Below are 57671 nucleotides of genomic sequence, written 5' to 3'. Positions count from 1 at the left end.
TTGACATGGGCGGAGGCTGCGACTAACGGGGCCGCTCTCCCGGATCCTTTTCCCCTCTCCGTCCCCAGAGGTTTGCACCCGTGGCTAGACCGGAACTCGGCGTCAAACGCCAGTGCATGAATTGCGGTGCCAAGTTCTACGATCTCGACCGTGATCCGGCGACCTGCCCGAAATGCGGCACGATCTACCAAGTCGCGACGTCCCGCGTCGCTCCGCCCGTCGCCAGCCGCTCGGATGACGACGAGGACGAGGACGAGAAGGGCGGTCCGGAGATCGTCTCCCTCGACGAGGCCGAGGCCAGCGAGGACGATACCGATATCAACGTGGACGACGAGGAAGGCGGCGACGACGCCAGCGGCGGTGCGGACGACGACACCTTCCTCGAGGAGGAGGACGGCGACGACGACGTCTCCGACCTGATCGACAACGACTCGGACGGCGACGAGGAAGGCTGAGCGCGCCGGATCCGATCTCGGTTCGGCGGCAGCGGCCCCCGACCGTCGCCCCCCGAAGCCGCAAGGAGCCGATTCCCGCCGAGACCGGCCGGGATCGGCTCCTGTTCGTTCGGGCCAACCGGACGCCCTCCCCGGGGACCCCGCCTTTGGATCGGGCGCTTCGCCCGCAATCCCTGCCTTGAGCCCCTGCCCGAGCGGTGGAACCGAGCGCCGTCAGCCGCCGAAGCGCTCGGTGCGGATCACACCTGGCTTCACGCCGGCATCCACCAGCAGATCGGCGACGGTGCCGACGAAGCCGTTGCCGCCGCAGACGAAGGCGTGGCGCGGCATGCCGAGGCATTCGATCGCCGTGTCGATCATCACGCGGTCGATGCGCCGGCCCGCGGTCGCGCCCTCGCGGGTGAGGAGCAGGGTCAGATCGAAGCCGGTCTCGTCGCGGGATCGGGCGGCGAGTTCCGCCCGGGCGATGGCCTCGGCGGAATTGCGCACCGAGTAGATCAGCAGCATCGGCACCTCGGGCGCCCGCAGGGCCCGCTCGCGCACCATGGCCAGCAGCGGCACGACGCCGGAGCCGCCGCCGACCAGCAGCACCGGGCCGCCGTCCTCCGGTCCCCAGTCGAAGGCACCGAGCGGTCCGCGCAGCTCGATCGCGTCGCCGATTTCGGCCACCGTGTCGAAGAAGCCGGACACCTCGCCCGTCTCCAGTCCCTCAATCATCAGCTCGATGCCCCCGGGGTCGCCCGGTGCCGAGGCGATGGAGTAGCTGCGCTGCGCCTGGTAGCCGTCGGGCGCGGTGAGGCGCACGTCGACGTGCTGGCCGGCCCGGTGCGGCCGATCGAGGGGATCGAAGCGGAAGCTCTTCACCCGCGGCGTGACGGGCGTGATCGCCCGGATCGCCGCGGCCCGCCAGGGTGACGGCGAGAACGTGGTGCCGCTCACGTCGGGCAATCCTTTCAGTCGCCGCTGAAGCGCTGCTCGCGCCAGGGGTCACCGTACATGTGGTAGCCGCGCAGCTCCCAGAACCCGGCCTCGTCCGCTTGCGTGAAGCGCAGACCCTTCACCCACTTGGCGCTTTTCCAGAAGTAGAGGTGCGGCACGAGGAGGCGCGCCGGGCCGCCATGGTCGGGCGGGATCGGTTTGCCGTCGTAGAGGGTCGCCACCATCGCCTTGCCGCCGGTGAGATCCGCCACCGGGATATTGGTGGTGTAGTCGTCATGGCTTTCCGCCAGGAGGAAGCCCGTCGGCGCCTCGAGGCCGGCCGCCGCGAGGATGTCGTCGAAGCTCACGCCCTCCCAGGCGGTGTCGAACTTGGACCACTTGGTCACGCAGTGAATGTCGCCGCTCCAGCGGGTGCGGGGCAGTTGCGCGAACTCGTCCCAGGTCCAGCTCGCCAGCGGCCGCGAGCCCTGGCGCAGGGTGAAGCGCCAGCCCTCGGTCGAGACCCGCGGCGTCGGACCGAGCTGAAGCACGGGAAAGTCGTCGGTCAGGTACTGGCCCGGCGGAAGCCGGTCGCGGATCGCTGCGGCAGGGGGCCGCCCGGTAAAGCCTCGCGTCGCCATCCCGCTCCTCCGCCGCCTCGCTTGATTGTGTCGCCCAGTCGTCTTGCCTACCGGAGTCCGGCCCGACGCACAGCCTCGGATGTGAGCCAAATCCCAGGGGCGGCAACGAGGCTGGGGCGGCAACGGGACTTGGCCCGAAAGCGTTCCCCGAAGCCACGCCGTTCCGCGCTGCCGTCGAGGATGGCACCGAGAAATGCGTCAGGCCGGCCGGGACAGGTCGGAACGGGGAAGCCGCAGGATGCGCGGCCGCCAGATGCCGAGCGCAACGTTGAGGACCGCGACCGCGAGGATCACCCAGAGGGTGTTGCGCTCGGCCGCGAGCGCGCCCGTGAGGGTGGCCGCATCGATCTCGCCCCGGAGCGCGGCCGCGCTGCGCCGGGCTTCCTCCTGCATCGGCCCCTGGATGCCGACGAAGCCGCCCTCGAACACCAGCACGCCGGTGGCGAGCTTGACCCAGGCCCAGCCCGCCTCCCGGAAGCCCGGATGGAACGCCACAGCCAGCAGCCCGGCCACCAGCGTGAAGGCGAGGGAGGGCAGGAAAATCCACGTCGCGACCGCACCCATCGCCCCGCGCATCAGGGCGTAGCCGGCGAGTGCCTCCGGCGGCGGGGTGAGGCTCAGGAGGACGATGAGGCAGGCCATCGCCCCCATCAGCCCGATCGCCCCCATCGTGTGGAGGAACTTGAGAAGGCGTCGCATCTCGGTGCGTCCCCACCGCGGCAAACCTCCGTGGATTGTAGACACGAAAGCGGATGCAACGCGAGCATTGCCGAACCGGGACGAAGGCCGCCTCCGAGCGGGGCGGTTCCGGCAGGCCGCAACTCGGACTGGATCGTCCGCACCGACGGGTTAGCCCAAGCTATTCTTACTTTAGACTTGGAATAAATTGTTGTGCCGCCGCCACGATTGGCCGCAGAGCGGCAAAGTCCTGTCGATGATCCCGGCAAAAGCTTGCCGCGCACGGAGCAACATAGGTAAAGGCGCAGGACCGGTTTCGAACAGCCGGCTCTCGACATGGAACGGCGATGTGCAGCGCGGCGCGGGGAAAAGAGTGTCCTGACGGAGGTGGAGCGATCATCTTCTCCGCCGGTTCGAATGGGCTGTCTGGTCGTGGTCCGTTCTGTCTTGCTGTGGCCTGTCTTGCCCTGTCCTGGCCTCTCGGCGCGCACGCACAGCCTGTCCCGCCGGAGAGCGCCGAGGCCATCCTGTCCGAACTCTCCGTCACGGGGAGCGGCGAGCGGGCGGGCGGCCCCGTCGTCGGATACCGGGCCACGCGCTCGGCCACCGCGACGCGCACGGACACGGCGCTTCGCGACACGCCGCAATCGATCCAGGTCGTCCCGCGCGAGGTTCTGGTCGATCAGCAGGACGTGCGCCTCACCGACGTGCTCACCAATGTCAGCAATGTCCAGCCGGGCGGCACCATCCAGGGCCGCTCCGACACCTACATCCTGCGCGGCTTCCGTACCCAGACCTACGCCATCGACGGCCTCGTTCTGAACCCGGCCAACACGTTCCAACCGACGCAGCGCGACCTCGCCAATGTCGAGCGCGTGGAGGTGCTGAAAGGTCCGGCCTCCGTGCTCTACGGCCAGGGCAATCCCGGCGGCCTGATCAACATCGTCACGCGCCAGCCCACGCTCACGCCCTCCGCCGACATGACCGTCCAGGGCGGCTCGTTCGGCTTCCGGCGGGTGCAGGGCTCGGTCTCGGGTGCGATCCCGAGCGTGGAGGGGCTTGCCGCCCGGTTCAGCTTCGGCACGCAGAACGAGGCGACCTTCCGCGATTTCGGCGGCCCGGAAAATTCCCGGCACTTCTTCGCCCCGGCCTTCGTCTGGACGCCCGATCCCTCGACGCGGGTCTCTCTCAACGCCGAATTCACCCGTCAGCACAGCCAGTACGACGAGGGCCTGATCGCCTTCCGCGGCCGGGTGCCGCTCGACAACGTCCGCCGCTTCTACGGTGAGTCGTGGTCGCGCTACTACGGCGAATCGAACTCGATCACGCTGCTCGCCGAGCACGACGTCAACGAGAACCTGACGCTGCGGCAGGCGATCAACGGCCAGTGGGGCACGTTCAACCTGCTCGCGACCCGGGCAACGGGGGTGAACGCCGCCGGCACGACCGTGACACGCCGCCTCACCGAGAGCGAATCGATCTATCATTCCCTCGACAGCCGGACCGAGGCGGTCGGGCGCTTCGTCGATCCGTTCGGCTTCAGCCACACGGCATTGGCCGGTTTCGAAATCGTGGACGGCTTCCGCCACCCCTACACGACGCAGGGGACCGCGACCGCGGTCTCCTTCCTCAACCCGATCCGGGGCTCGGTGCCGCAGGTCGGCACGCTGACCCTGCAGAGCGATCTGCGGCAGAAGCTCAGCCTGTTCGGCCTCTACCTGCAGGATCAGATCGAGTTCTTCCCCGGCCTGCAACTCGTGCTCGGCGTGCGCTTCGATACGGCCGACCAGCTCTACTTCCAGCGCACGCCGACCACGCGGACGATCCCGCCGGAGCAGAACCTCACCGGGGTCTCGCCGCGGGTCGGCCTCGTCTGGCGGCCGATCGAGCCGCTGACGCTCTACGGCAGCTACACGACCTCCTTCGTCCCGCAGACCGCCAACGTCCTCAACGTCGCGAGCCCGCCCCCGGAGACCGGCGAGCAGGTCGAGGTCGGCGTCCGCTACGACCTGATCCCCGACCGGCTCACGGTGAGTGCGGCCGCCTTTCGCATCCTGCGGGCGAACGTCGCCGCCTCCGATCCGGTCAATACCGGTTTCTCGATCATCACCGGCGAGCAGCGGTCGCAGGGGTTCGAGGGCGACGTCGCCGGGGAGATCCTGCCGGGCTGGAAGATCATCGGCGGCATCGGCTATCTCGATGCCACGGTCACGAAGGATGCGACCGTGGCCGTCGGCAACCGGCTGCCCGCCGCGCCGGTCTTCAGCGCCAGCCTGTGGTCGACCTACCAGTTCCAGGGCGGGCCGTTGCGGGGCTGGGGCTTCGGCGCCGGCCTCACCTATGTCGGCGAGCGCTTCGGCGACATCACCAACACCTACAAGGTCGGCGCCTATGCCCGCCTCGACGCGACGCTGTTCTACGAGATCGACCCGACCTGGCGCTTCGCCGTGAACGGCCGCAACCTCACTGACCGGCGCTACATCGAGCAGCCCTTCAACGAGTTCAACAACCTCCCCGGCGCCCCGCTCACGGTGCTCGCCAGCCTGACGGCGCGCTACTGATCAGGGGTCTTGCCGAGATCCGAACGAGTCCTTTTCTCGGAGCCTCATGCCCTCCGCCTTTTCCCACGCCCGCACCGCGCTGTTCCGCCTGCATTGGGCACTCGGCCTCACCGCAGGGCTCGTGCTCGCGCTCATGGGATTCACCGGCGCCCTGATGAGCTACGAGGAGGCCATCACTGCCCTGGCCAACCGCGACCGGACGCAGATCGGGGCGGCGCAGGACCGTCCGCCGCTCGCGCCGTCGGCGCTGGCCGCACGGATCGAGGCGCAGCATCCCGGCGAGCGGGTCGCCGCGCTGACGCTCCCGGGCGATCCAGGTCGCAGCGCGGTCGTGCGCTTCGCCCGCAACCGTGCCGGCGGCGAACGGTCGCCGTCCGTCTACGCCGACCCCACCGACGGCACCGTGCTCGGCGCGGTGCGGCTGGAGGGCTTCTTCGGGACCGTGCGGGCGCTGCACCGCTGGCTGCTGCTGCCCGGCGAGGGCAAGGGCTGGGGCCGCACGATCACCGGCGCCTGCGCCGTCGCCCTCCTGATCTTCCTCGGCAGCGGGCTGTACCTGCGCTGGCCCGGGCGGCACGGCTGGCGGGTGTGGCTCCGGCCGAACCTCGCCCGGCCGGGCCGGGCCCGCTGGTGGTCGCTGCACGCGGTCGCGGGCACCTGGCTGCTGCCGGTCTACGCGGTGAGCGCCCTGTCGGGCCTTTGGTGGTCCTATGAGTGGTATCGTGCGGGCGCGACGTGGCTCCTCACAGGACAGGTTGCGGGGCAGGTCACAGGGCAAGTCACGGCGAAGGCGCCGAAGGAGCGGTCGGTCGGGCCGTCCGAAACGCGCGCCGCCGATCGCAAACCGTCCGAGGGCCCGCCCGCGATCGATGCGGCCTGGACCGCGTTCACGGCCACGCATATCGCGGCCCTGGCCACCCTGACCCTGCCGGGGCCGGAGGCATCGGCGATCCGCATCCGCTGGTACGCTCCGGATGCGGCGCTCCGCAACGAGGCCAGCTACGACGCCCGCACCGGCGCCGTGCTCGATGACAGGCGGGCAGATGCCGCGAGTCTCGGCCAGCGCATCGCCGACAACATGCTCGAGGTGCATCGGGGCCGCTTCTTCGGCGCGCCCGCCGCCCTGTTGTTCTGCCTCGCGGCACTGGCGCTTCCGGGTTTCTTCGCCACCGGGCTGACGCTCTACGCGCTGCGCCGTCGGGCCGGGCGGCGGCGGGCTCCCGGCCGCTCGGTCCGCCCGGCCGAGGCGTCCGCGCGAGGATGACGGCGCGGCGCCCGCCGCGATCATCGAACCCAAGTTCCAGGCCGGGGTTCTCGCAAGGGAGTGCGAGTGATCGGGGCCGGAAATGAATGTTTTATCAACGCGAAACCGCCTGCTTCAGGCGCTGCCGCCGGGAGAGCTGGAGCCGCTTCTGCCGAAGTTCGAGCGCGTCCAGGTCCAGAAGGGCGACGTCCTCTGGTCCGTCGGGCATCCGCTGGATTTCGTCTATTTCCCCGAAGCCGGACTGTCCTCGAACGTCGCCGTGATGAGCGAGGGGCGGCGAATCGAGGTCGGCTGCTTCGGCCAAGAGGGCATGGTCAGCACCGCCAGCGTGCTGTACGCGGATCGCGCCCCGCACGAGCTTCTGGTTCAGGTCGGCGGCCCCTGGCTGCGGATCGGGATCGCGGCGTTCCGCGACGCCCTGCGGAACAGCCCGGCCCTGCACGGCCTGCTGCTGCGCTACGCGCATACGGTGATGATGACCGTCAGCCAGACGGCGATGTCGAACGGCGCCTATACCGTCGAGGAGCGCTTGGCCCGCTGGATCCTCATGGCGCACGACCGGCTGGAGGGCGACGAACTCTCCCTCACCCACGATTTCCTGTCGATCATGCTGGCGACCCAGCGGTCCACCGTGACGCTCGCGATCCAGGCGCTGGAAGGCTACGGCGCGATCCAGGCGAGGCGGGCCCTGATCATCGTGCGCGACCGCGGGATGCTCTGCGACCTGGCCGGAAACAGCTACGGTCCGGCGGAAGCCGAGTACGAGCGCCTGATCGGCCCGTTCCGGAAGACGATCCGGACGACGACAGCCACATCTTCCTGCTGAATCCTTCGGCGGCGGTTCCTACACCAGCCCCACCGCCTCCTTGGGAAAGCGCATCGCGAAGACGGCGCCCCGCCCCGGCCCGTCGGAGAACGCCTCGGCGCGGCCGCCATGGAGCTCGGCGATGCGCTTGACGATGGAGAGGCCGAGCCCGGTCGATCCCTCGCCGCCGGTGGGCTTGGCCGAGAGGCGCTGGTAGCGGCCGAACAGGCGGCCGGCATCCTCCGGGGACAGGCCGGGGCCCTGGTCGGCCACCGCGCAAACGTAGTCGCCCCCCTCCTCCCGCACGCTCACCGCGATCGCGCCGCCGGGGAAGGAGTACTTGATCGCGTTCGAGACGAGGTTGTCGAGGGCCTCGCGCAGCCGTTCGGCATCGCCGCAGAGCTGGAGCGGGACGGCGAGATCCGTCGTCAGGCTCTGGCCCTTCGAATCGGCGAGCGGCCGGTTGGCCTCGCAGACCTCTCGGGCGAGGCCGGCCAGATCGACCGGCTCGCGCCGCAGGGTGATGTCGAGGGCGTCGTTCATGGCGTCGGCCATGAGGCTGTCGATCATGCCGATCAGGCGCGTGGCCGAGGTGCGGATGTGATCGACCTGGGTCCGCATCGCGGTCCGCGCCTGCTCCGAGTTGGACGCCTCCCCCTGATCGAGGCCGATCAGGTCGGCCAGCATCTCGGACCGGCCCAGGATCACCGAGAGCGGGTTCTTCAGGTCGTGGGCGATGGTGCCCAGGATCTCGGTCTTGAGGCTGTTGGCCCGGCGCAGGTCGGAGCGCTGCATGTCGAGGCGGCGGTTGGCGCGGATCAGCTCGGCGGTGCGCTCGACCACCCGCTGCTCCAGGGTGACGTTGGCGCGCTGCAGCCGCTCGTAGAGAATCACGTTGTCGAAGGCGACCGAGAGACGTCCCGCCAGCAGGGTGATCAGCGCGCGGTCGGTGTCGGAGAGCGGGCGGTCGGTGTCAATCAGCGCGACGATCTCGCTGCCGCTCGCGGTCTGGACGTAGAGCGTGGAAAGGTGATCGCCGAAGCTGTGGCGGCGGGCGGCGAAGGCCTGCTCGACCAGGGGCTGGATGCCGGGGTCGAGCGGCCAGCCGGGGTCGCGGCCGACATAGCCGCCGTAGAGCCCCGAGCCGGCGAGCACGCAGAAGCCGCCCCCGCGCCGGTCGTCGGATTCGCGCCTCTCCTCGCGCTCGTCCTCGCGCAGGACGAGGATGCCGGCGCAATCGACGTTGAGGAGCGAGGCGACCTGGGTGAGCACTCCCTCGGCCAGCCGCTGCATCGACTTGTGGTCGAGGAGCATCGGCGCGGCGTCGATGATGATCTCGAGACCGCGCCGGGTCTCGTCGAGCCGCCGGAGCTGCTGATAGGCCCGCAAGGCCGCGGTGAGACTGGTGAAGAGCTTGTCGGCGGTGAGTTCGGTCTTCGCCTTGTAGTCGTTGATGTCGTAATCGACGATGACGCGCCGCTCCGGCGCCTGACCCGGCTGGCCGGTCCGCAGGATGATGCGGACGGTCTCCTCCTTCAGATCCCGCCGGATGTAGTCGACGAGTTTGAGGCCCGCGTCGTCGGTCTCCATCACCACGTCGAGCAGCACGATGGCGACGTCGCGCCGCTCGGCGAGCAGCGCCCGCGCCTCCTGGCCCGAATGGGCGGAGAGGATGTCGAGGCCACGCCCGTCGAGGCTGTAGCCGGCGAGCGCGTAGCGGGTACCCTCGTGGACCGCGGGGTCGTCGTCGATCACCGCGATCGTCCACGAGCCGGTGCGGGCCGGCGCCTCCACCGCCTCGTCGGGGATCAGTTCGAGCCAGTCGTCGTCGGTCGCGTCGTTCATCGCGTGAAGGCCTTTCGCGCTCTTCGAGGCGACCCGCATGCCTTCGCTGACCGGATCAGCATCACGAGCGTCCTCTCGTCGCTCTTCGTGGGCCGGCGCGGGCAGCTGTGCCGTTCGAAAGCACACACCGCGATGTTTAACGAGAACCCGCGAAGAAATCTTAGCGAAAGACGGATGCTCTCAACACATCTTTCAACGGCACGCGCCGAACGGCTTCAATGATCGCGCACCAGGCCGCCGTCACGCACCCCGCAAGAGCCCGTTGACGGCCGCCTCGGCGGCGTCGCCAAGTCAGGCACGATCGGGCATGGTGAGGGCGAAAGCTGTTGAAGCCGGCCGGACGCGTCTTTCGATTCGAGGGAAGATCGAGGTGACGACAGGATACTCTTCACCCATTTGGATCGGCGACCATCCATGAGCCCGACCGGCCCCCACATCGCCGTCGTCGACGACGAGGCGGACGCCCGCGCCATGGTCGGCGACTATCTGCGCCTGCACGGCTTCGACGTGGCCCTGTGCGAGGGCGGGCGGGCGCTGCGGGCCCACCTGCAGATCCGCAGGCCTGACCTGATCGTGCTCGACCTCAACATGCCCGAGGAGGACGGCCTCTCGATCGTTCGGGATCTCAAGGCGAGAAGCCCGATCCCGATCATCATGCTGACGGCGACCGCGAGTCCGATCGACCGGGTGGTGGGGCTCGAACTCGGCGCGGACGACTACCTGCCCAAGCCCTGCGAGCTGCGCGAACTCGTCGCCCGGGTGCGATCGGTGCTGCGGCGGGCGCAGGCCGCGCCGCCGGCCCCTCCCCCCCATGCCGAGCCCTCTCTCCAGACGCCCGCCGCAGCGCCGGCACGCGAACCGGCAGCGCCCGCGCGCACCGTCCGGTTCGGCACGAAGTGGCTCGAACTCGACGCCCTGCGCCTGCGCGACGACGCGGGCGTGGAGCAGCCGCTCACCCGCTCGGAATTCGATCTCCTCAAGGCCTTCGCCGACCATCCGAAGCGGGCCTTGTCCCGCGAGCGGCTGCTCGACCTCGCCGATGCCCGCGATCCGGAGGCGTTCGACCGGGCGATCGACGTGCGAATCAACCGCATCCGCAAGAAGGTGGAGCCGGACCCCGCCAACCCGCGCTACATCCGCACCGTGCGCGGCCTGGGCTACATCTTCCGGCCCGAAGGGGATTGAAGAACGTCCTCGCCACCGAATGTTTCGTCGGCGCGGCCCCCGACGCAACAAACGCCCCCTGATCCGGTGATCCTGTGACCGGCGACGCAAAACGCCGGACACGCCCCCTGCCTAAAACCATCCCCATCGACGACGGCGAAGCCGCGGGGGATGTCATGCAGGGATTGGTTACGATGATCGCCGCGAGCGCGATCCTGTCCGCCGGCCTCGTCGCCGGCTTGGCCGCGACGGACGCCGCCGCCCGCCCGAAGGCGGCGGCGAGCCCGGCGCCGATCGAGGCACCGGCCGTCAAGGCTCTCGCGGCCAAGACGCCCGCAGCCAAGATCCCAGCCGTGAAGATTTCCGAGAGGGAGACGCCGACGACGGCCGCGCCCTGTGCCGCCGCGTGGCCCTACACGCCGACGGCCTGCGCCGCCGATGGGCGCAGGGTGCGCATCATCGCTCTCACCGGACAGTGAGGAGGGCCGCCATGCCGCATTTTTCGAAGGAGGTCTTGGAGGCTTCGCCGGAGACGCTGGCCCACCTGCGGGAGATCCTGCACGGGCGTCAGCAGGGCGGCCGCAATGGCCGGACCGTCCAGACGACGCCGACCAAGGAGGGACGATTCGGCTCCTCCGGCGGCCGGGGCGCGCCGGTGCGCAAGCGGCGCCAGACCGCCACCGTGGTGGCGTGAGGGCAGCCGCGGCCGCCATCCCCACCCGGACCGGGGCGAGGCTCTTGTCGGGCGCGGCTTTTCCGGCGACGATCCCGCCCCGACGAAGGACGCTCCCGAGGGAGCCCGCGACGGGGCGAGGATGCGGGTCGGCCGGAAGATTGCCCTGGTCGGCGGTGTCCCGATCCTCGTCGCCGCGGCCATCGCGGCGGCGGGCTGGTTCCTGCTCGCCCAGGGCGAGCGGGCTCGCACCGGAGCCCTCCTCGCCGCCCGGGTCTATCACGACCTCACCCTGGCGCGATCCGTCCGCGACGACTTCGTCGCCGCCCGCGCCGAGGAGCGCGCCGCGATCGAGAAGCGGTTCTTCGATCTGACCGACACGGCCGGAAGCGGCCTGGAGGCCCTTCAGAATCAGGCCCGCAGCCGGGGGCAGGCCGAGCGGGCCGCCACGGCGCGCCAATCCCTCGACCGCTACGTGGCGCGGATGCGCGATTTCTCGGCGGTCACCCGCGAGAACGATGGCCTGATCGCCGAGATGGGCCGGCGCGCGAGCCGTCTGACCGACCTCGCCGAGCAGGCGCGCGGGCGACAGCAGGCCTCGAACGTCGATCTCGCCTGGACACTGACGGGCAAGGTGAACCGGCTGCGCGCGACCCGGGACGCGGTGACCGGGCTCAACGCCGTGCTCGCCGGCGCATGGCAGCTCGCCCTCGCCCGGGAACGCGGCGGGTCGTCGGAGGCCGGGCGCGCCGAGCGCACCCGCCTCGTCCATGCCGGCCGCGATCTCGCGGCCGCCCTGCGCGCCACCTCCCGCGAGAGCGACGCCGCGGAGGCCGAGCGCCTGACCGCCCCCGAAACCCTCCTCGATCCGGCCGCGGGCGACCGGCTGACAGAATGGGGCGAGCGCCTGCTCAAGATCGTGACCTCCGAGCAGCGCACGCTCGACGACGAGGTGGCGCAGCTCCTCGCCTATGCCGGGGAGGCGAACGCGACCGAGCAGGCGACGCAGAACATCGGCATTACGACGCTCAAGCTCGGCCAGCGCACCGCCGAGGCGCTGGCGCGCCGGGACGGCGAGGCCGTCTCGACCATGCTCGGAGAGGGCGAGCGGCTCTCCGCGAGCGCGTCCGCCCTGCCGATCTCGCCGCTGATCCAGTCCGAGATGATCGAGGCCATCGACGGTTGGCGCGCGCGGCTCGCCACCACCGTCGACGGCCTCAAGCGGCAGAACGCGATGCTCGCCGAGATGGACGGTCTCGCCGCGAGCCTGAGCGAGGCCGCCCGCGCGCTCAACGACGACGCGGTCGAGGATGCCGACCGGTTCGGCACCTTCCTCGGCCAGCTCCTCCTCGCCGGGGCGGCGGCCGGCGTTCTGCTCGGAGCGCTCGTGGCGCTGGCGGTGGCCCGCTCGATCCTCGTGCCGCTGCGCCAGCTCCAGGGCGACATGATCGCGCTCGCCGCCGACCCGAAGGCGGAAGGGCTCTCCGGCACGCAGCGCACCGACGAACTCGGCGACATCGCGCGGGCGACGAACTTCTTCGTGACGGAGATCGGCCGACGCGAGCGGGCGCTCCGGCGGGCCAAGGACCAGGCGGACCAGGCCCTGAACGACCTGCATCAGGCTCAGGACGATCTGATCCGCGCGGAAAAGCTCGCTTCCCTGGGACAGCTCGTGGCCGGCGTCGCCCATGAAATCAACACGCCGCTCGGCATCGCCCTCACCACCGCGACGCTGGTGCGCGACGAGACGCGGGCCTTCCAGGGACTGGTCGCCGCGGGCACGCTCTCCCGCTCGCGCCTGACCCATTTCGTCGATCGCGTCGGCGAGGGGACGCAACTGCTCTGCGCGAACCTGACCCGCGCCGCCGATCTCGTCCACGGCTTCAAGCAGGTGGCGGTGGATCGGGCGAGCGACGAGCGCCGACGTTTCGACCTCGATGTCTGGCTCGGCGAGCTGCTCGCGAGCCTCCAGCCGATGCTGCGCAAGGGCGGCCACAGGATTCAGCGCGACGCCCCCTCCGGCATCGTCGTCGACACCTATCCCGGCGTGCTGGCGCAGATCGTCACGAACCTCGTCGCCAACGCCGTGGTGCACGGCTTCGCCGGCGCCGAACGGCCCGGAACCATCACCGTGCGGGTCTCGGGCGCCGGACCTCTCGTGCGGCTGGAGGTGAGCGACGACGGCGGCGGCATCGCACCGGAGCATCTTGGACGGATCTTCGACCCGTTCTTCACCACCGCCCGCTCCCACGGCAGCACCGGGCTCGGCATGCACATCGTGCACAACCTCGTGACAGCCAGGCTCCAGGGCCGCATCACCGTCGAGAGCGAGCCGGGCCGGGGTACCCTCGTGCGGCTCGAATTCCCGCGGACGCCCGGCGAGGCCGAGCGGCCGGGCCCCGTTCGCCGGCCCGCCGGGGCGCCGGCGCCATGAGACGCCGCGCCCGCCTGAGAGCAGCCGTTGTCGCCCTCTTGGCCAGCCTTGCGCCCGCCCCCCTGGCGGCCGCCACCGGCCCGGTGAGCACGCCTGCGGGGCAGGACCGGACCCTGGTCTATTGCTCGGAGGGCAATCCGGAATCCCTCGATCCCGGTCTCGTCACCACGACGACGGCGATGAGCGCGACGTGGCAGATGTTCAACAGCCTCGTCGAGTTCGCCCCCGGCACCACCGAGCTGCGGCCGGGGCTCGCCGAATCTTGGCAGGTCTCCGACGAGGGGCGGACCTACGACTTCACTCTGCGGGCGGGCGTGCGCTTTCATGCAAATGCCGGCTTCACGCCGAGCCGCCCGCTCAACGCCGACGACGTGCTGTTCAGCTTCCTCCGCCAGTGGAAGCCGGACCATCCCTATCACCGGGCCGGCGGCGACTTCGCCTATTTCCGCGATCTCGGCCTCGCCAGCCTGATCGAAGGGATCGAGCGGCTCGACGAGCGCCGGGTCCGCTTCCGGCTCAAGGAGCCGGACGCGACCTTCCTGCCCAACCTCGCCCAGGCCTTCGGCAGCATCCTGTCGGCGGAATATGCCGAGCATCTCGCGCGCCGGGGAACGCCGGAGGCGCTCGCCCGCGCGCCGGTCGGCACCGGCCCGTTCCGCTTCGTCGACTATCGCCCGGACGTGGCCCTGCGCTACCGCCGCTTCCCGGAATACTGGCGCGGGCCGGCGAAGGCCGAGACGGGTGCCGTCGAGACCCTCGTCTTCTCGATCACGCCGAACACGGCGGTGCGGCTGACCAAGCTCAAGGCCGGCGAATGCCACGTGATGGCGTTTCCCGGCCCGGCGGACCTCGACGCGGTGCGGGCCGATCCCGACCTCGCGCTGGTGTCGGGGGAGGAGCTGAACGTCGCCTATCTCGCGCTCAACACCGCGCGGCCGCCGATGAGCGATCCGCGGGTGCGCCGCGCCGTCAGCCTCGCCATCGACCGCCGCGCCATCGTCGAGGCCGTCTACGGGCCGGCCGGCACGGTGGCGCACAGCCCGCTGCCACCGTCGAGCTGGGCCTTCGACCGTGACCTGCCCGAACTCGCCTTCGACCGCGAGGCCGCCGCCCGCCTGCTCGCCGAGGCCGGCTTTGCCGAGGGGTTCGAGACCGATCTCTGGTTCCTGCCGGTCAGCCGGCCCTACAACCCGAATGGACGGCGCGTGGCGGACATGATCCGCGCCGACCTCGCCCGCATCGGCATTCGCGCCGAGCTGACCACCCGCGACTGGAACGCGTACCGGGCCGCGCTCTATGGCGGTACGCCGACAATGATGCTCTACGGCTGGACCAGCGACAACGGGGATCCGGACAACTTCATGAACGTGCTGCTCGGCTGCCGGGCAGCGGCGCCGGGAGGCGCCAACCTCGCCCGCTGGTGCGATCCCGGCTACGATGCCGCGGTGCAGGCAGCCCGCCGCACCGACGACCGCGTTGTCCGCACCCGGCTCTATCGGGACGCGCAGGCCCGCTTCCGCGAGGCCGCCCCTTGGGTGCCGCTCGCCCACACCGTGGTCCACATGGCGATTCGGCGCACGGTGAGCGGCTTCCGGACGGACCCGCTCGGGCGCACCCTTTTCGAGGGCGTGACGTTCACGGAGTAATGTTTTGCAGCGTCGTATCTCGCATTGCGGGATATCATATATTATCCACCGGTGAGATCGCATGGATGCCACGCTTGCGAGGTGGGTTGCGCTGCAGCCTGGCAATCTCCAGATGTGCGCCGAACCCGCCATACCATGCGCGCCCTGGCCCGCGCGTTGCAGCGGGTGTCGCTCGGCCGGAAACCCGGACGAGCGGACGGTATCCTGGACAAGAGGTGGGGGCCTCGTCGGGGACGGCCGACATGGATGCGGATCGAGGCGGGCGTCGGAAAGGACGATGAGGTGAGTGAGGCCATGACCGACGCGGCCGAACAAGAGGCGAGTTTCCTCAACGAACTCGGCCGACGGGTGCGTCACGCCCGGACGGTGCGCGGATTGTCGCGCAAGCTGCTCTCGCAGGCCTCCGGCCTGTCCGAGCGCTACATCGCCCAACTCGAGAGTGGTCAGGGCAACGTGTCGATCATCCTGCTGCGGCGCGTCGCCAACGCGATGGGCATGCGACTCGACGATCTCGTGTCGACCCAGGAGACCTCCTCCGATTGGCGCGTCATCCGCGACCTGCTCGATCAGGCGAGCCCGGATCAGATCGCCCTGGCCAAGTCGGCGCTCGCGGGCTCGACCGGCGCGGAAGCGCGCACGGTGCGGCGGCGCGTGGCGCTCGTGGGCCTGCGCGGTGCCGGCAAGTCGACGCTAGGCCGGATGGCGGCCGCCCATCTCGGCTGGCGCTTCGTGGAGCTCAACACCGAGATCGAGCGCGAGAACGGCCTGTCGGTGCGCGAGATCTTCGCGATCTACGGCCAGGAGGGCTACCGCCGGCTGGAGCAGAAGGCCCTGCGCGGCCTCGCCGAGCAGCCGGGACCGATGGTGCTCGCCACCGGCGGCAGCATCGTCGCCGAGCCGCTGACCTACGACCTGCTCCTGTCCTCGTTCTACACGATCTGGCTGCAGGCCCGGCCCGAGGAGCATCTGCAGCGGGTGCGCGATCAGGGCCATGTCGAGGGCAAGGGCGACCCGACCTCGGTGCTGGAGGACCTGCGCGCCGTGCTGCTCAGCCGCGAGCCGCTCTACGCCCGGGCGTCGGCCGTGGTGGACACCTCCGACGTGCCGGTCGAGGTCATGGCCGATCGTCTGATCGAGGTGATCGAGGCCCGGTTCAGCGGCAACGAGAACGGCGGCAAGCGTCCAGCCGCCTGACAGCGGCGACATCCGCCGCAGGTCGAAACACGGCCTCTTGATGCGGCGCCGGGTTACACCAAGCTGTAAAGCTCGCCGTGGCGTGAGCGAAGACACTTCTCTCGCTCGTCGCGCGCGCGATACGGATCGTATCCACGGGCTCGGCCCGGCGGCATAATCTGTCCCGCCGCAGCGCCGGGGCCCGAACACTCTGCCGGGCGCGACCCGCGTCGCGACCGCAGGCCGGATGGCAGCCCGCGCTGTCGAGGAGGAATGCATGTCCGCCAGTCCGTCGCTCAGCCCGGCCGCAGGGCGCGAAGGGATCGCCGGAATCGTCGATCCGCTCTGGACGCGCGTCCGCACCGAGGCGGAAACGGTGGTGCGCGACGAGCCGCAGCTCGCCTCGTTCTTCGTGGCGACCATCCTCAACCATCCGAGCCTGGAAGCGGCGGTGGCCCACCGCGTCGCCACTCGGCTCGGCCACGCCTCGCTCTCGACCGAACTCGTCGCCCACGGCTTCCACGAGGCGCTTCAGGACGATGCCCGCATCGGCCAGAGCATGCGCGCCGACATCCTCGCGGTGATGGATCGCGACCCGGCGACGACCCGGGCGATCGAGCCGCTGCTCTACTTCAAGGGTTTCCACGCGATCCAGGCCCACCGGCTCGCCCACTGGTACTGGGGCCAGGGCCGGCGCGACCTCGCGCTCTACCTACAGAGCCGGTCGTCGGAAGTGTTCCAGACCGATATCCACCCGGCGGCCCGGATCGGGCGCGGCGTGTTCTTCGACCACGCCACCGGCCTGGTGGTCGGCTCCACCGCGGTGATCGAGGACGACGTCTCGATCCTGCACGCGGTGACCCTCGGCGGCACGGGCAAGCACGGCGGCGACCGCCACCCGAAGATCCGTCGCGGCGTGATGATCGGCGCGGGCGCCAAGATCCTCGGCAACATCGAGGTCGGGGCCTGCGCCCGGGTCGCGGCGGGCTCCGTCGTGCTCCGCTCGGTACCGCCGCACACCACCGTCGTCGGCGTGCCGGCCCGCGTCGTCGGGGCCGCCGGCTGCGCCGAGCCCGCCCGCTCGATGGACCAGCTCGTGGCGATGAGCGAGTTCGTCGATATCGCCGGCGGGATCTGAAGCCGCTCCCGGTCCGCGGCGGGTTGCCTGCCCTCCCCCGACGTGGCAAGCCGCCGACCACCATCACAAACCCCTCAGCGCTGCCGTCGGGATCGTGCGTCCCGGCATGCGGCGCCTCGCAAGAAGGTTGACGGCGTGACCAAGACCGAAGTCGCCAAGCTGCAGGACTACCTGCGCCGCAAGTTCGCCAACGCCAACATCCGCGTCGTCGCGATGAAGACCGGCGATTCCGCCGAGGTGTTCATCGGCGACGAATCGATCGGCGTGCTCGCCGACGACAAGGAGGACGGCGACGATTCCTTCACCTTCCGGATGGCGATTCTCGACATCGACCTGGAAGAGGACGCCTGAGGCGGGACGCCTCTTCAACGCCGTTCCCGCGCCGCCCCGGGCTTCGCCTGTGGGCGGCGTTAGCGTTAACGAAACGTCTTTCTTAACAAGGCGTAAACGATCGGTCAGACTGCGCGTCACATCCTGAGAAGGAGCGTCGCGTCATGACCCTGAGCCCGTCTTCCCTCGAATCCATCCAGGCGCTCATCGTCGGTCTCGCGCTGGCGGGGCTGCTCGCGAGTGCTTTTGAATACGCAACGAACCGGCGGGCCAGCTTCCGCCTGCTGGAGGCCGGCGGCGTCACAGCGCTGGCCGCGCTGCCGATGATCGCCGTCGTCGCGCCCTTCATCATCCTGCGCAACACCCTGCGCGGCCGCCGCTTCGAGCACCGGCCGATTCCGTTCGTGATGATCGCGACGATGATCGCCTGCGGCTGGAGCCTGCTCTCGGGTCAGATCGCCCTCGGCATGGCGCATCGGCTGGCCGGGCTGTAGACGGCGGGCTCCCTACTGCCGCACCCACATCACCCGCGCCATCCAGGCGACGTCGGCGAGCGGCACCATGCGGTCCTCGTGATCGGGGTTGAGCGAGGCCAGTTCGATGGTGCGGGCTGTGCGGCGGCGCAACTCCTTGGCCAACACTTCGCCGTTGGTGAGCCGGGCGACGATCCGGTCGCCCTTGCGGATGCCGGCATTCGGGGCGACGATCAGCACGTCGCCGTCGCGGTAGAGCGGCAGCATCGAATCGCCCTGCACCTCCAGGGCGAAGGCGTGATCCCCGCCGAGATCGGGAAACTCGATCTCGTCCCAGCCGGGGCCGCCCGTCGGAATTCCTTCCTCGGTGAACAGACGGCCCGATCCGGCCTGGGTCAGGCCGATCAGCGGCACCATCGTCCGCGCCGGCGCCTGCCCGGAATCGACGAGGTGCAGGAAGTCGTCGAGGCTGGCGCCGGTGGCGGCCAGCACCTTCGCGATCGATTCGGTGGAAGGCCATCGCTTGCGCCCGTCGGGCCCGATTCGCTTCGAACGGTTGAAGCTCGTGGCATCGAGGCCCGCGCGACGAGCGAGTCCCGAGGCGGAGAAGCCGTGGCGCTCGGCCAATCGGTCGATCGCAGTCCAGATCTGCTCGTGCGACAGCATGGCGGCCTCAAACCGGCGCGTGTGCCGTTGAGACATACGGCCTAAAGTTAGGAAACTAGAACCCGCTGACCCCGGACGCAATCGGTGCATCCGGAGAGTCCAGTGTCGCATCTGAGCGGCCACCGGTGAAGGCTGAGGCCTCCATATCCGGTCACACATGGCGTCGGTTGCCGCGCGCAAATGCGCGTTCTATCGCTCCGGAAGATTTACTCCCGGAGACCGGATGGCCCTCGTTTACAAAATCTGCCCCCGTGACCTCTGGCGCGAGGCCGAGGCGCTCGGGCGCTTCACCGGCGCGCCCATCGATCGCGCCGACGGCTTCATCCACTTCTCGACCGCGGATCAGGTCGCCGAGACCGCCGCCCGCCATTTCGCCGGGCAGGAGGATCTGCTGCTCGTGGCGATCGAAGCCGAGGATCTCGGCGGCGGCTTGCGCTTCGAGCCGTCGCGGGGCGGCGCGCTGTTCCCGCACCTCTACGGTGATCTTCCCCTGAGCGCCGTGCGCTCCGTGGCCGACCTGCCCCTCGGGCCGGACGGACGGCACGTCTTCCCGGCAGAGATTCCGCAGGCATGATCGACGCGCTCTTTCCCCTCGCCCGGCCGCTGCTGCACGGGCTCGACGCCGAGACGGCGCATGACCTGACGATCCGCGGTCTGTCGCTGCTGCCGCCGCGCCGGCCCCCGGCCGACGACGCGGCGCTCGCCGTCGAGGCGTTCGGGCAGCGCTTCCCCAACCCGGTCGGCCTCGCCGCCGGCTTCGACAAGGGCGCGCGGGTGGCCGACGCGCTGCTCGGCCTCGGCTTCGGCTTCGTCGAGGTCGGCGGGGTGGTGCCGCGACCGCAGCCTGGCAATCCGCGCCCGCGGGTATTCCGGCTCACCCGTGACCGCGCGGTGATCAACCGCTTCGGCCTCAACAGCGAGGGGCTCGACGTGGTGGCCGGCCGGCTCAAGGCCCGGGCCGGGCGTGAGGGCATCGTCGGCGTCAATATCGGCGCCAACAAGGAGTCTGAGGACCGCCTCGCCGACTACGTCGCCTGCACCGCGCGGCTCGCGCCGCATGTCGCCTTCATCACCGTCAACGTCTCCTCGCCCAACACGCCGGGCCTGCGCGACCTTCAGGGTGAGGCCTTCCTCGACGATCTGCTGGCCCGCGTCGTCGCCGCCCGCGACGTCAGCGGATCGAGCGCGGCGGTGTTGCTCAAGATCGCGCCCGACATCGCCCTCGAAGGTCTCGACGCGATGACGGCGACGGCGCTCCGGCGCGGTATCCAGGGCCTCGTGGTTTCGAACACGACGATCGCACGACCCGCGACGCTCCGCGAATCCACCTTGGCCAAGGAGACCGGCGGCTTGTCCGGCCGGCCGCTGTTCGGACCGGCCACGCGGCTGCTGGCCGAGACCTATCTGCGCGTCGGCGACCGGATCCCGCTGGTCGGGGTCGGCGGCGTCGATTCGGCGGAGGCCGCCTGGGCGAAGATCCGGGCCGGCGCCCGACTGATCCAGTTGTATTCCGCCCTCGTCTACGAGGGACCGGGTCTCGTCGGCACGATCAAGCGCGGCCTGAGCCAGCGGCTCAGGGCGGAAGGGCTGACGAGCTTGGCTCCGGTCATCGGACGGGACGCGGCCGAACTCGCACGGAGCGCCTGATCCGGGATCGGACATGTTTCGGTTCGTCTCGCGAGGCACCACCGATGCCCGCGAGCGATGCGCGGCGGAACTGCGGCGCGCGTCGCCCGGCGCGAACGGACGGACCGCATTTTTTTGCTCGAAGCATTTTGTTGCAACGCATCAAATTTCCGAATACGCAGCGCCCGCTCTCAACAGAATTACCCTCGAGCCATTCCAAAAATAGGCACCTTCTGGAATTGAGTTAAATTGCCCTGCGCGGCACGAATGCCTCCCCCATCATCGGCCGCGCATCAACTCGCATCTGCGAGATGTTATTTCCCAGTGACGAGGTCCGAGACCGCCAACCCGCCAGGGGCGAGGCGGCGGGCACGGATCGTCGAGAACATCTCCCACATCGCGAAGACCGGGCGCTCAGATGGATCGTTCGCAAAGCTCACCCAAGCGCTCTTCCGCCGCGGGCGGCTGGGGCGCCCTGAAGAGCTGCGGCAAATTCCTGCTGGGCAGCCGCGCCCCGCTCTCCGGCGCGCGTGCCCTGCTCAGCGCCAACCAGCCGGACGGCTTCGACTGCCCCGGCTGCGCCTGGGGCGACCCGGCCCACGGCTCGTCCTTCGAGTTCTGCGAGAACGGCGTGAAGGCGGTCTCCTGGGAGGCGACCGACAAGCGCGTGACGCCGCGCTTCTTTTCCAGGCATCCGGTCTCGGAGTTGCGCGGCTGGACCGACTACGCCCTGGAGAGCGAGGGCCGCCTCACCCACCCGATGCGCTACGACGCGGCGACCGACACCTACCGCCCTGTCGAATGGGACGAGGCCTTCGCCGAGATCGGCGCGATCCTGCGCGGCCTCGACCATCCCGACCGCGTCGAGTTCTACACCTCCGGCCGCGCCTCCAACGAGGCGGCCTACCTCTACCAGCTCTTCGCCCGCGCCTACGGCACCAACAACTTCCCCGATTGCTCGAACATGTGCCACGAGGCGAGCGGCATCGCCCTCGTCCAGGCCATCGGCATCGGCAAGGGCACGGTGCTGCTGGAAGATTTCGAGAAGGCGGACGCGATCTTCGTCGTCGGCCAGAACCCCGGCACCAACCATCCGCGTATGCTGGGCGACCTGCGCCGGGCCGCCGAGCGGGGTGCCCGGGTCGTGGTGCTGAATCCCGTGCGCGAGCGCGGCCTGGAGCGCTTCGCCGATCCGCAGAACAGCGTCGAGATGCTGCGCGGCGCGAGCCGCCCCATCGCCAGCCACTACTACCAGCCGAAGCCCGGCGGCGACATGGCCGCGTTCCGCGGCATCGCCAAGGTCGTCTTCGCCCGCGACGCGGCGGCGATAGAGGCGGGCAAGCCCTCGCTCCTCGACCACGCCTTCCTCGCCGCGCATACCAGTGCCTTCGCTGATTACCGCGCGGCGGTGGAGGCGACGGAATGGGACGCGATCCTCGACCAGTCCGGCCTGAGCCGCGCGGAGATCGAGACCGCGGCCGACGTCTATCTCGGCGCCGACCGGGTGATCGCGACCTGGGCGATGGGCGTGACCCAGCACCGCCACTCGGTGGCGACCATCCGCGAGATCGCCAACCTGCTGTTCCTGCGCGGCCATATCGGCCGGCCGGGCGCGGGCCTGTGCCCGGTGCGCGGCCATTCCAACGTGCAGGGCGACCGCACGGTCGGCATCAATGAGAAGCCGCCCGTCGCGCTCCTCGAAGCCCTCGACCGCGAATTCGGGCTCAACGCGCCGCGCCAGCACGGCCACAATGTGCTCGGCGCCATCGGCGCGATGCTCGACGGCTCGTCCAAGGCCTTCATCGGGCTCGGCGGCAACTTCGTGCGCGCCACGCCGGACACCCGGCTGGTGGAGAAGGCGCTCGCGGGCTGCGAACTCACCGTCCACATCGCGACGAAGCTCAACCACTCGCATCTGGTACCGGGCCGGGTCGCCTACCTGCTGCCCTGCCTCGGCCGCACCGAGATCGACCGCAACAGCCGGGGCAAGGTGCAGATCGTGACCGTCGAGGATTCGATGAGCATGGTCCACGGCTCGGGCGGCATCAACAAGCCGGCCTCACCGCATCTGCGCTCGGAGATCGGCATCATCGCCGGCATGGCCGCCGCCGCCGTCGGCTCGGAGCGGATCGACTGGGCCGCGCTTGCCGACGATTACGACCTGATCCGCGACCTCATCGAGCGGACGATCCCGGGATTTGCCGGCTTCAACACCCGCGTGCGCCGTCCCCGCGGCTTCATGCTGCGCAACCTCGCCGCCGAGCGGGTGTTTGAGACGGCGACCGGCCGGGCGGGCTTCTCGTCCGGGCCGCTGCCGGTGGCGACCGAGCATCAGCGCGCGAGCAAGCAGGCCGATACCTTCGTGCTGCAGACCTTCCGCAGCCACGACCAGTACAACACCACGATCTACGGCCTCGACGACCGCTACCGCGGCGTCTACGGCGAGCGCCGCGTCGTGTTCGCCCACCCGGACGACCTCGCCGAGCTGAAGGCGCGGGCGGGGGAACGGGTCGATCTCGTCTGCGTCCACACGCAAGATGGCGTCGAGCGGGTGGCGGAGGATTTCCGCCTCGTGCCCTTCGACATGCCGCGCGGCTCGCTCGCGGGCTACTATCCGGAACTCAACGTGCTGGTGCCACTCTCGGCCTTCGGCGAGTTCTCGGACACGCCGACCTCGAAATCGGTGCTGGTCCAGGTGCGCGCCCGCGCCGCGAATGATCTGGGCAAGGCCGCGTGAGCGGGGAAAAAGGCCGCGTGGGCGAGCCCGCCGCCGACGCCGAGACCTTTCTCGCCGCGACCGACACGATCGCGGCCCTGCGTCCCGAATTGAGCCTGCTGGAGGCCGGCATCCTCGCCGGCCTCCATCTCGGGCTCGCCGCCGACAGCCGGAGCTTCGCCCGCATCTTCGGCGTCGAGCACGCCCTGGTGCTGCGCGCGGTGGAGACGCTTTCCGGCGAGGCCCTGCTGACCGTGACCGCCCGCGACGGGCGCACGCAGCGAACCCGCTACGAGGCGAGCGCGAGCGGAAGCGCGATGCTGACGGTGCTCGCCGCCTGAAGCCCGGCGCGAGCGGGCGTCACGCCGTGCTCATCTCTCCGAAGCGCTCGCCCAGCGGCAGTTCGATCGCGCAAAGGAGCCGCGTCTCGCCGAGTTCGTAGCGAGTCTTGGCGTTGAGTGCGTAAGGCATTGCCCGCTCGATCAGCTCGCGTCCGTAGCCGCGCCGCATCCGGCCCTGTCCCTCGGGCGGCCGGCGGATACCCTCCTCGATCCACTCGACCAGCAGGCTTCCGCCTCCGAACGCATCCCTGTCGGCGCGCCACGTCACCGAGAGACGGCCGTTCTCGGTCGTCAGGGCACCGTACTTGCGGGCATTGGTGGCGAGTTCGTGCACGGCGAGCGCGAGGGTCTGGACCGACGCCTTGCGCAGGCGCACCGGCGGGCCGGCGACATGGATCCGGTCGGCGAAATCACCGCCGCCGAGCGCCTCCAGCTCGGTCCGGATCAGGGTGCGCAGGGTGATCGGTTCCTGATCGGAGCGCGACAGCAATCCCTGAACCCGCGAGAGAGCGGCAAGACGATCGTTGAACTGCTCGCGGAAGCGCTCGGTCGGGCCGGTCTGCACCATGGTCTGGTGGGCAATGGAGCGCACGACGCCGAGCAGGTTGCGGGTACGGTGCTGCAGCTCGGCGACGAGGACGGATTGGCGTTCCTGCAGATCGTGCAGGTCGTGGATGTCCATGGCCGCGCCGATCCACTGCGTGACCTGTCCCTCCGCATCGACGATCGGCGCCTGCCGCACGAGGAACCAGCGGTACTGCCCGTCGTGCCGGCGGATGCGCTGCTGCACCTCGATCAGCCGCTGCTGCTCGCGCCCGGCGCGGAAGACCTGGCCCGCCTTCGCGCGGTCGTCGGGATGGATCGCGTCGATCCAGCCGCCGGCCTGCGACTGTTCCAAGGCCTGTCCGGTATAGGCGAGCCAGGCCTCGTTGAGGGAGTTGTGCTGCCCCGTCTCGTCGGAGCGCCACAGCAGAACGGGGATGAGGCTGGCCAGGGCGCGAAAGCGCTCCTCGCTCTCGTGCAGGGCCGCCTGGGCGATCTCGTCGCGAAGCCGAAACACCTCCTCCTGCGCCGCCTTCCAGGCCGAGATCTCCTTGGTGGTGGTGGCGACCCCGTCGCCGAGTTTCACCGCGCATTGGAAGAACCAGCCGTCGAACTGCTCGTGGACGTAGCGGCGCTCCGCCATCGATGGCTGGCCGGTCTCGGTCACGCGCTTGAAGGTGTCGAAGATGCCCTCCTGCACCACACCGGGATTCCGCTCCAGCAGGCTCTGCCCGGACACCTCGCCGTAGCGGCTCTCGGAGGTATGGTTGTTGAGGAGCCACTGGAAATCGACGATTTCACCGGAGGCATCGCGCACGGCCTTGAAGACCTGGATCATGTCCATGGAGCTGTCCATGGTCGCCTTGAGCAGGTCGCGGCTCGCCTGAAGCTCCGCCGTGCGTTCCTGGACCTGCCGTTCCAGCTCGGCCCGGAAACGCGCCTCGCCCTCGCGCAGGGCGCGGTCCGCCAGCACGCGGGCCGTGGTCTCGAACAGGGTGACCAGGATACCGGCGATCTCGCCGGAATCGTCCCGCAGCGGGCTGTAGGTCAGGGTGAACCACGCGTCCTCGAGGCGGCCCGAACGGGTCAGGGGGTAGACCGCGTCCTCGAAGGTGAAGGTCTCGCCGCCCCAGACCCGCTCGTAGATCGGTTCGTTGATGTGCCAGGCCTCCGGCCAGCACGCGCGGGTCGGCTGTCCGAGCCCGGCCGGATGCTTCAGCCCCATCAGGTCGCGATAGCCGTCGTTGTAGACCTGGATCAGATTCCGGCCCCAGAGCGCGATCATCGGAAAGCCGCATCCGAGGATCAGGCTGATCGTGGCCTTCAGGCTGGGCGGCCACGCCTCCGCCGCACCGAGAGCCGTCGCCGTCCAGTCATACGCCCGGATCCGCTCGGCCATCTCGCCGCGGATCGGCCGCGCAGGGGGAGTACTGCTCCCATCCATCCTGCACATCTGCACAGCTGGCGACACCGTATTCCGCGGGTGGAAGGAGCGATGACGTTCTCGGTCGCACCAGGATCAGACGGCATTCCACAACCATCCAGTAGAGGCAACATAATCGTTAAGCCTGACAGCGCCGTCTACCCTCGAAAGCAACGGTCGAGGTGATACGATTTACATATGATCGAAAGAGAAAATCAGGCAGCGCCGACGGATTCGGGCATTGATCGATGTGTGTATACGCATCAATTCTCACGATCGAACCACACAGCGACCGGCTCTCGGTCCTCTACGCTTTCGCGAGGCGGGCGAACCGTTCGACGTGGCGGAGGCCGCGCGAGGCTGGGAGGCCCTTTGGTCGCGACGGCGCGCTCACCTCGGGCTGCCGCAACCTCTCGTTCGATCGCCTCCGTCAGAACCGTGCCGTGAGGAAGAGCCGCAGGTTGCGGCCCGGCAGCAGCACCTCGTCCTTGCGGAAGGAGGCGGCGTTGCGGATCACGTCGTCGAGCAGGTTCGTGCCGCGCAGGCCCAGCGTCACCTCGCTCAGGCCGTGGACCGCCGGATCGAGCGGGCGGCTGTAGGCGATCTCCGCCTTGAGGTCGTTGTAGCTGGGTGTCGGCGTCTCCAGCGCTCCCGTCTGCGTCTGTGCGAAGGCGTGCAGCAGGCTGACCTGCGCGAACCAGCCGTCCGCCCGCAGGAAGACGCCGCCGCCGACGCGGTGGGGCGGGATGCGGGGCACGAAGCTGCCGTCGTCAAATTGCGCCCGCACGAAGTCGTATTGGGCGCTAAGGCCGGCGAACCCGTCGCCGACCGGCACGAGGTCGATCTGGCTGGCGATCTCGGCGCCCGCGAAGGTGGCGCCGGCCTGCGAGTAGGCGACCTGGCGCAGATCCCCGCCGCCGACGCCGCAGCTGCCAAAGGTGTCGCCGCAGGTGAAGCCGGTCAGGCGCTTGTAGACGAAGCCGGTGTAGCGCGTGACGTAGCCGGTCGCGTCGAGGCGGAACGGCCCGTCGGCCCGCCGGATCGCCACCTCGACGGTGCGGGCGCGCTCCAGCTTGAGGTTCGGGTCGCCGATCTCGAAGGTGGCGGAGGCCTCATGCGGCCCGCGCGAGAACAGCTCGGGCGAGGTCGGCGCGCGCTCGACATAGGAGCCGGTCAGACTCGCGACGAAGCCGTGGGGCAGGTCCTGAAGCGCACCGAAGCTCGCGCTCTTCGGGGCGAAGCGGCGAATGCGGCGCGATTCCACCGGCTCGTCGCCGGGACCATCGGGCAGGAAGTCCGAGGGGAACAGCGCCTGAGTGCCGGCGACGCGGTTGCCCTCGACGCGGCCCGCCGCCTGGAACCGCAGGCCGCCGCCGAGCGCCAGTTCCTCGAACAGGTAAGCCGCCTGCACCCGCGTGTCGGTGGGGCGCAGCAATCCCCCTTCCGCGCCCGAGATGCGAAGCTTGCGCCGGTCGGCCTGGACGCCGAACTGGCCCGTCAAAGTGCCGAAAGTCGTCTCGACCGGCACGTGGTCGAACTCGATCCGCCCCTCGGCCGCGCGGTTCTTGAACACCGCCTCGATCCCCTCGACGCCGTTCGGGCCGGTGCCGAACTCGTTGTGCCGGTAGTTCGAGCCGCCCGCCCAGAACCGGATCGCCGCGAAGGGCCCGTCCAGCGGACGGTACTCGCCGCGCGCCTGGAGCTTGTCCTGCACCGGATCGAGACGGGTCCGCTGCGCCGCGGAGCCGCGGCCGGGAATGCCGTAGACCGAATCGAAGTGGCTGAAGGACAGGCCGACGAAGCCGCGGTCGAACAGGTAGGAGGTGCCGAAGGCGCCGCCCTGGGACTCGTTGAAGGAGTTGCGTTGGATGCCGAGCGGCGTGTTGTAGTCGTCCGCCGCGCTTTTGAAGGCATCCGCATGGACGGCGACGTTGTCGCTGCCGGCATCGACGGTCGCGGCAACGTTGCGGCCGTTATCGACGGCTGAATAGCCGGTCGTCACCCGGCCGGCGACACCGCCGGGCGGAAGGCTCGTCGGGATGCGGTTGTTCTCCACCGAGACCACGCCGCCGACCGCCTGGGATCCGTAGCGCAGGCCGGCCGGCCCGCGGATCACCTCGATCCGGTCGTTGATCAGCGGGTTGATCGGAACGGCGTGGTCCTCGCCGAGATCCGACATGTCCTGCACGCCGGTGCCGTTCTCGAGGATGCGGACGCGGTGATTGTCGAGGCCGCGGATGATCGGCCGCGAGGCGGAGCCCGGCGCGAAGGTGGTCGCCGACAGGCCCGGCCTGTCGAACAGGGCCTCGCCGAGCGAGGTCGGCTGGGAGCGGGCGAGCTCGGCACCGGAGACGACGGTCACCGTCGAGAAGCGGTCGGTCACCACCGGCAGCACGCCGGCCGGATCCGGCGCCGGGCCCGGGGCTGCGCCGGCGCGCCGTGCCGGCTTGTCCGACGTGACGCTGATCTCGTCCAGGGAGACTTCCTCGGCCTGGAGCGGCGACGCGGCGAGACCGGCAATGCCTAAGCCGGCGCCGATCCCGGCCCAGCGGCCCAACCCATAGCGTTTCCTCGACATAAGACCTCTCACTTGAACGTATAGCTGTTGCTATATTTTCAAGCGTGGCCGTTGTCGAGGGGGAGCGCATCGCCGAAACGCGAAAGCGCGCCGTCCTCTTTCGAGGGCGGCGCGCCGGGCGGTCGTTCGATGTGAGGGTGAGCGGCGCGTCAGAAGTCCTGCGCCTCGGCCTCCACCAGGATCTCGCGCTTTCCGGCGTGATTGGCCGGACCGACGAGACCCTCGGTCTCCATCCGCTCCATCAGCGAGGCGGCCCGATTGTAGCCGATCTGCAGGCGGCGCTGGATGTAGCTCGTCGAGGCCTTCTTGTCCCGCAGCACCACGGCCACCGCCTGCTCGTAGAGGTCGGCCCCCTCGCCGCCACCGAACTGGCCGGCATCGAAGACCGGACCGTCCTCTGAGGGGGAGCCACCAGCCGGGATCTCGCCCTCCTCCGCCGTGACGGCCTCGAGATAGGAGGGCCGGCCCTGACGCTTGAGGTGGGCCACCACGGTCTCGACCTCCGAGTCCGAGCAGAACGGCCCGTGCACGCGGGTCGTGCGTCCGCCGCCGGCCATGAACAGCATGTCGCCCTGGCCCAGCAGCTGCTCCGCGCCCATCTCGCCCAGGATCGTGCGGCTGTCGATCTTGCTCGTCACCTGGAAGGAGATGCGGGTGGGGAAGTTCGCCTTGATCGTGCCGGTGATGACGTCGACCGAGGGGCGCTGGGTGGCCATGATCAGGTGGATGCCCGCCGCGCGCGCCATCTGGGCCAGCCGCTGGATCGCGCCCTCGATGTCCTTGCCCGCCACCATCATCAGGTCGGCCATCTCGTCGACCACGATCACGATATAGGGCAGCGGGTTGAGGTCCATGACCTCGTCCTCGTAGACCGCCTCGCCGGTGGTGCGGTCGAAGCCGGTTTGCACCGTGCGGGTCAGCACTTCGCCGCGGGCGCGGGCCTCTTCGAGGCGGGCGTTGAAGCCGTCGATGTTGCGCACGCCGACCTTGGACATCTTCTTGTAGCGCTCCTCCATCTCGCGCACGGCCCATTTGAGGGCGATGACCGCCTTCTTCGGATCGGTGACGACGGGCGAGAGCAGGTGCGGAATGCCGTCATAGACCGACAGCTCCAGCATCTTGGGGTCGACCATGATCAGGCGGCACTCTTCCGGCTTCAGGCGGTAGAGCAGGCTCAGGATCATGGTGTTGATGGCCACCGACTTGCCCGAGCCGGTGGTGCCGGCGACCAGCAGGTGCGGCATGCGGGCGAGATCCGCGATGATCGGCTCGCCGCCGATGTTCTTGCCGAGGCACAGGGCGAGCTTGTGCTTGGTCTCGACGAAGTCGACCGAGGCCAGAAGTTCGCGCAGAAAGACCGTCTCGCGCTTGGCGTTCGGTAGCTCGATGCCGATCGCGTTGCGGCCGGGCACGACGGCGACGCGGGCGGAGACGGCGGACATCGAGCGGGCGATGTCGTCGGCGAGCGCGATCACGCGGCTCGACTTGGTGCCGGGCGCCGGCTCCAGCTCGTAGAGGGTGACGACGGGGCCGGGCCGCACGGCGAGGATGTCGCCGCGCACACCGAAATCCTGAAGCGTCGCCTCCAGCATGGTGGCGTTCTGCTCCAGCGCCTCCGCCGAAACCTCGGAGCCGGGCGCCGGCTCGCGCGGGCGGGCGAGGAGTTCCAGGGCGGGCAGCCGGTACTCGCCGGCCTCCGGGCGGGGCTCTGCCGGGCGTGGGCGTGCCGCGGGGGCCTGCGGCAGCGGGCGCGCGACGCGGGTGGGCGGCTCGCCGTCGGCCTCGTCGATCCCGTCGGTGACCGGCGCGGCGCGCGGCGGGGCGGGGCGGACGGGTGCCTCGTCGGCGTCATCGTCCTCCGGTCCGAATTGCGGCTCGCGGCGACCCGACACGGCGGCGCGCTCGCGGGCCTGCGGCGCCCAGGGTGCTTCGTCCGGATCGGCGAAGGCACGGCGCGCGGCGAGCGCGGGCGAGGCACCGGCATAGGCGAGCCCCTCCCCTTCGCCGGCCGGGGCCTGCCAGGATTCGAGCTTGGTGCGCAGCGAGGCGCGGCCGCGCATGACGGCCTGGGCGAGTGCACCCAGCGACAGGATGCCGAGGCTCGGCTCGTCGGAATCGTGGCGCTCCTCGTGGGACGCCGCGCGGCCGGCACGGGGCGCCGGGCGCGGCGCGCCGTAGGGCACCTCCTCGTCCTCCTCGAAGTCCGGCTTGGTCACGCGGCAGGCGGCGGTGAGACTGAGGATGGCGATGGCCGCGAACAGGAAGCCGGCGAAATTCGCCAGCGGGCCGACCAGCATCCGCGTGCCGGCGAGCAGCGCGTCGCCGGCCACACCGCCCATGCCGGTGGGGAGCGGCCAGCGGGCCGTGGCCGGCACCGCGCTCGCGACCGCGCTCGCGCAGAGCACGCCGACGATCCACAGGGCGAGGCGCACACCCCCGTGCGGCAGGTCGCGCTCGCGCATCAGCCGCATGCCCCACAGGACGGGCGGCAGCGCGAGCATGATCGAGCCGAGCCCGAGGAGCTGCATGGCGAGGTCGGCCACGACGGCGCCGGGGCGCCCGAGCACGTTGTGCGCCCGCTGGTCGGTGGCGTGGTTGAGGCTCGGGTCGTCGATCGACCACGTCGCCAGGGCGACGGTCAGGGCGACCGCGCCGGTGAAGAGGATCAGGCCGCCGCACTCCGTCAGCCGCTTGGCCAGGAAGGGCCGCAGGCTGTCGACGAAGGTGTCGTAGGGCGACGCGGAACGGCGGAGGGAACGCATGCGCAAACCGGTCCGGTGTCAACGATCCGGTAAGGCTAATGCGGGGCGGTTAACGGCGGGCTAAGTGGGTCCGACAAAGCGATCGCGGCCCGTCGCGCTCGAATCATGCACCTGCCGGCCCGCGACGTCTTCAAGCCATCGTTCGGCCCGGTCTGACAATGCAGGAAGCCCCGGATTTCTCCGAGGCTTCTCCGATTCGACCAGCTTGGGAGGAGTCCGACCCGACCTTCGCAGGCGGGCCGGCCGTTTCTCAGAAGGTGAAGCCGGTCTCGACCAGGTAGCGCTCCTGCGAGCGCTTGGTGCCGTCGCGACCGAAGCCGAAGCCGGGGGTGACGTCGTAGGCCTGCACCGTCGCGAACTCGCCGCGGACGAAGTAGCGATCCCAGGTGAAGGTCGGGGTGATCGTGAACGAGAAGGCCGAGCTGCCGGGGCCGTACAGGAGGCTGGTCGCGCTCAGGGTGTCGAAGCGGGTGCCCGACTGCGCGATGTACTCGACGCGGCCGGCCAGACCGAAGTTCTCGTTGAAGGCGTAGCCGGCGAGCAGCGCGCCGCCCCAGGTCTCGCCGCCGATGATCGGGCTGAAGTAGTTATCCTTGCGCGCGACGTTGGTGTACTGGAAGTACGGCGAGATGATCCACGGCCCGTTGGCGTAGGTGTAGTTCACGCTGATGATGCTGCTGTTCTGCAGCGAGTTGATCGTCGCGAACTGGAAGCGCGGGCTGCGGGTCGAGGAATCGAAGTCGCTGAAATGCGTGCCGCCGTTGATGCCGATCGTGTTCGAGTCGTCGAGCTTGTAGGTGGCCAGGCCGGTCACCCAGTTCAGCTCGCCCGAGTAGAACCCGTCGTTCACCGAGACCGCCGCCGCGAACGGGCCGCTCGCGTAGTTCACCTGAACGCCCTGGTTGATGAAGTTCTCCTGGTTGAACACCAGACCACGGGAGATGTTGAGGTTCTGGTAGGAGAACAGCAGCTCGGAGCCGATGTTGGTGAACATGCGGCCGGCCTGGATCGACCACTCGTCGTTGATCTGCCACTTGCCGAAGGCGACCGGCACCGGGCCGAACAGCGACTGGGTCTGCTCGAACGAGGAGTAGAGCGGCAGGCCGAGCGCCGGAATCGAGTACAGGCCGGCATGCACGTAGAACTGCAGCGGGCCGTCGGCCTTCTGGATCCAGCCCTGGAGGTTCGTGAAATCGACGCGGCCGTAGCGATCCTGCTCGGCGCTCGGCGAGAGGATGCCGAAGGCGTTGGTCTGGGAATAGGCGAAGCCGGTGATCGCGCCGCCGACATAGATGTCGCCCAGTCCGGTGACGAAGCAGGCCGGATTCGGGTTCGCCTTGATGAGGCCGCCGAAGGTCGGGGTCGAGATCGCAGCTTTACAATGCTCCTCGACGACAACAGGCGCCGGTGCGGCGGCAGGCATGTCAGCGGCGAGAACCGGTAACGCGGTGGCGCTCAGCGTGGAGAGTGCCGCGCCCGCGGCCAGAAGCTTTGTTTTGATTGTCATTGCGGTCAGCCCCAAGTTCGATACGGCCAAGGTGCCGAACTCGACGCAGCGCCGCAAAATGAAGTTTTGCGCAAGTGCCTAATTTTTAATCAGATTTGAGCCGTGTCAATCCGCGCGCGGGGATTGTTGCGCAGATGCAACATTTTTCGGACCGCCAAGCGTTAACTTTTTCGTGAAAATTCCTCACCGCCTTCACGATTGATTAACAGACAGGCGAATGGAGGCCGGAGCGTCGACGGATGTCGGCCGAGCCCGACTCAGCCGGTTCGTCCGAGGCATCCGTCCAAGAAAAAGGCCCCGGCGCTATGCGCCGGGGCCCGACTTATCGGGACCCGCCTTGTGGGCGGGCGACCCGTCAGTAGTTGTAGGCGCGCTCGCCGTGATCGGCGATGTCGAGGCCCTCGCGCTCCTCCTCCTGCGTCACGCGCAGGCCGATCGTCAGATCGACGAGCTTGTAGAGGATCGCCGAGCCGATGCCCGACCAGAGGATGGTGAAGCCGACCGCCTTCGCCTGAACGATGAGCTGAGCGACCATGTCGTAGGCGCCGAGGGTGAGCTCGCCGGGCTTGGTGGTGTAGTCGGGGATGCCGGCGCCGCCGAGGTCGGGCGAGACCAGGATACCGGTGGCGAGCGCACCGATGATGCCGCCGACGCAGTGCACGCCGAACACGTCGAGCGAGTCGTCGTAGCCGAGCGCGTTCTTCACGGTGGAGCACATCACGAAGCAGACGGCGCCCGCGACGAGACCGAGCACGATCGAGCCCATCGGGCCGGCAAAGCCCGCGGCCGGGGTGACGGCGACGAGGCCGGCGATGGCGCCCGAGAGCATGCCGAGCAGCGACGGCTTGCCCTTGGCGGCCCATTCCACGAACAGCCAGGACACGGCCGCGGCGGCGGTGGCGACGAAGGTGTTGATCATCGCCAGACCCGTGGTGCCGTTCGACTCGAGGTTCGATCCGGCGTTGAAGCCGAACCAGCCGACCCACAGGAGCGAAGCACCGATCGTGGTCATGGTCAGCGAGTGCGGGGCGAGCAGGTCGCGGCCGTAGCCGATGCGCTTGCCGAGCATCAGGCAGCCGACCAGACCGGCGATGCCCGCGTTGATGTGAACGACGGTGCCGCCGGCGAAGTCGAGGGCGCCCCACTTGAACAGCATGCCGGCATCGCCCAGCACCGCGTCGTACTCGGCCTTGGCCGCGGCATTGGCCTCGCCACCGGCGGCGGCGAGCTTGCGGGCCGCGTCGGCGAAGACGTCCGGGCCGCCCCAGTACCAGACCATGTGGGCCATCGGGAAGTAGATCAGCGTGACCCAGAGGATCGTGAACACGACCAGCGCCGAGAACTTCATCCGCTCGGCAAAGGCGCCGACGATGAGGCCGGGGGTGATCATCGCGAACGTCATCTGGAAGCAGATGTAGACGTATTCGGGGATCACGACGCCGTTGGAGAAGGTGGCCGCGACCGAGTTCGGATCGACGCCCTTGAGGAAGGCCTTGGAGAAGCCGCCGACGAAATCGTTGAGGCCGCCGCCGTTGGTGAAGGCGAGGCTGTAGCCGTAGGTGACCCACAGGAGGCAGACGATCGAGGCGATCGCGAAGACCTGGGTCAGCACCGAGAGCATGTTCTTGGTGCGCACGAGGCCGCCGTAGAACAGGGCGAGGCCGGGCACCGTCATCAGCAGGACGAGGACCGCGGAGATCAGCATCCACGCGGTGTCGCCCTTATTGGGCACCGGGGCGGCGGAGGTGACGGCGGGCTCGACCGCCGGCGCCTGCGCGAGCGACGGCTCGACGAGGAGGAGGCCGAGGGCGGCTCCTCCCAGCCCGAGCGCGAGAAGGTTACGAGGTTTCATGGACAGGAAGCTCCTGATCGCCGTGCGTCAAGCATTGAGGAGGGTGAAGGCGGCGGCGCGGCCGGGCGCGTTCCGCCGGAACGGGTGATGTACCGTCGGGATATCGGGGAGGAGACCGATGAGGGACCGGCTCTCAGAGCGCGTCGGCGTCGGTCTCGCCGGTGCGGATACGAACCGCCTTTTCCAGCGGCATCACGAAGATCTTGCCGTCGCCGATCTGTCCCGTGCGGGCGGCGCCGGCGATCGTGTCGATCACGTTCGTCACGAGGTCGGCCGCGACCGCCACCTCGATCTTCAGCTTGGGGAGGAAGCTCACGGCGTACTCGGCACCGCGGTAGATCTCGGTATGGCCCTTCTGCCGGCCATAGCCCTTGACCTCGGTCACGGTCAGGCCGTGGACGCCGATCCCGGTCAGGGCGTCGCGGACCTCCTCCAACTTGAACGGCTTGATGATCGCCATCACGATTTTCATGGGCGGCGCCCCCTTTGTTCTGCCTTCTCACCGCCGGCCACGCACCGGCCGAGACCCAGCGGTTCCGCAGGGATCGGGATGACCCTGCGACCGCGCGCCTTCATTCAAGGACCGTGCCAGACGGAACCAATTTCGCTCTCGCTCTTCTGCTCAGAACGTGAGCGAGAGCTGGCGCCGTGTCGAGCAGCTTGGCCGTGAAAACTGCCTTCGTAATAGGCAATCAGCCTGCCACATCGGCAGATTCTCGCAAGGTGCCCCTATCAGGAGCGGCGTTGCCGGATCAGTCCTTCCTGCGCGACCGACGCGATGAGGTGCCCGTCCTCATCGTGGAACGTGCCGCGGGCAAAGCCGAGTCCGCCCGCGGCGCTCGGGCTGTCCTGCGAGTAGAGCAGCCAGGAATCGGCCCGGAACGGCCGGTGAAACCAGAGGGCGTGGTCGAGGCTCGCCGACTGGATCTCCGGATCGAACACGGTGCGGCCGTGGGGGATCAGCGTCGCGTCGAGCAGGGTCATGTCCGAGGCGTAGGCGAGAACCGCCCGATGCACCGCCGGATCGTCCGGCAGGGGCTTCGTCGCACGCATCCAGACGTGGTAGCGGGCAGGCTTCGGCGCGCGGTCGCGATAGCGCTCGGTCTCGACCGGCCGCAATTCGATCGGCCAGGCCTGGGTGAAGTAGGCGAGCATCGGCTCGGGCACGATGCTGCCGCCCTCCCGAACGAGGGTTCGCGCATCCGACAGGTCGCCGGGCCCCGGCACGTCGGGAAGCCCTGCGGCGTGTTCGACGCCCGCCTCCGCCACGTGGAACGACACCGACATCGCGAAGATCGCCCGGCCTTTCTGGATCGCCTTGACCCGTCGCGTCGTGAAGCTGCCGCCGTCGCGGATGCGCTCGACCTCGTAGACGATCGGCACCGCCGGGTCGCCGCCGAGGAGGAAATAGGCGTGCAGGGAGTGGGGCGGGCGGGATGCCTCGACCGTGCGGGACGCCGCGACCAGCGCCTGGGCCACGACCTGCCCCCCGAAGACCCGCGGCCAGCCGATCCGGGGGCTGACGCCGCGGAACAGATCGGTCTCCAGGCGCTCCAAGTCGAGGATCGACAGAAGCGCGTCGACGGGATCGGGCCTAAGGGCTTCGGACATGGCGGCTTCGGACATGACGGCTTCTGCGGCTCTGGGACGGCGGGTGACGATGAGGGGCGGTCCCGACTTGGGGCGCGCCCGACGCACATAGCGGCTCGGCCCGGCGATGCCACGCGGGGCGCTCGCCCCCGGGAAACATCCCGGGCTGCGTGAATGGGGACTCCGCCACCGGGATCGCGTGCGCGCGGCGCGCGCGCTATGTGAAGCGCAGCGGCACGCCTCGTCGGAGGCGGCAGCGGTGCCGAGGAAGAGGAGCGCCGATGAGCACGACGGATCGCCATCCCGGCAACTTCACCGGACATCGTCCCGGAAGCCGTCGCCTGCTTGTCGCCGGGGCCGGTATCGCCAGCCTCACCCTGGCGGTCGCCCTGAAGCGGACGCACGGCCCCGCCCTCGACGTCACGGTCTGCGATCCCGGCCTCGAGGCAGGTGCCGCGCGCCACCGCGGACGTGCCTACGCCGTCGCGGCGGGACCGCGGCGGATGTTCGAGCAGCTCGACCTGTGGCCGCGGATCCAACCCGCGGCGGAACCCATGCGCCGGCTCGTCATCAGCGATAGCCGCGTCGGCGATCCGGTGCGGCCGGTCTTCCTCACCTTCGGCGACGGGACCGAGGCGCGCCGGGACACGGGCGCGGAGGGCGAGCCCTTCGCCCACATGGTCGAGGCCGAGCCGATGGTGAGCGCGCTGCTCGACGCCGCGCGCGAGGTAGGCGTCCGGCTCACCGCCGCGGGGGTCCGCGCTGCTGTGCCCGGTCCGCGGGCGAGCCGGGTCAGCTTGAGCGACGGCAGCACCGAGGAGGTCGCGCTGGTGGTCGCCGCCGACGGGGCGCGCTCGGCCCTGCGCGAGGCCGCCGGCATCGGCTGGGTCGGCTGGTCCTACCCGCAATCGGGCATCGTCGCGACGATCCAGCATGCCCGCGACCACGAGGGGCGCGCCTTCGAGCATTTCCTGCCGAGCGGCCCCTTCGCGATCCTGCCGCTCAAGGCCGGCGGCGCGCTCGGCCACCGCTCCTCCATCGTCTGGACCGAGCGCAGCGCCGACGTGCCGGCCCTGCTCGGCGGGGACGCCGCCGAGACGCTGGCCGAGATCGAGCGTCGGTTCGGGGCCGAACTCGGCCGCATCGCCCTGGAGCACGGTCCGAGCGCCCACCCGCTGCATTTGGGCATCGCCCGCAGCTTCCGGGCACCGCGCCTCGCGCTTCTCGGCGACGCCGCCCACGTCATCCACCCTCTGGCGGGCCAGGGCCTCAATCTCGGGCTCGCCGGGGCGGCAGCCCTCGCCGAGGCCGTGACCGGCGCCCTGCGGCTCGGGCTCGATCCCGGCGCCGACGCGGTGCTGCGCGACTACGAGCAGTCCCGCCGGTTCGACAGCGTGGCGATGGCGGCGGCGACCGACGGGCTCAACCGCCTGTTCTCCAACGATAGCCTGACCTTGCGCCTCACCCGCGACCTCGGGCTCGGCCTCGTCGACCGGATGCCGGGCCTGAAGCGCTTCTTCATCGGCCAAGCCTCCGCCCTGCGCGGCGAGACCCCGCGCCTGCTGAGGGGCGAGGCCCTGTGAGGCGCGGACGCGCGGTCGTCAGGCCGCGCGCACGGAGGCCAGGAACCGCGTGACCTCGGCCGAGAGATGCTCGGACTGGCGCGAGAGTTCGGAGGCCGACGACAGCACTTGAGAGGCGGCCGCACCCGTACCTTCCGAGGCGCGTGCGAGACCGACCATGTTGCTCGTCACCTCGGTCGTGCCAGCCGAGGCCTGCCCCACGCTGGACACGATCTCCTGGGTGGCCGCCTCCTGCTGCTCGACCGCCGCCGCGATCGCCGTGGTGACGGCATTGATCTCGCGGACCCGCTCGGTGACCGAGCCGATCGCGCCGACCGCCTGACGCGTCGCGCCCTGGATCTGGCCGATCTGGCCGGAGATCTCCTCGGTCGCCCGCGCCGTCTGGCTGGCGAGTTCCTTCACCTCTGCGGCGACCACCGCGAAGCCCCGGCCAGCCTCGCCGGCGCGGGCGGCCTCGATGGTGGCGTTCAGCGCCAGCAGGTTGGTCTGGCTGGCGATGTTCGAGATCAGGCTCACCACATCGCCGATCTCCGAAACGGCGCCGCTGAGCTCCTGCACGAGCGAGACCGTCCGGTCCGCCTCGTTGACGGCCCGCTGCGCCAGATCCGCCGAGCCCGACACCTGCCGCCCGATCTCCTGCACGGATGCCCCCAGCTCCTCCGACGCGGCCGCCACCGTGTTGACGTTGACCGACGCTTCCTCGGCCGCGGCCGCCACCGCGCTCGATTGATTGGCGGTCTGGAACGCCGTGGTCGTCATGCTCTCGGCGGTGGCGTGCAGCTCGGTGGCCGAGGCGGAGACCATGCCGACGATGCCGCCCACCGCCTGCTCGAAATTCTCGGCCATCTGCCGCATGCCGGCCTTGCGCTGCTCCTCGGCCGAGGCGCGCGCGAGCGCGGTCTCCTCCTCCAGGGCGCGGGCGCGGATCAGACCGGCCTTGAAGACCTGAACGGCATCGGCGATGCGGCCGATCTCGGTGGCCTCCCCCTGATGCGCGACGCCGACGCTCAAGTCGCCGCCCGCGAGGGCCTGCATCGGCCGCACAACGGAGTCGATTCCGCGCGAAACGCCGCGGACGATGACGAGGGCGAGCCCGACCGAGAGAAGGATCGCGGCGGCGATCGCGCCCAGAACCTGGACCTTGGTCGCGGCGTAGGCATCGGTGGCGGCGATCTCGGCCGCGGCCGCGCCGTCGTTGTTGAGCTTGATCAGGGATTCGAGCGCCAGCGACGCGCGCCGCCGCGGGGGTACGGCCTCCGCCTCGTACAGGACCAGGGCCTGCGCCTTCTCATCCTGCCGCGACAGGCCCATGATCCGCTCGCCGACACCGGCAAAGGCGCGCCATTCCTGCCGGAACGTCTCGTAGAGCTTGCGTTCCTCGGGCGAGCTGACGAGCGGCGCATACGCATCCGCCGCGGCGTCGAGCTTCTTGCCGCGCTGAACGACATCGTTCTCGACGGCGGCAAGACTCTTGGCGTCGTTGGTCAGGACGTGCCGCAGGAGGCTGGTGTTGTAGCGGCCGGTCAGCGCGTCGACTTCGCCCGCCGTGCGGACGCTCGGAAGCCAATTCCGCTCGATGGTCTGAAGATGCCCATTGATGTGAGACAGGCCACCCAGGCTCACGACACCCAATGCGAGCACCAAGATCGTGAGTATCGTGAAGCTTCCGATCAGTTTCGCGCGGATAGACAGGTTCCGGACAGGCACGGCATGGCTCCAGACGCGACCTGAATTACATATGTTAGGTGGTCGCTGAGATTTTTTACCGTGAAATTACTAACTCATGGTCACCCGCTGCGATGGAGGGATTAAAACGCGATCGGCTTTTGATTTGCCAACTAAGCCCCGGAAAGACCTTGCGCAGCCTCATCCCGCCCCTTCGCTTCCCCGAAAGACAGGGCTCTGCAGCCGAGACCGTGCCGCGTCCGGACGAGACCGCGTCCGGCGCTCCGTAAGGCCGGCGGCCGGGCGGATTGCCACGACGACGGTTCGAAGCGGAACGGTCCCGCGGGCTCGTCACCGATTTCCCGCCGCAAGAGCGCTTCGACCGCATTTGCGGCCACCCGGTTTTTCGTTCATGTAGCGGCACCGCGTGCCGGGCGCGTCCCGAGCGCGCCGATCTGCCACCCGAACGCATCGGGACTTTGAACTCATGGCCACACCGGAATTCGACCTCGGCGACATCAAGCGCCGCATGCAGGGCGCCGTCTCGTCCCTGAGCAAGGATCTGGGATCGCTGCGCACGGGCCGCGCGACACCGAGCCTGCTCGATCCGATCCAGGTCGAGGCCTACGGCGCGTCGATGCCGATGGCCCAGGTCGCCACGGTCAGCGTGCCGGAGCCGCGCCTGCTCTCGATCTCGGTCTGGGACCGCTCGATGGTCACGAATGTCGAGAAGGCGATCCGCGAGTCCGATCTCGGCCTCAACCCGATGACGGAGGGCCAGACCATCCGCCTGCGCATCCCCGAGATGAACGAGCAGCGCCGCAAGGAGATGGTCAAGGTCGCCCATAAATATGCGGAGGAGGCCCGTGTCGCCGTGCGCCACGTGCGCCGCGACGGCCTCGACATTCTCAAGAAACTAGAGAAGGACGGCGCCATCAGCCAGGACGACGAGAAGCGTCAGGCCGGCGACGTGCAGAAGGCCACCGACGACGCGATCAGCGAGATCGACGGCGTGCTGGCGGGCAAGGAGAAGGAAATCATGCAGGTCTGACGCCTCCGGCCTGGATCGAACGGGACGGTTGGCGGGGCCGCGCCGGGCCGCAGCGGCGTGAGAGGCGGCCAAGGGAGCGGCGAAGGGTGCGCCAAGAGGGGGAGGCTGCGTTGGTTCGCTCGGAAGGCGCGCGGCAGATCGGGGATACGGCGGGTGCCGCCCCCGAGGGAGCGGCGCCGCCAGCGCCGCGGCACGTCGCCATCATCATGGACGGCAACGGCCGCTGGGCCGCCAGCCGGGGCCTGCCCCGCTTCGAGGGGCACCGCCGCGGCGTCGAGGCCGTCCGCCGGGCCGTGCGCTCCGCCATCACCCTCGGCGTCGATTATCTCACCGTCTACAGCTTCTCCTCCGAGAACTGGCGCCGGCCGCCCTCGGAAATCTCCGAGCTGATGGGCCTGCTCAAGCTGTTCGTGCGCAGCGATCTCGCCGACCTGCACGCCAACAATGTCCGCGTCCGGGTGATCGGCGACCGGGCCGACCTCGCGGCGGATATCGCCGGCCTGCTCGACGAAGCGGAGACGCGCACCCGCGCCAATACCGGCCTGAACCTGGTGGTGGCCTTCAATTACGGCGGCCGCCAGGAGATCCTGCGCGCGATGCGGCGCATCGTGTCCGCCGTCGCGGAAGGACGGCTGCAGCCCGACGAAATCGACCTGTCGACCGTCACGGACGCCCTCGACACCGCCGGCATCCCCGACCCGGATCTCGTGATCCGCACCTCCGGCGAGCACCGGCTCTCGAACTTCCTCACCTGGCAGACGGCCTATGCCGAGTACGTGATCGAGCCCGGTTTCTGGCCGGATTTCGACCACGACGCCTTCCTGGCCGCCGTCAGCGAGTATCATCGCCGCGACCGCCGCTTCGGCGGTCTCAGCACCGGGGCCGGCTGATGGCGCGGGACGAGGCGGCTCCCCCGGCGCCGGCCCAGCGGGCGCCCTTCGCCAACCGAGAGTTCGGCCTGCGCGTGGCCTCGGCGGTCGTGCTCGGCGCGGCGGTGCTGGGCAGCCTGGTGATCGGCGGCTGGGCCTTCGCCGCGGTCTGGCTGATCGCCGGGATCGTCGGCGCGGCCGAGTGGCTCGCCATGACCCGTTCCGAGCCGCTGCTGCCGCTGCTCGGCCTCACCGGCGCGACCTTGTTCGGCGTGCTCGCGGCCGTGCTCGTCGGCGCACCGCTCTGGGTGCCGCTCCTCGTCCTCCTCGCCGGAAGCCTCGGACTGCTCGCCCTCGGCCACGGTCCGGGCCGGCGCAAGCCGATCTGGGGCCTTCTCGGCGGCGCGGTGGTCGCCCTGGTGCCGACGCTGCTGCGGATCGATCCGGCCATCGGCATCGTCGGGCCGGCCTGGATGTTCGCGGTGGTCTGGTCCACCGACAGCGTCGCCTACTTCACCGGTCGCCTGATCGGCGGGCCGAAGCTGATGCCGCGGGTGAGCCCGAAGAAGACGTGGTCCGGCGCGCTCGGCGGGCTTGCCGCCGGCGTGATCGGCGGAACGGCGACCCTGCTCGTCGCCCGCGCGCAGGGCTGGGACGCCCTGCCCGGCCTCTCGCCGGCCTTGGTCGCGGCGCTCAGCGGCCTCGCCTCGATCCTGTCGATGGGTGGCGACCTCGTTGAATCCGCGCTCAAGCGCCGCTACGGCGTCAAGGATTCCGGCCGCTCGATCCCCGGCCATGGCGGCGTCATGGACCGGCTCGACGGCTTCTTCGCCGTCGCGCTCCTCGCCGGCCTGTGCCTCGCCGCCCTGCGGCTCCTGAATGCCTGAACGGAACTTGATCCCGTGAGCCTCACCGTCACCGTCCTCGGCGCCACCGGCTCGATCGGCCGCTCGACCACGGACCTCCTGTCCCAGCATGCGGGCCGCTTCCGCATCGGGGCTCTGGTCGGCGGCCGGGACGCCGCGGCCCTGGCCAAGCTCGCCCTGGAACTGCGGCCGGATTTCGCTGCGCTCGCCGATGACAGCGCCGGACCGGCGCTCGCCGAGGCGCTGGCGGGCTCCGGTATCCCGAACGGCGCCGGCGAGACCGCGGTGCTGGAGGCGGTCGCCCGCGAGGCCGACATCGTCGTCGCCGCGGTGAGCGGCGCGGCGGGCCTCAAGCCCACGCACGCGGCGCTCCGGCTCGGACGCACCATCGCGCTGGCCAACAAGGAGAGCCTCGTCTGCGCGGGCGACGCCTTCATGCGCGACGCCGGACGCTACGGCGCCCGCATCCTGCCGGTGGATTCCGAGCACAACGCCCTGGCCCAGGCCATGGGCGACGGGCGCGTGTCCGATATAGCCAAAATGACGCTGACCGCCTCCGGCGGCCCGTTCCGCACCTGGACTCGCGAGCGCATCGCCGCCGCGACCCCGGCTGAGGCTGCCGCCCACCCGACTTGGTCGATGGGCATGAAGATCAACATCGATTCCGCCTCGCTGATGAACAAGGGGCTGGAACTGATCGAGGCCCACCACCTCTTCGCCATCGAGGCCGGCCGCCTCGACGTGATCGTCCACCCGCAATCGATTGTCCACGGCCTGATCGCGTGGCGCGACGGCGCGGTGACCGCCGGGCTCGCCATGCCCGACATGCGCGTGCCGATCGCCCACTGCCTCGGGCTGGGCGACCGCCTGGAGATCGCCCGCGGGCGTCCGCTCGATCTCGCCGCGACCGGCAGCCTCACCTTCGAACCGGCGGACGAGGCGCGCTTTCCCTGCCTGCGCGTCGCCCGCGCGGCGCTGGCCGAGGGCGGCGCGGCGCCGACCGTGATGAACGCCGCCAACGAGATCGCGGTGGCCGCCTTCATCCGCGGCGCGATCCCGTTCTACGGCCTCGCCGAACTGGTCGAGCGGGCGGTCGAGCATTTCGCCGCCGAGTTCCGCCAGGCCCCGCAGGACGTCGAAGAGGCCCTGGCCATCGACGGGCGGGTGCGCGCCTGGAGCCTGGAGGCGGTCCCCGCCGCCCGCGCCGTGGGCTGAGGCGGCGATTAACCTCTACGAAGTGTTGTCGGGGACGAACGCCCCGGCTCCGGCGGGTGCGCCCCCGATTAGATCTCGCGCTCGAACGTGAGGCGTGCGACGATCCGCGACTTGCCGGCCGTGGGCCCGCTCTGCCAGGGCGGGCGGTCAAGACCGGATTCGCGCCGAACGTGCACGGATCTCCTACGCGTATCGCGGCCTGAAGGATGATGGCCATGGAATTCTTGAGCGGCATGGTCGGCAACGCCGCCGGCTTCTTCGGCGCGGTGATCCCGTTCCTGATCGTGCTGACGATCGTCGTGTTCGTGCACGAGATGGGCCACTTCCTGGTCGGGCGCTGGTGCGGAGTTGGCGTGACCGCCTTCTCCATCGGCTTCGGCCCGGAGGTCGTCGGCTTCACCGACCGGCGGGGAACCCGGTGGAAACTCTCGGCGATCCCCCTCGGCGGCTACGTGAAATTCGTGGGCGATGCCAACGGCGCCAGCGTGCCCGATCCGGAGGCCGTCGCCCGCATGAGCCCGCACGAGCGGGCGGTCAGCTTCCCGACCCAGCCGGTCGCCAAGCGCGCGGCCATCGTCGCCGCCGGCCCCATCGCCAACTTCATCCTGGCGATCGCCGTCTTCGCCGGCGCGATCTATTTCAGCGGCCGCTACGAGACGCCGGCCCGCGTCGAGGCGGTGCAGCCGAACAGCGCCGCCGCGCGGGCGGGCTTCCAGCCCGGCGACGTGATCCGCACGATCAACGGCGAGCCGGTCAAGACCTTCAACGAGATGCAGCGCGTCGTCTCGGCCGCCGCCGGCTCTTCGCTGGCGGTCGCCGTCGATCGCGGCGGCCAAGTCCAGACTCTGACCGCCGTGCCCGACATGATCGAGGAGCGCACGCCCTTCGGCCGCCACCGCTTCGGCCGGCTCGGCATCAACGGCCCGAAGGCCGACGCGGCCAAGCTGGTGCATTACGGCCCGTTCGAGTCGCTGAAGCTCGGCGTCCACGAGACGGCCTTCGTGGTGGAGCGCACCTTCGATTACATCGGCAAGCTCGTCACCGGCCGTGAATCCGCCGACCAGCTCTCCGGCCCGATCGGCATCGCCCGGGTCTCCGGCGAGGTCGCGCGCGTCGGCGGCGTGGGTGGGCTGATCGGTCTGGTCGCGCTGCTGTCGGTCTCGATCGGGCTCCTCAACCTGTTCCCGATCCCCCTCCTCGATGGCGGTCACCTGATGTTCTACGCCTTTGAGGCGGTGCGCGGCCGCCCGCTGAGCGAGCGGGCCCAGGAGATCGGCTTTCGCATCGGGCTCGCCTTCGTGCTGATGCTGATGCTGTTCGCGGCCTGGAACGACATCCTCAATCTGGGCGCCTCGCTGAGCCAGCGCGGCACCTGACGGGCAGGCACCCTCGCCGCCCCGAATCGACGGCCCGGCGCCCGCGCCGGGCCGTTCGCATTTACGGTGAAGACCGGCTTACCGTGGTCCGAACACGAATGGGAAAGTCGTGTCCTCGACCTCATTTACGCCCTATTCACGCTAATCTCAGATCAGTTGTCGAGGCGCTTCGCCGTTAAGTGGCGCGAAGGCCACGACCCCCCAAAATCCCGGTATGTCGGACGGCCCTCGCGTTTGCTTCGTGGGGGAATCCCGATACAAGCGTGGCTGGGACCAGAGGGCGGTGAGCCTTAAGGGCGGCCGCCTGCGGGTGCGAACCCGTGCTGAGATAAAAAGAGACGGGCGATTACATGATGTCGATGACGGGAAAGCGCCGGCGAAAGTCGGCGGAGCGTGCCATCGTTCTGGTCGCCACCGCCGCCAGCGTGATCCTCGGCGGCGCGGCCGCACAGGCGCAGCAGATCGTCGTCGAAGGCAATCGCCGTGTCGATTCCGACACGATCCGCTCCTACGTCACCGGCACCGCCTCCGGTTCGCCCGAGGAAGCGCGGCGCAATCTTCTCGCCACCGGTCTCTTCTCCGACGTGCAGGTCTCCGGCCGCGGCGGCACCACCGTGGTGCGGGTGCGTGAGAACAACGTGGTCGGCCGCGTCTTCTTCGAGGGCAACAAGAAGATCGAGAAGGCCACTCTCGAGAGCGTGGTCGAGACCAAGGACCGCGGCGCCCTGAGCCCGGCGGTGGTCGCCGCCGACGTCGAGCGCATCCGCGACGTCTACAAGCGCTCGGGCCGCGGCACCGCCAAGGTCAGCTACCGCCTCGTCGACCTGCCCACCGGTCGCTCCGACGTCGTCTTCACCATCGACGAAGGCGACAAGACCGGTATCCGCGCCATCAACTTCGTCGGCAACAACGCCTATTCGGAATCGACCCTCAGGGGTCTGATGTCGTCCTCTGAGATGAACTTCCTCTCGTTCATCAAGACCTCCGACGTCTACGATCCCGACCGCATCTCCGCCGACCTCGACATCGTCCGCCGCTACTACCTCAAGAACGGCTACGCCGATTTCCGCGTCGTCAACGCCGATGCCCGCTACGTCGAGGCCGGCGAGGAGACGGGCTGGGTCATCACCGTCACCGTCGAGGAAGGCGAGCAGTACACCGTCGGCGCCGTGGCCGTTGACCCGCGCATCCCCGGCATCGACCGCGAGGCGCTCGACGGGCAGATCCGCGCCCAGGTCGGCGACGTCTACAACGCCGAGGACGTGGAGAAGACGCTGGTCGGCGTGACCAACGAGGTCAACCGCCAGGGCTATCCCTTCGCCCAGGTACGCCCGACCGGCCAGCGCGACCGCGCCACCCATCAGGTGGCTCTCGGCTTCGTCGTCGAGGACGGTCCGCGCGTCTACGTCGAGCGCATCAACATCCGCGGCAACACTCGCACCCGCGACTACGTCATCCGCCGCGAGCTCGACCTGACCGAGGGCGATGCCTACAACCGCGTGCTCGTCGACCGCGCCGAGCGCCGCCTGAACGGCCTCGGCTTCTTCAAGAAGGTGCGCTTCTCCAACGAGCCGGGCTCGTCGCCGGACCGGGTGATCGTCAACATCGACGTCGAGGATCAACCCACGGGTTCGTTCTCGGTGGCGGGCGGCTACTCCACCCAGGACGGCATCATCGGCGAGGTCTCGGTCTCCGAGTCGAACTTCCTCGGCCGCGGCCAGTACGTGCGGCTGGCGGTGCAGGGCGGCCAGTACGCCCGCGGCATCGACTTCTCGTTCACCGAGCCGTACTTCCTCGGCTACCGCCTCGCCGCCGGCTTCGACGCCTTCTACAAGTACTCCGACCTGACCCGGTACTCGCGCTACGAGACGACCGTCTACGGCGGCCAGCTCCGTCTCGGCCTGCCGATCACCGAGGAGTTCGGCGTCACCTTCCGCTACTCGATCTACAACACCGAGCTGCGGGTGCCGAACACCATCAAGCGTCCGTACAACGACTGCTCGGTGGCCATTCCCGGTTACACCGTCCTCAACCCGGCCGGAACGATCGATCCGGCGACTGGGCGCGATGTGGGTGGCCTTCCGGCCTATCCGAACTGCGCCTATGACGGCGAGGCCTCGATCGCGCTCAAGGGCCAGCAGGGCAACGTCCTGACCTCGCTCGCGGGCGTCACCCTGGCCTACTCGACCCTCGACAACCTGCAGCGGCCCTCGAACGGCTTCTACGGCGAGTTGAAGCCCGACATCGCCGGTATCGGCGGCGACTCCAAGTTCTTCCGCGTGACGGGCGACGCCCGCTACTACAAGGAACTGTGGGAGGACGTGGTCGGCTTCGTGCGCGTCCAGGGCGGGCACATCTCGGCGCTCGACAACCAGCCGCTGCGCATCACCGACCAGTTCTTCCTCGGCCCGTCGCTGGTCCGCGGCTTCGCTCCGAACGGCCTCGGCCCGCGCGACGTCGGTATCGCCGACGCCCGCTCCAACGCCATCGGCGGCACGACCTACTTCGGCGCCACGGTCGAGGTTCAGTTCCCGATCTGGGGTCTGCCGAGGGATCTCGGCCTGAAGGGCGCGGTCTTCGCCGATGCCGGTACGCTGTTCGGCTATGACGGCCGCCGCAACTTCGACGTGAACGGCGACGGCTTCATCAACGGCTTCGCGCCGGGATCGGGCTGTAACTACCGGAACTTCGGTGCCGGCGCGATCACGGTCGAGCCCGAATGCGTGAACGTCCGCGACAAGCCGACGATCCGCTCCTCGGTCGGTGCCTCGATCCTGTGGAACTCGCCGCTCGGCCCGATCCGCTTCGACTACGCCTACGCACTGTCCAAGGACGAGGGTGTCCAGACGGCGCTGGGCAAGGTCGGCAAGGACCAGACCCAGGCGTTCCGCTTCTCCGGCGGCTCGCGCTTCTGATCCGCGATACACCTGCTTGAAGGAGCCGTGCCCGACCGTAACCGGTCGGGCACGGCTCTTTTGATTCCTGACGAGTCATCCGTTCCGCCCCGGGCGGGTGCTCCCTCCGGCGAAGAGCGCTATAGCGGCACTCGGACCCCTCCCCTGCCGGCGCCTTTCGAAGCTCATGTCAGATCCCGTCTTCATCGCGCCGAGAGGCGGCTTGACCCTCGGCGCCGTCGCCGATGCCTGCGGCGTGCCCCTGCCCGAGACCGTCGACCCGGCGCTGCCGGTGACCGGAGCCGCCCCCCTCGAAACCGCGGGACCGACCGAACTCGCCTACATGGACAATGCCCGCTACGGCGAGGCGCTGGCCGCGACGCGGGCCCTGGCCTGCCTCGTCTCGCCGCGCTTCGCCCCGCGGGTTCCGTCCGGTACGATCGCCCTCGTAACCCGCGATCCCTACCGCACCTATGCCGGGCTGCTGGCCCGCCTCTACGAGGAGGCGATGCGGCCGGGCTCGCTGTTTGCCGCGAGCGGGATTTCCCCCGGCGCCCATGTCCATCCGCAGGCGCGGCTGGAGGACGGGGTACGGATCGATCCCGGCGCCGTCGTCGGCCCCGGCGCCGAGATCGGTTCGGGCACGGTGCTCGGTCCCAACGCCGTGGTCGGGCCCAATGTGAGGATCGGCCGCGACTGCTCCATCGGCGCCGGCGCGACCTTGACCCACGCGCTCGTCGGCAACCGCGTCATCGTCCATCCCGGCGCCCGGATCGGTCAGGACGGGTTCGGCTTCGCCATGGGCGCGGGCGGCCACATCAAGGTGCCGCAGGTCGGCCGGGTCATCATCCAGGACGATGTCGAGATCGGTGCCAACACGACGATCGACCGGGGCGCTTCCCGCGACACGGTGGTCGGCGAGGGCACCAAGATCGATAACCTCGTGCAGATCGCCCACAACGTGGTGATCGGCCGCCACTGCGTGATCGTCTCCGGCGTCGGCATCTCCGGCTCGACCACGCTGGAGGATTACGTGGTGCTCGGCGGACAGGTCGGCGTCGTCGGCCACCTGCGCATCGGCATGGGCTCGCAGATCGCCGGCTCCTCCAACGTCAACCGCGACGTGCCGCCGGGCTCGCGCTGGGGCGGCACGCCGGCCAAGCCGGTGCGGACATGGTTCCGCGAGATGACGACGCTCGCCCGCCTCGCCGAGCGCGGAGGAAAGGACGAGGCCGAGGGGTAGTTTCAGGGCTCTGCCCTGAGACCCGCCAAAGGACTTGCCCTGTGGGAGCCCGTGACCGGGCTCGGCGCGCTCAAGGGGTTTCGAAGAGAGACCGGATCTCGGGCGAAGCCGCCCAATGCTCGACCCGGTGACAGGTCAGGGTCTCGCGCGGCTGTGCCCGGTAGATCGCGAGACTTTCCGCGACGAAGGCGTCGAGACCGAGCGTCTCGGGCGGAGCGCCCCGGCGCTGGCGCCGCTTGAACACCGTCGAGCCCGCCACGCCGTAGAGCACCGCCACCGGCGGATAGACCGGCCAGATCGCGTCATCCAGGAGCGCGTCCGGCGCGTAGGCCTCGACCGCGACCGGGCGCGGCGCGAGCCCGGCCTCCCGCAGCAGGCGCGCCGCGATGTCGCCGAGCACGTTCAGGCGCGGGTGGTTGATGTTGTGCATGAACAGGCCGCCGCGCGACCAGCGCAGCAGATCGTCCGAAAGATCGAAGCCGATCGCCCGGCTCGACGCGATCAGGTCCGCCGCGGCGAGATCCCAGGCGTCGAGATAGCCCAACCGCGAAAACACCTCCTCGCGGAACAGCCCGAGGATCCGCTCCCCCGGCAGGTCCCGGAGGAAGCCGAACAGGGTGATCGCCGAATGGTAGGTGCCGAGCGGCGAGGACACGAGTTTCACCCGCGCCACCGAGGTGAGGTCGCCGACATAGACCGCGTCGGGATGGAACGCGGTGAAGACGATCGAGGGGAAGAGCCGCATCCGCGGCAGCCGCTCGCGCAGGGCCTCGGAGCCGCCCTCGGGAAAGAAGCCCGCCGGGAAGGGCTGGGAGAAGACGTGGTCGCAATCCTTGAGCGTGGCCGCGAAGCCGTCGAGACCCTGGCCGCGCCGGCCCAGCGTGCTCATCGGTATCAGCCGCACCCGGGCTCCCGGCGCGAGCACGCGCACGGCCTCCGCCACGCCCTTCGCCTGGCAATTGCCGATCACCGCGATCCGGGGACCGTTCGGGGCGACCTCTTCCGACCCGCGCCGTCCGGCCCACGATCGGGAGACGGCCTTGAGCAGCCGCGGAAGCCGAAGGACCAAGGCGGCCGGCCTATTCGCGCCGCAACAGGCGGTCGACGACGATGTCGGACCAGAAACCGGCGCGGAAGCTTTGCGTCACCGCCTGCGGATCGTAGCTGTGCTCGACCCAGTCGAGGAAGCTCTGCCCGCGCGCCTCGCCCTCGCGCAGATAGGTGGCGAAGAACGCATCCAGGATGCCGGTCTTGGCGAAGCGGAAATGGCCGTAGCGCGGCGAGAGCTGGCGCAGGGCCTCCCGCACCGGCCGGCCCTCGTGCAGGATCAGGAACAGGGTGGCGGCGAGTCCGGCCCGGTCCGCCCCCGATTTGCAATGCATCACCGCCGGGTATTCGAGGCCGGCGAAGAAGTCGCGGGCCGCGAGCAGGGTCTCGCGGGAGGGTGCCTCGCGGGAGCGCAGCACGAACTCGACCAGCGTCAGCCCCTGCCGCTCGCAGGCCTCGCGCTGCAGCGGCCAGGACCCGTGCTCGCGCCCGCCGCGCAGCGACACGATCGTGCGCACGCCCTGGCGCTTGAACCATGCGAGCTGGTGCGGCGTCGGCTGGGCCGAGCGCCAGACCAGCCCGGTGCCGATCCGGTGCCGGTTGAGATAGGCGAGGCGGAAGATTCCGTGATCGACGAGCAGCATGTTCGCCCAGGCCTTGGCCCGGGAGACGGAGCCGTCGATCGGCCGCTCGAACTTCGCGATGCGGGCCATGCGCCGCGCATAGCGCGTCTCGGGAGGAAGGAAGCGGTTGAACACGGATCGCTGCGGGAGGCCTGTCGGAGCGTTCCTCTAACAGCCCGCGATTCGGGCGACAACGCGGACCGCTGCCGACGCCGTTGGATCGATGGCGGCGCGAAGCGGATGTCGCAAGTCGCTGGGGCGCGGTCTCGGCCCGTTGCCGAACCGGTGCCTTTGCCAGCATCATGTCTTGCCCGTTGGCAATCGGAGCTCGCGATGACGACGAACACGGTGAGCCTGCGCCGCGCCCGCGCCGCGGATGCCACCGGCCTCTCGGCGGTGTTCGATGCCGCGTGGCGCGAAGCCTATCAGGGAATCATCCCCGGGATCGCGCTGGAGCGTTTTCTCGCCCGCCGCGGGCCGGAGACATGGCGCGGCATGATCGGCGGCGGGCGGGGCCTCGCCGTCATCGCGTTCGGCGACCAGATCGCGGGCTACGCCGCCTACGGCCGGGTGCGGGACCGGGCCATGCGGACGGACGGCGAGATCGACGAACTCTACATCGCCCCGGAATTCCAGGGCCTCGGGCTCGGCACCCGCCTCTTCCGGGCCGTCCGCAACGACCTGATCGACCGCGGTCTCACCCGCATCGGCGTCTGGGCGCTCGCCGACAATCCCCGCGCCCGCAGCTTCTACGAGGGCTTGGGCGGGGTTGCCGGTCCGGAATCGGTCGAGCGCGTCTCAGGCATCCGCCTGCCGAAGATCGGCTATCTGTTCACCTGATCGCGCAGCGGAGCCGATCCGATCGTTCGGACCTGACGCGCACCACCGGCTCGAACGATGCGGGCGCCCTGCTGGCGGCGACATGCTAGACCCGTATCCGGCCTGATTGCATCACGCCGGCGTCTCTAGCTCATTGTTTTGGCGCGCCTTCTCTCGACGAACCGGTGACCACTTCGTCGGAATGCGCTCTAGAAGAACGGGCCGTAGCCGAAGCCGGGACCGTAACCGACCGGGCGAAGCGGCGGCCGGACGAAGCGGGGCCCGTAGGCAAAGCGCGGCGGCCCATAGGCGAAGCGCGGCGGCGGTCCGTAGGCGAAGGGGGGCGGCCCGACAGCGTCGGGATCGAAGAACACCTCGCGCACGATCCGGCGCGGCCGGTAGATCGGCCGCTCGACGATGACCTCGCGCACGATCCGGGTCCGGTAGACGGGCCGCTCGACGATGATCTCCCGCACGAGCCGTCGTGGCCGGTGGGCGGCATGACGCCGGACCGTCCTGGTTTCCCGAACCGTGCTGCGGCCGTAGCCGGCCTCCTCGTCCGCGCGGGCCGGTGTGGCGTCAGCGAAGGCGCCCGCACCCAGGGCCAAGGCACCGACGGCGATGATGGCAATGCGCTTCATGTCACGCCCTTGCGTCGCGTGGGCCGAGCCGACCCGCGCGCTGGGTTGTCCGCTTATGCTTACGCTTGAACCGCTCGCGTGTTCCCGCGCGAGCCGCCGGACGGATGTGGGATGGATGCGGGATCTTGCAAGTGAAGGCGGCGAACGGGGCGCGGTCCGGGCTTGAGGCAATGCCGGGGCGCTCGATGCGGTATTTGTGCCGCGGGACGCTGGAGGACGCGCCAACTTGGCCTGAGGAACGATTTCATTTCCTGCCCGCTCACTCTAAGACATCGAACGATGGGTGCGGCATCGTGCGCTGCTCCCGCACGATGCATCCGTTGGACGGGGGCGACGCGTCCGGCGGCCGGATTTCAGAGAGCACAGGCCCATGGACATCAACGCCATCTCGATCGGCAAGAACCCGCCGGAGGACGTCAACGTCATCGTCGAAGTTCCGCTCGGCGGCGAGCCGATCAAGTACGAGATGGACAAGGATGCCGGCACACTCGTCGTCGACCGGTTCCTCTACACGCCGATGTTCTATCCGGGGAATTACGGTTTCATCCCCCATACCCGCTCGGGCGACGGCGACCCCTGCGACGTGCTGGTGGCCAACACCCGCGCCATCATCCCCGGCGCGATCATCTCGGTGCGGCCCGTGGGCGTTCTGGTGATGGAGGATGATGGCGGCGAGGACGAGAAGATCATCGCCGTGCCCTCGCGCAAGCTGACCCAGCGCTACAACCGGATCGAGAACTACACCGACCTGCCCGAGATCACGGTCAGCCAGATCCAGCACTTCTTCGAGCACTACAAGGATCTCGAGCCGGGCAAGTGGGTGAAGGTCGTGCGCTGGGGCGACAAGGCGGAAGCCCAGCGCCTCATCCTCGAAGGCATCGAGCGCGAGAAGGCCCACAAGGCCGGCTGAGCCGCTTCCCGTCCCTTCGGGCTGCGGCTGACATCCGTCGCGGCCCGGAGGACTTCAACCGCCTCGGGTCCGGCATCCGGGATGGTGCGATGTGCCGGAAACCCGAAGGCCGCTCGTATCCCGGCCAAGCTACCAGCGATAGTTGAGGCCGAGCAGCCCCGTATCCGAATGCGGACGGCGGCCCCGAATCACAACAGGCCCGACCGGGCCGCCATCGTCACGGTACCACGCGGGTGGATACCGAGGCGCCCGTCAGGATCGCGTTGATCGAACTCGGCGCGTGGACCGAACCCACCACGATGGTGAGCCGGCTCTCCCGCGCTAGGGCGAAGGCGGCGGTGTCCATCACCTTGAGATCGCGGGCGATGGCCTCGTCGTGGGTGATGCAATCGTAGCGGATCGCCCCCGGGTCGCGCTTCGGATCGGCCGAGTAGACGCCGTCCACCTGCGTCGCCTTCAGCACGGCATCGCAACGCAGCTCCGCCGCGCGCAGGACCGCGGCCGTGTCGGTGGTGAAGTACGGGTTGCCGGTGCCGCCCGCGAGCACGACGACCTGGCCCTTGTCGAGGTGGTGCAGGGCCGGCTGCCGGGCATAGGTCTCGCAGATCGTCGGCATCGAGACCGCCGACATGGTCCGCGCCTGCACGCCCGCGGCGTTGAGCGCGGTCTCGATCGCGAGCGAGTTCATCACCGTGGCCATCATGCCGAGCGAGTCGCCGGTGGCCCGGTCGATCCAGCCGGCCTGGGAAATGCGCGCGCCGCGGATCAGGTTGCCGCCGCCCACGACCACCGCGATCTGGATCCCGCGGGAGACGGTGGCGGCGATGTCCTCGGCCAGGGCCGCCAGCATCGGTGGGTGCAGCCAGTACCCGTCGGGGGCGGCCAAGGCCTCGCCGGACAGCTTCACGAGGACTCGGCGGTAGGGCGTCGTCTCCGGCATCGGATCCTCGTCGGCTCGGGCTCAAACAGCGCCGCGGCTTCTAACAACACGAGGGCCGGAACGTCGAGGGGCGGCGGCATCGCTGCCGCCGCCCCTTTCGGACGACCTGTGAGGATCGGTGACGATCAGCGCGACATGCTCGCCACTTCGGCGGCGAAGTCCGGCCCCTCTTCCTTCTCGATGCCCTCGCCGAGCGCGTAGCGGACGAAGCCCTTGATCGCGACCTCGGCGCCGGCCTTGCCCGCGGCTTCCTTGAGCACCTGGGTGATGGTCTTGGAGCCGTCGTGGACGAAGGGCTGCTCCAGGAGGGTGACCTCCTTGTAGTAGCTCTTCAGGCCGCTCTCGACGATTTTGGCCATCACGTGGTCCGGCTTGCCGGCGTTCTTCTCGCGCAGGATGTTCGACTCGCGCTCGACCACGGCCGGATCGACGCCGGAGGCGTCCAGCGCCACCGGGCTGGTGGCGGCGATGTGCATCGCGATCTGGCGGCCGAGGGTGGAGAGGAACTCGACGTCGCCCTCGGACTCGAGCGCGACGAGCACGCCGATCTTGCCGAGGCCCTCGCTGATCTGGCCGTGGACGTAGGAGGCGATCACGCCCTTGCTCACTTCGAGCTTCTCGACGCGACGCAGGGTCATGTTCTCGCCGATCGTGGCGATGAGATTCGAGAGCTTCTCCTGAACCGTCTCGGACGAGCCGGGGAAGGTCGCGGCCTGGAGACCCTCCAGGGTGCCGTCGGTGTTGAGCGCGAGCTTGGCGGCCTCGCGGGCGAAGGCCTGGAAGCCGTCGTTGCGGGCGACGAAATCGGTCTCGGAGTTCACCTCGACGACGGCGGCGTGGCGGCCGGCGGACTCGACGGCGACGAGGCCCTCGGCGGCGACGCGGCCGGCCTTCTTGGCGGCCTTGGCGAGACCCTTCTTGCGCAACCAATCCACCGCCGCCTCGAGGTCACCGTTGGTCTCGTTGAGCGCGCCCTTGCAATCCATCATGCCGGCGCCGGTCTTTTCGCGAAGCTCCTTCACGAGTGCGGCGGTGATGTTGGCCATGGCGATCCTCTCGGGGTCTGAAAGTGCGGGTCTTGAAGCGAATGAGCCCGGCGCTCGTTGAAAGCACCGGGCTTTGCAGCGTGATGACACTCGGGCCGCCGGGAGAAGATCCCGGCGGCGCGCGTGAGATTTAGGCGGCGGCGGCCTCGACGAAGCCGCGGGACTGCGCGATCCAGCCGTCACGGTCGATCCGGCCGTTCAGCTTCAGGTCGGCGTCGAGCTTGGCCACGTCCTCGGGCTGCATGGCGGCGATCTGCCAGTAGTGCCACACGCCGGCATCGTTGAGCTTCTGCACGAGCTGCGGGCCGACGCCGGTGAGCTTGGTCAGGTCGTCCGGCGCGCCGCGCGGGGCAGCGAGCTGCTCGAAGTGCTCGGTCGACTCGGCGAGCGCGGCAACGTCGGCCGGGGCGATCGCGTCGGAAGCGACGGAGGCCACGACGTCGTCGTTGGCCGGCAGCTCCTCGGCGGTCGGCTCCTCGGAGGCGCCGACATCGATGCCGAGCGCGCCCTGGCCGCGGCCGATACCCTCGATCGCCGCGCGGGCGATCAGGTCGCAGTACAGCGCGATGGCGCGGCCGGCATCGTCATTGGCCGGGACGATGTAGGAGATGCCGTCCGGGTTGCAGTTCGTGTCGACGATGGCAGCGACCGGGATGCCGAGGCGCTGGGCCTCCTTGATCGCCAGCTGCTCCTTGTTGGTGTCGATCACGAACAGCAGGTCGGGCACGCCGCCCATGTCCTTGATGCCGCCGAGCGCCTTCTCGAGCTTCTCCTTCTCGCGGGTCAGCATGAGGCGCTCCTTCTTGGTGAGGCCGACAGCCCCGCCCTCGAGCGTCTCGTCGACCTTGCGCAGGCGCTGGATCGAGCCGGAGATGGTCTTCCAGTTGGTCAGCATGCCGCCGAGCCAGCGGGAGTTGACGTAGTACTGGGCCGAGCGCTTGGCCGCCTCGGCGATGGCGTCCGCCGCCTGGCGCTTGGTGCCGACGAACAGCACGCGGCCGCCGCGGGCGACGGTGTCGCTCACCGCCTGGAGGGCGGCGTGCAGCGCCGGCACCGTCTGGGCGAGGTCGATGATGTGGATGTTGTTACGGGTGCCGAAAATGTAGGGCTGCATCTTCGGGTTCCAGCGGTGCGACTGGTGCCCGAAATGCGCGCCGGCCTCGAGGAGCTGGCGCATAGAGAAATCGACGGCCATGATTCTTTGTCTCTCCGGTTGATACCGCCGCGGAGGATGTAGCCGGCATCTCGCCGGCCACCGGAAACGCCCCATTCAGGCATGGGGCCGGCTCCGCGTGTGGAATGGGCGGGGCGTTAGCAGAGACGGGGCGGGATGGCAAGGCGGCTCCCGCCAACCTGCCACGCCGCCCCGTTCCGCCGCCGTCCTCAGGAGGCGCGTCTCCGGCCTCAGGCGGCCCGCACCGTCGCGAGAAAGCGCGCGACCTCGGCACCGAGGTGGTCGGCCTGCTGCGACAGGGCGGAAGCGGAAGCGAGCATCTGGCTCGCCGCCGCGCCGGTCTCCTCGGCTGCCCCCGCCACGCTGGCGATGGTGCTCGTCACCTCGCCGGTGCCGGTGGCCGCCTGGCCGACATTGATGACGATCTCACGGGTGGCCGCCCCCTGCTGCTCCACCGACGAGGCGATCGCGGTGGCGACCGAGCTGATCTCGCGGATGCGCCCGGCAATGCCGCCGATCGCGGCGACGGCCTGATCGGTCGATCCCTGTATCTGCGTGATCTGGCTCGAGATTTCGGCGGTGGCCTGGGCGGTCTGGCTGGCCAGTTCCTTCACTTCGGCCGCAACGACCGCGAAGCCGCGACCGGCCGCTCCGGCGCGGGCCGCCTCGATCGTGGCGTTGAGGGCGAGCAGGTTGGTCTGGGCGGCGATCGACGAGATCAGATTGACCACGTCGCCGATCCGGCTCGCCGCCTGGGCGAGATCCTGGACCAGGACACCGGTGCCGTTGGCCTCGCCGACGGCGGACTGGGCCAGGTCGGCGGAGCCCGCCACCTGCCGGCCGATCTCGTTGACGGAGGCGCCGAGTTCCTCGGCGGCGGCGGCCACGGTCTGAACGTTGGCGGAGGCTTCCTCGGCGGCGGCGGCGACGCTGACGGACTGGGCCGCGGTCTCCTCGGCATTCGCGCTCATCGACTGGGCCGTCGTGCGCAGCTCGGTCGCCGAGGCCGAGACCGTGGCCACGATGCCGCCGATCGCGGCCTCGAAGCGGTCGGCCATCTGCCGCATGCCGGCCTTGCGCTGCTCCTCCGCCGAGGCGCGGGCAAGCGCGGTCTCCTCTTCCAGGGCGCGGGTGCGGATGATGTTGTCCCGGAAGACATCGACCGCGGCCGCCATCTCGCCGATCTCGTCGCGGCGGTGGCCGTAGGGAATCGGCGAGGCGGTATCGCCCCCGGCGAGGCGGCGCATGGCGGCGCTCATCCGGCCGATCGGCCGCGACACGCCGAGGAAGGAGAAGGCGGTGGCGCCCACGGCGGTGAGAAGACTGACGGCGAGCATGATCATCGTCATGCGGCTCGCCTCCCGCTGAGCCTGCCGCACCTGGGCTTCGGCCGTGCGGCTCGCAGCGAGGTTGATGTCGATGAGCGCCCGCACCGAGGCCGAGGCCGCGAGGTAGTTCGTGTTCATCGGCCCGCGGAAGGCGGCCATCGCCTCCTCGTAGCGGTCGGCCGGATAGGCGCGCAGCCGCTCCCAGTCGGAGAGCAGGAGATCGAGCTTGCCCCGGAGCGCGTCGTAGGCCGACTGCTCCTCGGGCGAGGCGACGAGCGAGCGGTAGGCCTCAACCTTGGCGGCGCGGTCCCGCATGAATTCCGCGACCTTTCCGACGCTCTCCGTCTTCGCCGCCTCGTTCTCGGCGGTCATGTAGCGGAACTGCCAGAGGCGCGTGCGGATGACGAGGGCGTTGATGGCGTTCGCCTCGTTCATCGACGGGACCGCGTTGTCGAGCAGTTCCGACGTCTTGGCGTCGATAGCGTCGAGCTTGGACAGCGTGACGACGCCCTGCGTCACGGACAGAGCGAGCATGATTGCAAACAGCCCCATCAGGCTGTTTCTGAGGGTGATCTTCAT

Annotated in this window: 47 protein-coding genes; 27 read left to right on the top strand and 20 right to left on the bottom strand. The window is 69.7% G+C overall.

Annotated elements, in window-relative coordinates:
* The first annotated feature begins 80 nt into the window (after positions 1-80).
* Positions 81-455, top strand: a complete 375-nt coding sequence (locus MPPM_RS11040) for a TIGR02300 family protein (protein WP_096485118.1) — start codon at positions 81-83, stop codon at positions 453-455.
* A gap of 213 nt (positions 456-668) precedes the next feature.
* Here the strand turns inward: MPPM_RS11040 and MPPM_RS11035 are convergent, their stop codons facing one another.
* The 3 genes from MPPM_RS11035 to MPPM_RS11025 form a co-directional block, all read right to left on the bottom strand.
* On the bottom strand, positions 669-1403 hold the full coding sequence (locus MPPM_RS11035) for an FAD-binding oxidoreductase (RefSeq protein WP_173807905.1): 735 nt from the start codon (positions 1401-1403) through the stop codon (positions 669-671).
* Between the two features lie 5 nt (positions 1404-1408).
* Positions 1409-2014, bottom strand: a complete 606-nt coding sequence (locus tag MPPM_RS11030; RefSeq protein WP_096485117.1) for a sulfite oxidase-like oxidoreductase — start codon at positions 2012-2014, stop codon at positions 1409-1411.
* A 198-nt stretch (positions 2015-2212) separates the two neighbouring features.
* Positions 2213-2713 (bottom strand): hypothetical protein, encoded by a 501-nt coding sequence (locus tag MPPM_RS11025; RefSeq protein ID WP_096485116.1) that lies wholly within the window; start codon positions 2711-2713, stop codon positions 2213-2215.
* 326 nt (positions 2714-3039) lie between these two features.
* Here MPPM_RS11025 and MPPM_RS11020 point away from each other — a divergent pair, with 326 nt between their 5' ends.
* The 3 genes from MPPM_RS11020 to MPPM_RS11010 all read left to right on the top strand — a co-directional run bounded on the left by MPPM_RS11020 (position 3040) and on the right by MPPM_RS11010 (position 7343).
* The gene (locus MPPM_RS11020) at positions 3040-5253 is read left to right on the top strand and encodes a TonB-dependent siderophore receptor (RefSeq protein WP_096485115.1); all 2214 of its coding nucleotides are present in this window, start codon (positions 3040-3042) and stop codon (positions 5251-5253) included.
* A 46-nt stretch (positions 5254-5299) separates the two neighbouring features.
* Complete coding sequence (locus tag MPPM_RS11015; RefSeq protein ID WP_096485114.1) at positions 5300-6517, top strand: PepSY-associated TM helix domain-containing protein; 1218 nt, start codon at positions 5300-5302, stop codon at positions 6515-6517.
* Positions 6518-6599: 82 nt separating this feature from the next.
* Positions 6600-7343, top strand: coding sequence for a Crp/Fnr family transcriptional regulator (locus MPPM_RS11010; protein ID WP_096485113.1), 744 nt, complete (start codon positions 6600-6602; stop codon positions 7341-7343).
* A gap of 18 nt (positions 7344-7361) precedes the next feature.
* Here MPPM_RS11010 and MPPM_RS11005 read toward each other — a convergent pair whose 3' ends face one another.
* Positions 7362-9206 (bottom strand): ATP-binding response regulator, encoded by a 1845-nt coding sequence (locus MPPM_RS11005; RefSeq protein WP_096485112.1) that lies wholly within the window; start codon positions 9204-9206, stop codon positions 7362-7364.
* A gap of 375 nt (positions 9207-9581) precedes the next feature.
* Between MPPM_RS11005 and MPPM_RS11000 the strand changes: the two genes are divergently transcribed.
* The 9 genes from MPPM_RS11000 (at position 9582) to MPPM_RS10960 (ending at position 18219) form a co-directional block, all read left to right on the top strand.
* Positions 9582-10352, top strand: a complete 771-nt coding sequence (locus MPPM_RS11000) for a response regulator (protein ID WP_096485111.1) — start codon at positions 9582-9584, stop codon at positions 10350-10352.
* Between the two features lie 173 nt (positions 10353-10525).
* Positions 10526-10810 carry a hypothetical protein gene (locus tag MPPM_RS10995; protein ID WP_096485110.1) on the top strand — a complete coding sequence of 95 codons (285 nt, stop codon included), beginning with the start codon at positions 10526-10528 and terminating at the stop codon, positions 10808-10810.
* An 11-nt stretch (positions 10811-10821) separates the two neighbouring features.
* On the top strand, positions 10822-11025 hold the full coding sequence (locus MPPM_RS10990; protein WP_096485109.1) for a hypothetical protein: 204 nt from the start codon (positions 10822-10824) through the stop codon (positions 11023-11025).
* A 121-nt stretch (positions 11026-11146) separates the two neighbouring features.
* Positions 11147-13438: a sensor histidine kinase gene (locus MPPM_RS10985; RefSeq protein WP_096485108.1), complete on the top strand. Its 2292-nt coding sequence runs from the start codon at positions 11147-11149 to the stop codon at positions 13436-13438.
* On the top strand, positions 13435-15084 hold the full coding sequence (locus MPPM_RS10980; RefSeq protein ID WP_096485107.1) for an ABC transporter substrate-binding protein: 1650 nt from the start codon (positions 13435-13437) through the stop codon (positions 15082-15084). The genes MPPM_RS10985 and MPPM_RS10980 overlap by 4 nt, the downstream gene beginning before the upstream one ends.
* Positions 15085-15330: 246 nt before the next feature.
* Positions 15331-16278: a helix-turn-helix transcriptional regulator gene (locus MPPM_RS10975; RefSeq protein WP_096485106.1), complete on the top strand. Its 948-nt coding sequence runs from the start codon at positions 15331-15333 to the stop codon at positions 16276-16278.
* 256 nt (positions 16279-16534) lie between these two features.
* Positions 16535-17395 (top strand): serine O-acetyltransferase, encoded by an 861-nt coding sequence (gene cysE, locus MPPM_RS10970; protein WP_096485105.1) that lies wholly within the window; start codon positions 16535-16537, stop codon positions 17393-17395.
* Between the two features lie 135 nt (positions 17396-17530).
* Positions 17531-17746, top strand: a complete 216-nt coding sequence (locus MPPM_RS10965; RefSeq protein ID WP_017485459.1) for a DUF3126 family protein — start codon at positions 17531-17533, stop codon at positions 17744-17746.
* A 143-nt stretch (positions 17747-17889) separates the two neighbouring features.
* Positions 17890-18219, top strand: a complete 330-nt coding sequence (locus MPPM_RS10960) for a DUF6949 family protein (RefSeq protein ID WP_096485104.1) — start codon at positions 17890-17892, stop codon at positions 18217-18219.
* A gap of 12 nt (positions 18220-18231) precedes the next feature.
* On the opposite strand, the gene MPPM_RS10955 is transcribed toward MPPM_RS10960, so the two are convergent.
* Positions 18232-18864: a S24 family peptidase gene (locus tag MPPM_RS10955; protein ID WP_096485103.1), complete on the bottom strand. Its 633-nt coding sequence runs from the start codon at positions 18862-18864 to the stop codon at positions 18232-18234.
* 223 nt (positions 18865-19087) lie between these two features.
* Here MPPM_RS10955 and MPPM_RS10950 point away from each other — a divergent pair, with 223 nt between their 5' ends.
* From MPPM_RS10950 to MPPM_RS10935, 4 genes are all read left to right on the top strand, one after another.
* The gene (locus MPPM_RS10950; RefSeq protein WP_096485102.1) at positions 19088-19438 is read left to right on the top strand and encodes a DUF952 domain-containing protein; all 351 of its coding nucleotides are present in this window, start codon (positions 19088-19090) and stop codon (positions 19436-19438) included.
* Positions 19435-20511, top strand: a complete 1077-nt coding sequence (locus tag MPPM_RS10945; protein WP_096485101.1) for a quinone-dependent dihydroorotate dehydrogenase — start codon at positions 19435-19437, stop codon at positions 20509-20511. The genes MPPM_RS10950 and MPPM_RS10945 overlap by 4 nt, the downstream gene beginning before the upstream one ends.
* Positions 20512-20908: 397 nt before the next feature.
* A complete protein-coding gene (locus MPPM_RS10940; protein WP_096485100.1) occupies positions 20909-23227 on the top strand; it encodes an FdhF/YdeP family oxidoreductase in 2319 nt (772 codons plus the stop codon).
* 17 nt (positions 23228-23244) lie between these two features.
* Positions 23245-23547: a hypothetical protein gene (locus MPPM_RS10935; RefSeq protein WP_173807904.1), complete on the top strand. Its 303-nt coding sequence runs from the start codon at positions 23245-23247 to the stop codon at positions 23545-23547.
* A 19-nt stretch (positions 23548-23566) separates the two neighbouring features.
* Here MPPM_RS10935 and MPPM_RS10930 read toward each other — a convergent pair whose 3' ends face one another.
* The 7 genes from MPPM_RS10930 to MPPM_RS10900 all read right to left on the bottom strand — a co-directional run bounded on the left by MPPM_RS10930 (position 23567) and on the right by MPPM_RS10900 (position 35838).
* Positions 23567-25534, bottom strand: coding sequence for a PAS domain-containing HWE histidine kinase family protein (locus MPPM_RS10930; protein ID WP_096485098.1), 1968 nt, complete (start codon positions 25532-25534; stop codon positions 23567-23569).
* 409 nt (positions 25535-25943) lie between these two features.
* Positions 25944-28091: a TonB-dependent receptor gene (locus MPPM_RS10925; protein WP_096485097.1), complete on the bottom strand. Its 2148-nt coding sequence runs from the start codon at positions 28089-28091 to the stop codon at positions 25944-25946.
* Between the two features lie 149 nt (positions 28092-28240).
* Positions 28241-30853, bottom strand: coding sequence for a DNA translocase FtsK (locus tag MPPM_RS10920; RefSeq protein WP_096485096.1), 2613 nt, complete (start codon positions 30851-30853; stop codon positions 28241-28243).
* 250 nt (positions 30854-31103) lie between these two features.
* The gene (locus MPPM_RS10915; RefSeq protein ID WP_096485095.1) at positions 31104-32360 is read right to left on the bottom strand and encodes an outer membrane beta-barrel protein; all 1257 of its coding nucleotides are present in this window, start codon (positions 32358-32360) and stop codon (positions 31104-31106) included.
* A gap of 355 nt (positions 32361-32715) precedes the next feature.
* Positions 32716-34212 (bottom strand): ammonium transporter, encoded by a 1497-nt coding sequence (locus MPPM_RS10910; protein ID WP_096485094.1) that lies wholly within the window; start codon positions 34210-34212, stop codon positions 32716-32718.
* Between the two features lie 133 nt (positions 34213-34345).
* The gene (locus tag MPPM_RS10905) at positions 34346-34684 is read right to left on the bottom strand and encodes a P-II family nitrogen regulator (RefSeq protein WP_026105669.1); all 339 of its coding nucleotides are present in this window, start codon (positions 34682-34684) and stop codon (positions 34346-34348) included.
* 260 nt (positions 34685-34944) lie between these two features.
* Positions 34945-35838 carry an acyl-CoA thioesterase gene (locus tag MPPM_RS10900; RefSeq protein ID WP_432419846.1) on the bottom strand — a complete coding sequence of 298 codons (894 nt, stop codon included), beginning with the start codon at positions 35836-35838 and terminating at the stop codon, positions 34945-34947.
* Between the two features lie 245 nt (positions 35839-36083).
* On the opposite strand from MPPM_RS10900, the gene MPPM_RS10895 reads away from it, so the two are divergent.
* Positions 36084-37385, top strand: a complete 1302-nt coding sequence (locus MPPM_RS10895; protein ID WP_096485092.1) for an FAD-dependent monooxygenase — start codon at positions 36084-36086, stop codon at positions 37383-37385.
* A gap of 18 nt (positions 37386-37403) precedes the next feature.
* Here the strand turns inward: MPPM_RS10895 and MPPM_RS10890 are convergent, their stop codons facing one another.
* Complete coding sequence (locus tag MPPM_RS10890) at positions 37404-39092, bottom strand: methyl-accepting chemotaxis protein (protein WP_096485091.1); 1689 nt, start codon at positions 39090-39092, stop codon at positions 37404-37406.
* A gap of 445 nt (positions 39093-39537) precedes the next feature.
* Here MPPM_RS10890 and frr point away from each other — a divergent pair, with 445 nt between their 5' ends.
* The 7 genes from frr to lpxD all read left to right on the top strand — a co-directional run bounded on the left by frr (position 39538) and on the right by lpxD (position 48564).
* The gene (frr, locus tag MPPM_RS10885) at positions 39538-40101 is read left to right on the top strand and encodes a ribosome recycling factor (RefSeq protein ID WP_096485090.1); all 564 of its coding nucleotides are present in this window, start codon (positions 39538-39540) and stop codon (positions 40099-40101) included.
* A gap of 110 nt (positions 40102-40211) precedes the next feature.
* On the top strand, positions 40212-40991 hold the full coding sequence (locus tag MPPM_RS10880) for an isoprenyl transferase (protein WP_096485089.1): 780 nt from the start codon (positions 40212-40214) through the stop codon (positions 40989-40991).
* On the top strand, positions 40991-41857 hold the full coding sequence (locus MPPM_RS10875) for a phosphatidate cytidylyltransferase (protein WP_096485088.1): 867 nt from the start codon (positions 40991-40993) through the stop codon (positions 41855-41857). Before MPPM_RS10880 ends, MPPM_RS10875 begins: the two co-directional genes overlap by 1 nt.
* A 15-nt stretch (positions 41858-41872) precedes the next feature.
* On the top strand, positions 41873-43051 hold the full coding sequence (gene dxr, locus MPPM_RS10870) for a 1-deoxy-D-xylulose-5-phosphate reductoisomerase (protein ID WP_096485087.1): 1179 nt from the start codon (positions 41873-41875) through the stop codon (positions 43049-43051).
* Positions 43052-43266: 215 nt separating this feature from the next.
* Positions 43267-44427, top strand: coding sequence for an RIP metalloprotease RseP (rseP, locus tag MPPM_RS10865; protein WP_096485086.1), 1161 nt, complete (start codon positions 43267-43269; stop codon positions 44425-44427).
* 350 nt (positions 44428-44777) lie between these two features.
* Positions 44778-47342 carry an outer membrane protein assembly factor BamA gene (gene bamA, locus MPPM_RS10860; protein ID WP_096485085.1) on the top strand — a complete coding sequence of 855 codons (2565 nt, stop codon included), beginning with the start codon at positions 44778-44780 and terminating at the stop codon, positions 47340-47342.
* A 166-nt stretch (positions 47343-47508) separates the two neighbouring features.
* Entirely contained in the window at positions 47509-48564 is a 1056-nt protein-coding gene (gene lpxD / locus MPPM_RS10855; RefSeq protein WP_096485084.1) for a UDP-3-O-(3-hydroxymyristoyl)glucosamine N-acyltransferase, read from the top strand.
* A 70-nt stretch (positions 48565-48634) separates the two neighbouring features.
* On the opposite strand, the gene MPPM_RS10850 is transcribed toward lpxD, so the two are convergent.
* Together MPPM_RS10850 and MPPM_RS10845 are read right to left on the bottom strand one after the other, a co-directional pair.
* Positions 48635-49633: a WcbI family polysaccharide biosynthesis putative acetyltransferase gene (locus MPPM_RS10850; RefSeq protein WP_096485083.1), complete on the bottom strand. Its 999-nt coding sequence runs from the start codon at positions 49631-49633 to the stop codon at positions 48635-48637.
* A gap of 10 nt (positions 49634-49643) precedes the next feature.
* Positions 49644-50369 (bottom strand): fused DSP-PTPase phosphatase/NAD kinase-like protein, encoded by a 726-nt coding sequence (locus MPPM_RS10845; RefSeq protein WP_096485082.1) that lies wholly within the window; start codon positions 50367-50369, stop codon positions 49644-49646.
* Between the two features lie 198 nt (positions 50370-50567).
* Between MPPM_RS10845 and MPPM_RS10840 the strand changes: the two genes are divergently transcribed.
* On the top strand, positions 50568-51074 hold the full coding sequence (locus MPPM_RS10840) for a GNAT family N-acetyltransferase (RefSeq protein WP_096485081.1): 507 nt from the start codon (positions 50568-50570) through the stop codon (positions 51072-51074).
* 188 nt (positions 51075-51262) lie between these two features.
* On the opposite strand, the gene MPPM_RS28885 is transcribed toward MPPM_RS10840, so the two are convergent.
* Positions 51263-51694, bottom strand: coding sequence for a hypothetical protein (locus MPPM_RS28885; protein ID WP_244573536.1), 432 nt, complete (start codon positions 51692-51694; stop codon positions 51263-51265).
* Positions 51695-52064: 370 nt separating this feature from the next.
* On the opposite strand from MPPM_RS28885, the gene ppa reads away from it, so the two are divergent.
* A complete protein-coding gene (gene ppa, locus MPPM_RS10830; RefSeq protein ID WP_096485080.1) occupies positions 52065-52604 on the top strand; it encodes an inorganic diphosphatase in 540 nt (179 codons plus the stop codon).
* Between the two features lie 217 nt (positions 52605-52821).
* Here ppa and pyrH read toward each other — a convergent pair whose 3' ends face one another.
* From pyrH to MPPM_RS10810, 4 genes are all read right to left on the bottom strand, one after another.
* Positions 52822-53544, bottom strand: coding sequence for a UMP kinase (gene pyrH / locus MPPM_RS10825; protein WP_096485079.1), 723 nt, complete (start codon positions 53542-53544; stop codon positions 52822-52824).
* 125 nt (positions 53545-53669) lie between these two features.
* Positions 53670-54590, bottom strand: a complete 921-nt coding sequence (gene tsf / locus MPPM_RS10820; protein WP_096485078.1) for a translation elongation factor Ts — start codon at positions 54588-54590, stop codon at positions 53670-53672.
* Positions 54591-54720: 130 nt separating this feature from the next.
* Entirely contained in the window at positions 54721-55785 is a 1065-nt protein-coding gene (locus tag MPPM_RS10815; RefSeq protein WP_096485077.1) for a 30S ribosomal protein S2, read from the bottom strand.
* Positions 55786-55994: 209 nt separating this feature from the next.
* Positions 55995-57671, bottom strand: coding sequence for a methyl-accepting chemotaxis protein (locus MPPM_RS10810; RefSeq protein WP_096485076.1), 1677 nt, complete (start codon positions 57669-57671; stop codon positions 55995-55997).

Source organism: Methylorubrum populi (assembly GCF_002355515.1).
Lineage (GTDB): Bacteria > Pseudomonadota > Alphaproteobacteria > Rhizobiales > Beijerinckiaceae > Methylobacterium > Methylobacterium populi_A.
Note: the sequence above shows the minus strand (reverse complement) of the source record. Positions and strands in the feature narration are given on the sequence as shown.

What these genes read in the sequence shown, in the direction of transcription:
- MPPM_RS11030 (WP_096485117.1), bottom strand. Translation starts at nt 2,014, where the DNA reads ATGGCGACGCGAGGCTTTACCGGGCGGCCCCCTGCCGCAGCGATCCGC.
- MPPM_RS11025 (WP_096485116.1), bottom strand. Translation starts at nt 2,713, where the DNA reads ATGCGACGCCTTCTCAAGTTCCTCCACACGATGGGGGCGATCGGGCTG.
- MPPM_RS11020 (WP_096485115.1), top strand. Translation starts at nt 3,040, where the DNA reads ATGTGCAGCGCGGCGCGGGGAAAAGAGTGTCCTGACGGAGGTGGAGCG.
- MPPM_RS11015 (WP_096485114.1), top strand. Translation starts at nt 5,300, where the DNA reads ATGCCCTCCGCCTTTTCCCACGCCCGCACCGCGCTGTTCCGCCTGCAT.
- MPPM_RS11010 (WP_096485113.1), top strand. Translation starts at nt 6,600, where the DNA reads ATGAATGTTTTATCAACGCGAAACCGCCTGCTTCAGGCGCTGCCGCCG.
- MPPM_RS11005 (WP_096485112.1), bottom strand. Translation starts at nt 9,206, where the DNA reads ATGCGGGTCGCCTCGAAGAGCGCGAAAGGCCTTCACGCGATGAACGAC.
- MPPM_RS11000 (WP_096485111.1), top strand. Translation starts at nt 9,582, where the DNA reads ATGAGCCCGACCGGCCCCCACATCGCCGTCGTCGACGACGAGGCGGAC.
- MPPM_RS10995 (WP_096485110.1), top strand. Translation starts at nt 10,526, where the DNA reads ATGATCGCCGCGAGCGCGATCCTGTCCGCCGGCCTCGTCGCCGGCTTG.
- MPPM_RS10990 (WP_096485109.1), top strand. Translation starts at nt 10,822, where the DNA reads ATGCCGCATTTTTCGAAGGAGGTCTTGGAGGCTTCGCCGGAGACGCTG.
- MPPM_RS10985 (WP_096485108.1), top strand. Translation starts at nt 11,147, where the DNA reads ATGCGGGTCGGCCGGAAGATTGCCCTGGTCGGCGGTGTCCCGATCCTC.
- MPPM_RS10980 (WP_096485107.1), top strand. Translation starts at nt 13,435, where the DNA reads ATGAGACGCCGCGCCCGCCTGAGAGCAGCCGTTGTCGCCCTCTTGGCC.
- MPPM_RS10975 (WP_096485106.1), top strand. Translation starts at nt 15,331, where the DNA reads ATGCGGATCGAGGCGGGCGTCGGAAAGGACGATGAGGTGAGTGAGGCC.
- cysE (WP_096485105.1), top strand. Translation starts at nt 16,535, where the DNA reads ATGTCCGCCAGTCCGTCGCTCAGCCCGGCCGCAGGGCGCGAAGGGATC.
- MPPM_RS10960 (WP_096485104.1), top strand. Translation starts at nt 17,890, where the DNA reads ATGACCCTGAGCCCGTCTTCCCTCGAATCCATCCAGGCGCTCATCGTC.
- MPPM_RS10955 (WP_096485103.1), bottom strand. Translation starts at nt 18,864, where the DNA reads ATGCTGTCGCACGAGCAGATCTGGACTGCGATCGACCGATTGGCCGAG.
- MPPM_RS10950 (WP_096485102.1), top strand. Translation starts at nt 19,088, where the DNA reads ATGGCCCTCGTTTACAAAATCTGCCCCCGTGACCTCTGGCGCGAGGCC.
- MPPM_RS10945 (WP_096485101.1), top strand. Translation starts at nt 19,435, where the DNA reads ATGATCGACGCGCTCTTTCCCCTCGCCCGGCCGCTGCTGCACGGGCTC.
- MPPM_RS10940 (WP_096485100.1), top strand. Translation starts at nt 20,909, where the DNA reads ATGGATCGTTCGCAAAGCTCACCCAAGCGCTCTTCCGCCGCGGGCGGC.
- MPPM_RS10930 (WP_096485098.1), bottom strand. Translation starts at nt 25,534, where the DNA reads ATGGATGGGAGCAGTACTCCCCCTGCGCGGCCGATCCGCGGCGAGATG.
- MPPM_RS10925 (WP_096485097.1), bottom strand. Translation starts at nt 28,091, where the DNA reads ATGTCGAGGAAACGCTATGGGTTGGGCCGCTGGGCCGGGATCGGCGCC.
- MPPM_RS10920 (WP_096485096.1), bottom strand. Translation starts at nt 30,853, where the DNA reads ATGCGTTCCCTCCGCCGTTCCGCGTCGCCCTACGACACCTTCGTCGAC.
- MPPM_RS10915 (WP_096485095.1), bottom strand. Translation starts at nt 32,360, where the DNA reads ATGACAATCAAAACAAAGCTTCTGGCCGCGGGCGCGGCACTCTCCACG.
- MPPM_RS10910 (WP_096485094.1), bottom strand. Translation starts at nt 34,212, where the DNA reads ATGAAACCTCGTAACCTTCTCGCGCTCGGGCTGGGAGGAGCCGCCCTC.
- MPPM_RS10905 (WP_026105669.1), bottom strand. Translation starts at nt 34,684, where the DNA reads ATGAAAATCGTGATGGCGATCATCAAGCCGTTCAAGTTGGAGGAGGTC.
- MPPM_RS10900 (WP_432419846.1), bottom strand. Translation starts at nt 35,838, where the DNA reads ATGTCCGAAGCCGCCATGTCCGAAGCCCTTAGGCCCGATCCCGTCGAC.
- MPPM_RS10895 (WP_096485092.1), top strand. Translation starts at nt 36,084, where the DNA reads ATGAGCACGACGGATCGCCATCCCGGCAACTTCACCGGACATCGTCCC.
- frr (WP_096485090.1), top strand. Translation starts at nt 39,538, where the DNA reads ATGGCCACACCGGAATTCGACCTCGGCGACATCAAGCGCCGCATGCAG.
- MPPM_RS10875 (WP_096485088.1), top strand. Translation starts at nt 40,991, where the DNA reads ATGGCGCGGGACGAGGCGGCTCCCCCGGCGCCGGCCCAGCGGGCGCCC.
- rseP (WP_096485086.1), top strand. Translation starts at nt 43,267, where the DNA reads ATGGAATTCTTGAGCGGCATGGTCGGCAACGCCGCCGGCTTCTTCGGC.
- bamA (WP_096485085.1), top strand. Translation starts at nt 44,778, where the DNA reads ATGATGTCGATGACGGGAAAGCGCCGGCGAAAGTCGGCGGAGCGTGCC.
- lpxD (WP_096485084.1), top strand. Translation starts at nt 47,509, where the DNA reads ATGTCAGATCCCGTCTTCATCGCGCCGAGAGGCGGCTTGACCCTCGGC.
- MPPM_RS10840 (WP_096485081.1), top strand. Translation starts at nt 50,568, where the DNA reads ATGACGACGAACACGGTGAGCCTGCGCCGCGCCCGCGCCGCGGATGCC.
- MPPM_RS28885 (WP_244573536.1), bottom strand. Translation starts at nt 51,694, where the DNA reads ATGAAGCGCATTGCCATCATCGCCGTCGGTGCCTTGGCCCTGGGTGCG.
- ppa (WP_096485080.1), top strand. Translation starts at nt 52,065, where the DNA reads ATGGACATCAACGCCATCTCGATCGGCAAGAACCCGCCGGAGGACGTC.
- pyrH (WP_096485079.1), bottom strand. Translation starts at nt 53,544, where the DNA reads ATGCCGGAGACGACGCCCTACCGCCGAGTCCTCGTGAAGCTGTCCGGC.
- tsf (WP_096485078.1), bottom strand. Translation starts at nt 54,590, where the DNA reads ATGGCCAACATCACCGCCGCACTCGTGAAGGAGCTTCGCGAAAAGACC.
- MPPM_RS10815 (WP_096485077.1), bottom strand. Translation starts at nt 55,785, where the DNA reads ATGGCCGTCGATTTCTCTATGCGCCAGCTCCTCGAGGCCGGCGCGCAT.
- MPPM_RS10810 (WP_096485076.1), bottom strand. Translation starts at nt 57,671, where the DNA reads ATGAAGATCACCCTCAGAAACAGCCTGATGGGGCTGTTTGCAATCATG.